The 57,671-nt window shown below is 43.9% G+C and carries 58 protein-coding genes and 1 riboswitch (2 of these 59 only partly in view); of the genes, 20 read left to right on the forward strand and 38 right to left on the reverse strand.

Annotation, left to right across the window (positions count from 1 at the left end; all coding sequences use genetic code 11):
* Positions 1 to 1,591 carry the 5' portion of a sensor histidine kinase gene (locus J4N42_RS08355; RefSeq protein ID WP_252027421.1) on the reverse strand. It extends 218 nt beyond the left edge of the window, so the window shows 1,591 of its 1,809 coding nt (coding positions 1–1,591); it begins with the start codon at positions 1,589 to 1,591; its stop codon lies off the left edge, out of view.
* Positions 1,592 to 1,762: 171 nt separating this feature from the next.
* On the opposite strand from J4N42_RS08355, the gene J4N42_RS08360 reads away from it, so the two are divergent.
* Positions 1,763 to 2,845, forward strand: coding sequence for a RepB family plasmid replication initiator protein (locus J4N42_RS08360; RefSeq protein WP_353505322.1), 1,083 nt, complete (start codon positions 1,763 to 1,765; stop codon positions 2,843 to 2,845).
* Between the two features lie 68 nt (positions 2,846 to 2,913).
* Here the strand turns inward: J4N42_RS08360 and J4N42_RS08365 are convergent, their stop codons facing one another.
* A complete protein-coding gene (locus J4N42_RS08365; protein WP_252027422.1) occupies positions 2,914 to 3,312 on the reverse strand; it encodes a TfoX/Sxy family protein in 399 nt (132 codons plus the stop codon).
* Between the two features lie 332 nt (positions 3,313 to 3,644).
* Here J4N42_RS08365 and J4N42_RS08370 point away from each other — a divergent pair, with 332 nt between their 5' ends.
* From J4N42_RS08370 to J4N42_RS08380, 3 genes are read left to right on the forward strand one after another with little or no spacing between them, the layout of a single operon-like run.
* The gene (locus tag J4N42_RS08370) at positions 3,645 to 3,914 is read left to right on the forward strand and encodes a hypothetical protein (protein ID WP_252027423.1); all 270 of its coding nucleotides are present in this window, start codon (positions 3,645 to 3,647) and stop codon (positions 3,912 to 3,914) included.
* The gene (locus J4N42_RS08375; protein ID WP_252027424.1) at positions 3,877 to 5,022 is read left to right on the forward strand and encodes a cytochrome-c peroxidase; all 1,146 of its coding nucleotides are present in this window, start codon (positions 3,877 to 3,879) and stop codon (positions 5,020 to 5,022) included. The genes J4N42_RS08370 and J4N42_RS08375 overlap by 38 nt, the downstream gene beginning before the upstream one ends.
* Positions 4,985 to 6,001: a hypothetical protein gene (locus tag J4N42_RS08380; protein ID WP_252027425.1), complete on the forward strand. Its 1,017-nt coding sequence runs from the start codon at positions 4,985 to 4,987 to the stop codon at positions 5,999 to 6,001. The genes J4N42_RS08375 and J4N42_RS08380 overlap by 38 nt, the downstream gene beginning before the upstream one ends.
* Before the next feature lie 103 nt (positions 6,002 to 6,104).
* On the opposite strand, the gene J4N42_RS08385 is transcribed toward J4N42_RS08380, so the two are convergent.
* The 22 genes from J4N42_RS08385 to J4N42_RS08490 all read right to left on the reverse strand — a co-directional run bounded on the left by J4N42_RS08385 (position 6,105) and on the right by J4N42_RS08490 (position 26,503).
* Entirely contained in the window at positions 6,105 to 7,532 is a 1,428-nt protein-coding gene (locus tag J4N42_RS08385) for a DUF4874 domain-containing protein (RefSeq protein ID WP_252027426.1), read from the reverse strand.
* Positions 7,533 to 7,687: 155 nt separating this feature from the next.
* Positions 7,688 to 8,056, reverse strand: coding sequence for a hypothetical protein (locus J4N42_RS08390; protein WP_252027427.1), 369 nt, complete (start codon positions 8,054 to 8,056; stop codon positions 7,688 to 7,690).
* Positions 8,057 to 8,230: 174 nt separating this feature from the next.
* Positions 8,231 to 9,550 carry a TadE/TadG family type IV pilus assembly protein gene (locus J4N42_RS08395; protein ID WP_252027428.1) on the reverse strand — a complete coding sequence of 440 codons (1,320 nt, stop codon included), beginning with the start codon at positions 9,548 to 9,550 and terminating at the stop codon, positions 8,231 to 8,233.
* Between the two features lie 23 nt (positions 9,551 to 9,573).
* The gene (locus J4N42_RS08400; RefSeq protein WP_252027429.1) at positions 9,574 to 10,236 is read right to left on the reverse strand and encodes an OmpA family protein; all 663 of its coding nucleotides are present in this window, start codon (positions 10,234 to 10,236) and stop codon (positions 9,574 to 9,576) included.
* A 53-nt stretch (positions 10,237 to 10,289) separates the two neighbouring features.
* Positions 10,290 to 10,823 (reverse strand): tight adherence pilus pseudopilin TadF, encoded by a 534-nt coding sequence (tadF, locus tag J4N42_RS08405; protein WP_252027430.1) that lies wholly within the window; start codon positions 10,821 to 10,823, stop codon positions 10,290 to 10,292.
* Complete coding sequence (locus J4N42_RS08410) at positions 10,801 to 11,292, reverse strand: pilus assembly protein (protein WP_252027431.1); 492 nt, start codon at positions 11,290 to 11,292, stop codon at positions 10,801 to 10,803. The genes tadF (J4N42_RS08405) and J4N42_RS08410 overlap by 23 nt, the downstream gene beginning before the upstream one ends.
* A gap of 5 nt (positions 11,293 to 11,297) precedes the next feature.
* Positions 11,298 to 12,020 (reverse strand): tetratricopeptide repeat protein, encoded by a 723-nt coding sequence (locus J4N42_RS08415; RefSeq protein WP_252027432.1) that lies wholly within the window; start codon positions 12,018 to 12,020, stop codon positions 11,298 to 11,300.
* On the reverse strand, positions 12,013 to 12,891 hold the full coding sequence (locus tag J4N42_RS08420; RefSeq protein ID WP_252027433.1) for a type II secretion system F family protein: 879 nt from the start codon (positions 12,889 to 12,891) through the stop codon (positions 12,013 to 12,015). The genes J4N42_RS08415 and J4N42_RS08420 overlap by 8 nt, the downstream gene beginning before the upstream one ends.
* Positions 12,891 to 13,811 carry a type II secretion system F family protein gene (locus J4N42_RS08425; protein WP_252027434.1) on the reverse strand — a complete coding sequence of 307 codons (921 nt, stop codon included), beginning with the start codon at positions 13,809 to 13,811 and terminating at the stop codon, positions 12,891 to 12,893. Before J4N42_RS08425 ends, J4N42_RS08420 begins: the two co-directional genes overlap by 1 nt.
* A complete protein-coding gene (locus tag J4N42_RS08430; protein ID WP_252027435.1) occupies positions 13,808 to 15,085 on the reverse strand; it encodes a TadA family conjugal transfer-associated ATPase in 1,278 nt (425 codons plus the stop codon). Before J4N42_RS08430 ends, J4N42_RS08425 begins: the two co-directional genes overlap by 4 nt.
* A 1-nt stretch (position 15,086) precedes the next feature.
* Entirely contained in the window at positions 15,087 to 16,301 is a 1,215-nt protein-coding gene (locus J4N42_RS08435) for a CpaE/TadZ family protein (protein WP_252027436.1), read from the reverse strand.
* 1 nt (position 16,302) lies between these two features.
* On the reverse strand, positions 16,303 to 16,803 hold the full coding sequence (locus tag J4N42_RS08440) for a hypothetical protein (RefSeq protein WP_252027437.1): 501 nt from the start codon (positions 16,801 to 16,803) through the stop codon (positions 16,303 to 16,305).
* Positions 16,796 to 18,112, reverse strand: coding sequence for a type II and III secretion system protein family protein (locus tag J4N42_RS08445; RefSeq protein WP_252027438.1), 1,317 nt, complete (start codon positions 18,110 to 18,112; stop codon positions 16,796 to 16,798). The genes J4N42_RS08440 and J4N42_RS08445 overlap by 8 nt, the downstream gene beginning before the upstream one ends.
* Before the next feature lie 4 nt (positions 18,113 to 18,116).
* Positions 18,117 to 18,923 carry a Flp pilus assembly protein CpaB gene (gene cpaB / locus J4N42_RS08450; RefSeq protein ID WP_252027439.1) on the reverse strand — a complete coding sequence of 269 codons (807 nt, stop codon included), beginning with the start codon at positions 18,921 to 18,923 and terminating at the stop codon, positions 18,117 to 18,119.
* Positions 18,920 to 19,375 carry an A24 family peptidase gene (locus J4N42_RS08455; RefSeq protein ID WP_353505323.1) on the reverse strand — a complete coding sequence of 152 codons (456 nt, stop codon included), beginning with the start codon at positions 19,373 to 19,375 and terminating at the stop codon, positions 18,920 to 18,922. Before J4N42_RS08455 ends, cpaB begins: the two co-directional genes overlap by 4 nt.
* Positions 19,376 to 19,380: 5 nt before the next feature.
* Complete coding sequence (locus J4N42_RS08460) at positions 19,381 to 19,602, reverse strand: Flp family type IVb pilin (RefSeq protein ID WP_252027440.1); 222 nt, start codon at positions 19,600 to 19,602, stop codon at positions 19,381 to 19,383.
* A 579-nt stretch (positions 19,603 to 20,181) separates the two neighbouring features.
* Positions 20,182 to 21,015 carry a RepB family plasmid replication initiator protein gene (locus J4N42_RS08465; protein ID WP_252027441.1) on the reverse strand — a complete coding sequence of 278 codons (834 nt, stop codon included), beginning with the start codon at positions 21,013 to 21,015 and terminating at the stop codon, positions 20,182 to 20,184.
* A gap of 433 nt (positions 21,016 to 21,448) precedes the next feature.
* Positions 21,449 to 24,133, reverse strand: a complete 2,685-nt coding sequence (locus J4N42_RS08470; RefSeq protein ID WP_252027442.1) for a cellulose-binding domain-containing protein — start codon at positions 24,131 to 24,133, stop codon at positions 21,449 to 21,451.
* 568 nt (positions 24,134 to 24,701) lie between these two features.
* Positions 24,702 to 25,034 carry a zinc ribbon domain-containing protein YjdM gene (locus J4N42_RS08475; protein WP_252027443.1) on the reverse strand — a complete coding sequence of 111 codons (333 nt, stop codon included), beginning with the start codon at positions 25,032 to 25,034 and terminating at the stop codon, positions 24,702 to 24,704.
* A gap of 97 nt (positions 25,035 to 25,131) precedes the next feature.
* Positions 25,132 to 25,596, reverse strand: a complete 465-nt coding sequence (locus J4N42_RS08480; protein WP_252027444.1) for an acyltransferase — start codon at positions 25,594 to 25,596, stop codon at positions 25,132 to 25,134.
* 88 nt (positions 25,597 to 25,684) lie between these two features.
* A complete protein-coding gene (locus J4N42_RS08485; protein WP_252027445.1) occupies positions 25,685 to 26,035 on the reverse strand; it encodes a putative quinol monooxygenase in 351 nt (116 codons plus the stop codon).
* A 219-nt stretch (positions 26,036 to 26,254) separates the two neighbouring features.
* Positions 26,255 to 26,503 carry a DUF3297 family protein gene (locus J4N42_RS08490; RefSeq protein WP_252027446.1) on the reverse strand — a complete coding sequence of 83 codons (249 nt, stop codon included), beginning with the start codon at positions 26,501 to 26,503 and terminating at the stop codon, positions 26,255 to 26,257.
* A gap of 231 nt (positions 26,504 to 26,734) precedes the next feature.
* Between J4N42_RS08490 and J4N42_RS08495 the strand changes: the two genes are divergently transcribed.
* The 7 genes from J4N42_RS08495 (at position 26,735) to J4N42_RS08525 (ending at position 36,468) form a co-directional block, all read left to right on the forward strand.
* On the forward strand, positions 26,735 to 27,808 hold the full coding sequence (locus tag J4N42_RS08495; protein WP_252027447.1) for a cytochrome-c peroxidase: 1,074 nt from the start codon (positions 26,735 to 26,737) through the stop codon (positions 27,806 to 27,808).
* Positions 27,795 to 30,179 (forward strand): ATP-binding protein, encoded by a 2,385-nt coding sequence (locus J4N42_RS08500; protein WP_252027448.1) that lies wholly within the window; start codon positions 27,795 to 27,797, stop codon positions 30,177 to 30,179. Before J4N42_RS08495 ends, J4N42_RS08500 begins: the two co-directional genes overlap by 14 nt.
* A gap of 54 nt (positions 30,180 to 30,233) precedes the next feature.
* Positions 30,234 to 30,956 (forward strand): alpha/beta fold hydrolase, encoded by a 723-nt coding sequence (locus J4N42_RS08505; protein WP_252027449.1) that lies wholly within the window; start codon positions 30,234 to 30,236, stop codon positions 30,954 to 30,956.
* Between the two features lie 114 nt (positions 30,957 to 31,070).
* Entirely contained in the window at positions 31,071 to 31,223 is a 153-nt protein-coding gene (locus J4N42_RS08510; RefSeq protein ID WP_252027450.1) for a hypothetical protein, read from the forward strand.
* Between the two features lie 226 nt (positions 31,224 to 31,449).
* Positions 31,450 to 33,660 carry a GGDEF/EAL domain-containing response regulator gene (locus J4N42_RS08515; RefSeq protein ID WP_252027451.1) on the forward strand — a complete coding sequence of 737 codons (2,211 nt, stop codon included), beginning with the start codon at positions 31,450 to 31,452 and terminating at the stop codon, positions 33,658 to 33,660.
* Positions 33,661 to 33,697: 37 nt separating this feature from the next.
* Positions 33,698 to 35,878: a sensor histidine kinase gene (locus J4N42_RS08520; protein ID WP_252027452.1), complete on the forward strand. Its 2,181-nt coding sequence runs from the start codon at positions 33,698 to 33,700 to the stop codon at positions 35,876 to 35,878.
* Between the two features lie 68 nt (positions 35,879 to 35,946).
* Positions 35,947 to 36,468, forward strand: coding sequence for a DUF2058 domain-containing protein (locus J4N42_RS08525; RefSeq protein WP_252027453.1), 522 nt, complete (start codon positions 35,947 to 35,949; stop codon positions 36,466 to 36,468).
* Positions 36,469 to 36,522: 54 nt separating this feature from the next.
* On the opposite strand, the gene J4N42_RS08530 is transcribed toward J4N42_RS08525, so the two are convergent.
* Complete coding sequence (locus J4N42_RS08530) at positions 36,523 to 36,885, reverse strand: PilZ domain-containing protein (protein ID WP_252027454.1); 363 nt, start codon at positions 36,883 to 36,885, stop codon at positions 36,523 to 36,525.
* 310 nt (positions 36,886 to 37,195) lie between these two features.
* Between J4N42_RS08530 and J4N42_RS08535 the strand changes: the two genes are divergently transcribed.
* From J4N42_RS08535 to J4N42_RS08545, 3 genes are all read left to right on the forward strand, one after another.
* Positions 37,196 to 37,486, forward strand: a complete 291-nt coding sequence (locus J4N42_RS08535) for a hypothetical protein (RefSeq protein ID WP_252027455.1) — start codon at positions 37,196 to 37,198, stop codon at positions 37,484 to 37,486.
* 227 nt (positions 37,487 to 37,713) lie between these two features.
* Positions 37,714 to 37,797: riboswitch (cyclic di-GMP riboswitch) on the forward strand.
* 72 nt (positions 37,798 to 37,869) lie between these two features.
* The gene (locus J4N42_RS08540; protein WP_252027456.1) at positions 37,870 to 40,173 is read left to right on the forward strand and encodes a glycoside hydrolase family 18 protein; all 2,304 of its coding nucleotides are present in this window, start codon (positions 37,870 to 37,872) and stop codon (positions 40,171 to 40,173) included.
* A gap of 243 nt (positions 40,174 to 40,416) precedes the next feature.
* On the forward strand, positions 40,417 to 40,638 hold the full coding sequence (locus J4N42_RS08545; protein WP_252027457.1) for a hypothetical protein: 222 nt from the start codon (positions 40,417 to 40,419) through the stop codon (positions 40,636 to 40,638).
* 71 nt (positions 40,639 to 40,709) lie between these two features.
* On the opposite strand, the gene J4N42_RS08550 is transcribed toward J4N42_RS08545, so the two are convergent.
* Both J4N42_RS08550 and J4N42_RS08555 read right to left on the reverse strand, forming a co-directional pair.
* Positions 40,710 to 41,882 carry a BamA/TamA family outer membrane protein gene (locus J4N42_RS08550; protein ID WP_252027458.1) on the reverse strand — a complete coding sequence of 391 codons (1,173 nt, stop codon included), beginning with the start codon at positions 41,880 to 41,882 and terminating at the stop codon, positions 40,710 to 40,712.
* A 61-nt stretch (positions 41,883 to 41,943) separates the two neighbouring features.
* Positions 41,944 to 42,192: a DUF1289 domain-containing protein gene (locus J4N42_RS08555; protein ID WP_252027459.1), complete on the reverse strand. Its 249-nt coding sequence runs from the start codon at positions 42,190 to 42,192 to the stop codon at positions 41,944 to 41,946.
* A gap of 214 nt (positions 42,193 to 42,406) precedes the next feature.
* On the opposite strand from J4N42_RS08555, the gene J4N42_RS08560 reads away from it, so the two are divergent.
* From J4N42_RS08560 to J4N42_RS08585, 6 genes are all read left to right on the forward strand, one after another.
* Positions 42,407 to 42,853: an META domain-containing protein gene (locus J4N42_RS08560; RefSeq protein ID WP_252027460.1), complete on the forward strand. Its 447-nt coding sequence runs from the start codon at positions 42,407 to 42,409 to the stop codon at positions 42,851 to 42,853.
* Positions 42,854 to 43,154: 301 nt separating this feature from the next.
* Entirely contained in the window at positions 43,155 to 44,318 is a 1,164-nt protein-coding gene (locus J4N42_RS08565; RefSeq protein WP_252027461.1) for an ABC transporter substrate-binding protein, read from the forward strand.
* 45 nt (positions 44,319 to 44,363) lie between these two features.
* A complete protein-coding gene (locus J4N42_RS08570; protein ID WP_252027462.1) occupies positions 44,364 to 46,073 on the forward strand; it encodes an ABC transporter permease in 1,710 nt (569 codons plus the stop codon).
* Positions 46,039 to 46,686: an ATP-binding cassette domain-containing protein gene (locus tag J4N42_RS08575; RefSeq protein ID WP_252027463.1), complete on the forward strand. Its 648-nt coding sequence runs from the start codon at positions 46,039 to 46,041 to the stop codon at positions 46,684 to 46,686. Before J4N42_RS08570 ends, J4N42_RS08575 begins: the two co-directional genes overlap by 35 nt.
* Positions 46,679 to 47,284 carry a CDP-alcohol phosphatidyltransferase family protein gene (locus J4N42_RS08580; protein WP_252027464.1) on the forward strand — a complete coding sequence of 202 codons (606 nt, stop codon included), beginning with the start codon at positions 46,679 to 46,681 and terminating at the stop codon, positions 47,282 to 47,284. Before J4N42_RS08575 ends, J4N42_RS08580 begins: the two co-directional genes overlap by 8 nt.
* 228 nt (positions 47,285 to 47,512) lie before the next feature.
* Positions 47,513 to 49,000, forward strand: a complete 1,488-nt coding sequence (locus J4N42_RS08585; RefSeq protein ID WP_252027465.1) for a GGDEF domain-containing protein — start codon at positions 47,513 to 47,515, stop codon at positions 48,998 to 49,000.
* Between the two features lie 17 nt (positions 49,001 to 49,017).
* Here the strand turns inward: J4N42_RS08585 and J4N42_RS08590 are convergent, their stop codons facing one another.
* The 11 genes in view from J4N42_RS08590 to J4N42_RS08640 are tightly spaced (at most 53 nt apart) and all read right to left on the reverse strand, a layout consistent with a single transcriptional unit that may run on beyond the window.
* Positions 49,018 to 49,635, reverse strand: a complete 618-nt coding sequence (locus J4N42_RS08590) for an OmpA family protein (protein ID WP_252027466.1) — start codon at positions 49,633 to 49,635, stop codon at positions 49,018 to 49,020.
* 53 nt (positions 49,636 to 49,688) lie between these two features.
* Positions 49,689 to 50,987 carry a TadE/TadG family type IV pilus assembly protein gene (locus tag J4N42_RS08595; protein ID WP_252027467.1) on the reverse strand — a complete coding sequence of 433 codons (1,299 nt, stop codon included), beginning with the start codon at positions 50,985 to 50,987 and terminating at the stop codon, positions 49,689 to 49,691.
* A 1-nt stretch (position 50,988) separates the two neighbouring features.
* Positions 50,989 to 51,558: a tight adherence pilus pseudopilin TadF gene (tadF, locus tag J4N42_RS08600; protein ID WP_503033543.1), complete on the reverse strand. Its 570-nt coding sequence runs from the start codon at positions 51,556 to 51,558 to the stop codon at positions 50,989 to 50,991.
* Positions 51,533 to 52,066: a TadE family protein gene (locus tag J4N42_RS08605; protein ID WP_252027468.1), complete on the reverse strand. Its 534-nt coding sequence runs from the start codon at positions 52,064 to 52,066 to the stop codon at positions 51,533 to 51,535. The genes tadF (J4N42_RS08600) and J4N42_RS08605 overlap by 26 nt, the downstream gene beginning before the upstream one ends.
* Positions 52,067 to 52,073: 7 nt before the next feature.
* The gene (locus tag J4N42_RS08610) at positions 52,074 to 52,802 is read right to left on the reverse strand and encodes a tetratricopeptide repeat protein (RefSeq protein ID WP_252027469.1); all 729 of its coding nucleotides are present in this window, start codon (positions 52,800 to 52,802) and stop codon (positions 52,074 to 52,076) included.
* Positions 52,795 to 53,673, reverse strand: a complete 879-nt coding sequence (locus tag J4N42_RS08615) for a type II secretion system F family protein (RefSeq protein WP_252027470.1) — start codon at positions 53,671 to 53,673, stop codon at positions 52,795 to 52,797. The genes J4N42_RS08610 and J4N42_RS08615 overlap by 8 nt, the downstream gene beginning before the upstream one ends.
* Complete coding sequence (locus tag J4N42_RS08620) at positions 53,673 to 54,560, reverse strand: type II secretion system F family protein (RefSeq protein WP_503033544.1); 888 nt, start codon at positions 54,558 to 54,560, stop codon at positions 53,673 to 53,675. Before J4N42_RS08620 ends, J4N42_RS08615 begins: the two co-directional genes overlap by 1 nt.
* Positions 54,561 to 54,598: 38 nt before the next feature.
* Positions 54,599 to 55,882: a TadA family conjugal transfer-associated ATPase gene (locus tag J4N42_RS08625; RefSeq protein ID WP_252027472.1), complete on the reverse strand. Its 1,284-nt coding sequence runs from the start codon at positions 55,880 to 55,882 to the stop codon at positions 54,599 to 54,601.
* 2 nt (positions 55,883 to 55,884) lie between these two features.
* The gene (locus J4N42_RS08630; RefSeq protein WP_252027473.1) at positions 55,885 to 57,114 is read right to left on the reverse strand and encodes a CpaE/TadZ family protein; all 1,230 of its coding nucleotides are present in this window, start codon (positions 57,112 to 57,114) and stop codon (positions 55,885 to 55,887) included.
* A gap of 2 nt (positions 57,115 to 57,116) precedes the next feature.
* Positions 57,117 to 57,599, reverse strand: coding sequence for a hypothetical protein (locus J4N42_RS08635; protein WP_252027474.1), 483 nt, complete (start codon positions 57,597 to 57,599; stop codon positions 57,117 to 57,119).
* Positions 57,592 to 57,671 carry the final stretch of a type II and III secretion system protein family protein gene (locus tag J4N42_RS08640; RefSeq protein ID WP_252027475.1) on the reverse strand. Its footprint extends 1,267 nt past the window's final position, so only the last 80 of its 1,347 coding nucleotides appear in the window; its start codon lies beyond the right edge, outside the window; its stop codon occupies positions 57,592 to 57,594. Before J4N42_RS08640 ends, J4N42_RS08635 begins: the two co-directional genes overlap by 8 nt.

Genomic DNA, 57,671 nt, shown 5'->3' on the forward strand with positions numbered 1-57,671 from the left:
AAAGCCGAATGTTATGCTCGTCGGTTTCGCATATAACCGTAACTATGGGCCGGTAATCCGTATATGTTGATCGCTTCTCTGTGCATGATTCAATGGCATTTTTAACCAAATTGACAACAACTTGTTGAACCCCGATTGGGTCGAATATACCGTTAGACACAGGCAGTTGCTTCTCTAGCCTGATCTGCACTACAGTTTGCTGTTGATGCATCAGCACATACGCCATCACTTCATCAATGAAAGTGGCGACGTCGATTTCTTCCAATTGCAGGTCTTCTTTCTTGATCTTTGACCTGAGCATACTGACCACTCTCCCAGCATGCTCTGCTTGCGAGTGAATTTTAGAGAAAAGGGCTTTAATTGACTCATCAGCACTTGGGGCAGATAACTTTAATTCTCCCAACTGGCTAAAGTTACTAATCGCAGTAAGGGGCTGATTAATCTCATGCGCAATATTAGAGCCCAGTTCACTGACGGAGAGCAGTTTTTCTTGCCTTGCTAACTGAGCATTTTTCTTTGTCAGCGCCTCTTGAGTTCGTATCAACTGATTTCGACTTCTTACATATAAAACTTCTCTAATAATGCTATAGCCAACAAATAGAACGAGCATCAAGATAATAGTCGAAAGGAGCTCCCATTCTCTTCTAAACCAATCGTAAGCGGCCTCCCACCACTCTTCGTGGTATGGGTGAATCTCCAAGTCAAAAAGCACATCTTCAACATCTTTTTGGCTCAATGGAATTGACCAACCATGAGACCCCGACGCCAGAGCTACCGGAGAGCCTTTCTCTATTGCCAATAGATTCTGAGTTAATTTTTTTGAAATATCTTCATCTGTCCAAGGCATCCTAACGAAACTCCAATTCGGGTAAAGTTTCGTTGAGATACTGCATGGAAATCCTGCGTATGTTTTTGCTTCCAATACGCGAAACTCATCGATATCGATAAACCCTTCTTCATCCATTTCTTCCATTAAACATACGGGTACGATGGCAGCATCCACTACTCCAAACTTGAGCATATATAGCCCTAAGTCAGCTGGGTATCCTGGCGATATTATTTGATCGAAGTATGTGTCTGCATCTATTCCTATTTGACTGAACTTTTGGCGAAACAGAGTATGCCCCCCGACTTGCTTGACATTCATTAATGAAATAATTTTCCCCTGCAAGTCACCCAAATCTTCGAATAGCGACTCTTGTAAAACAACCAAAGCCCCGCCCGTTGCATAAAGAGAGCCATTTGCCCGCTGGCTTTTTAAAGTAGCGAGCCAAGAGGCAGAGTATTTACGGCTCAAAAACACCGACTGAGCGGCATTGGTTATCAGATAATCAATATCCTGAGCCTCCACCGCCGCTTGCACTTCAGGTAAGTTAAGAGGAACAAGTTCAAATGAAACTTCTGGTTGTTGAGTGTTAAACCAATCAATAGTCGGCCCCCAGTCCGACAACGCTTTGGCCTCTCCCCTTACTGCGAGGACTCCAACTTTAATTGGCTTGGATTCTGTGGTTTGACTTAGGGACGCATGAGTTTTCGTGAACAAAGTACACAAGACAATAGTTAGAATAATGCGAATAAAAGAAGAGCTCACGAAGACTACCTATCTTAATAGTGTTAAAAATTAGTTTATTACAGGGTATTGATAAGTAAAGGTTCTTTGAAACAATATCTATAAAAGCTATAGACTTCGGGAAACCACTAGTTACGTTGCGTAAAAAGATAAGTAGCATTTTGTCACTGTTTCTGTAGTGGGTACCAAGGAATGCTATCAACAAATTATGATAAATTGATAAATCGAAGACATATCAAACCATCACCTCTCATCTTTTCAAGCCTAAATATACCTAGTCAAGTCGCTGATATCATTGCGATGATCATTACTAAATCAAACTGGCTGTATCCCAACCTACATGATACATCCAAAGTCATACGACTAACCTTTAGTTCAGAAGAAATAGAAAAGTTTTTATCCTGCTATCAAAAAACGTACTTGCACTCTTTGCTGAAGACACCGGTCAACATAATGAGAAATCTCAAAGTCGGCATCCTTGATAACGGTGGCAACTATACCTTTGAATACCTCTTCTCTTGGGTAAGTTACAACGAGAGGGCATTGATGGTTGAATTAAACAGCACTTCAAAAAAACTATTTAGCCTAAATTATACTGGCCAAGATCGAGTGTTGCTAGACAACGAAACTCTGATGGGATTGAGTGGCTACTACACTAAAAGAACGTATGAGTTACTTTCTTATCTCTCCCAAACACACAATCAAATCAGGTTTCCCATTCAACAATTGCAGTACATGTTTGGTGTGCTGGGAGAAGGCGGCAGTGTGTTATCTCCATCGCTCGAGTCCCCGGAGGTGTTCATTAGAAAAATCATCGACTCGTCGATTTCGATTCTCGCCTCTTATCCTTCGGTAAGACATAGATTAAATATAGGAACCAGCGAGGTGGGTACGTATGGCTATGAACTGTATAAATCAGTCGATGGGCAATTGTTCTTAAAATTTCTTGTTAAACTCAAACCAAGCTCGTTCTCCCAATCTCGCTTTCTTTCAAATCATCGAAGAATCAAGCAAATCCTTAAGCAAAATATCAAAACCGACCCAGAAAACGTCAAAATTCCCATTAATCAGCTGAAGGAGCTGATAAAACTATGTGACTATGTCAGCGAAGAAAGCGCAGACTCTTACGCCTTAGTCCATCCCATCCTTCGAAAGTCCGTTAACTCCCTTTCATCTTGTAAGGTACCTAGAAGACAAACTTGTGACACAACCTACCAGACGTATTCCTCACTCATCGACATGGCGCTAGAGCGCTGGAAGATTAGAACTATTTAACTTTCTACGAGTTAAAGCAATATCGCTTGGTAGCCAATAACTGATGGGTACCAAGCGATAGATGCCGTTTAGTGCGCTGTAGGACTCTTAAATATATGCGCGTTTTTCCTAGATGACACAAAGTCACTCAAGTTCCTAACCTTTTTATTTGTTATATACCGCCCTATCTCTCGATTATCTAGTTTAAGCGCACCATTAATGAGCGCCGATAATTTTTCCGTCTTTTGCATGTCTGCATCCGGCACACGAAAGTAACGAGTCCGGGCAATATGTCCTCCCTTTTTAGTATAGGTATGCTGCTCCCACCCTAAACTATGATAGTTTTTCATATTCTTATCACTAGAACGAATATGAAATTCACCATCAACTATTAAGCCAAACATTCTTTTGTTGATAAAACAACCATAGCCACCAAACATAGGTTTATAAACAATTGCCTTCGAGTATCTATCCAAAAATTCATTCATAACAATTACGATCCTACACAAACGTAAAACCATGCTATAAAAAATGACACAGAGAGTATTTAGTGGTTATCCGTAATCCTTTAGGCCTCCTTTTATATAAATGCAGCACTCATCAAAGCCTCCCATAATATCCTCCATAGGTTCTTCGGAATATTTTCTCTAACACTTATTTTGCACCAGCGATGATTAAATTGTGAAACAACACCGATCAAATTGAAAACCGTAAAAACCTGACAATAATATCAGTACTTTATTTCAACACGAGTTCAAAACTAATGGTTCGATATTTCGTATTCGCGACCCTGCTGTTCTCACATACTGTAATGAGCGCAATGCCGATTGAAGAAAGCGGCATTCACTCTGTAAACACAAATGTGTTCTTTTCAGCTCAATTTCCAATAACAGAAGACTGTTCGTTACTCACAGTTTCTGGCTATATGCCAAGTCATGCACACGGATTACCGACAAATCCTGTGCTTTCAAGGATCGATGATTCTCACTGTGCCATTGACGGCTTATTTTTTAACATGCCAGGTATCTGGAAAGTAAGAATTAAGTCCGACAATGAAGAAATTGCTACTTTTACTTTTGACGCTAGCTAGTGCGTTTGCTTACATTTTCAAGCATCACCAAAGTCCATTAGGCAGCCCACTCAGTGATTCGTTTACTGATTCTGAAATAGCCAAAATCGAGTCGCTGCTACTGGATACCGTTCTGCGCGTTCCAGATACGTCGGCGCCCAAAAAAGAAACCGTGAGGCTGGGGGAAAAGCTATTTAATGACGAGGAGCTGAGTGCTTCCTTAACCGTTAGCTGTGCGACTTGCCATACCCCTGAAGCTAATTTCCACGACATAAATAATATGACCAAGGAAATTACGCCAGCGGGTCCACACCGAGCAATGAGCATAAGAGGAGTATCGGAACAATCGTGGTTTTTTTGGAACGGACGCGCGGATTCACTATGGGCACAAATTCTTGAAGCTCTAAAGAATGAACATGGTTTATCAGCAAGCAATGCGGTTCAAATAGTATGTAGCAAATATTCAAACGACTACTCTAACGCTTTGTCTTTTTGTTCAACAACATTAGACACTCAAAAACAATTCGTTGAGATTGGGAAGATTATTGCGTCCTACGTTGAAACACTAAACCACTACTGGACAAGGTTCGATGAATTCGGCTACCAACTTTTATCCCACGATTCGGTAGACACTCTCCTCATGTCAGAAGACGAGATTCAAGGTCTAAAACTGTTTTTAGACTCTAATAAAACGGGCTGTATCGATTGTCACAACGGTTCTCGCTTCACAAGTGAAGGATTCTACGCGATCGGCACTGGTTCTAGTGCATCCAATGACCGACTTCTCGGCGCACAACAGTATCAACAGTCCAGATATCGCTGCGATTTATGGGAACAAAGTCAGGATTGCGCCAATTACCAATATGTACGTTTGACGGGCAGCGATCTCTCTGGAGCTTTTAAAGTGCCATCGCTTCGAAATCTAAAAGACAGTCCAAGGTTTATGCACGACGGTCGTTTCGATTCGTTGGCTCAGGTTCTGGACTTCTACAAAAACCCATACAGCTACCCCTTATCACACACTGATGTGCGCCCACTTAGATTAATGCCGCATCAGCGAGAACAGTTACTTTTGTTTTTAAAGGCTATAAATGATGAATACTCAGTATCTTTCAAACATAAACTATAAATGGGCAAGTCGCCTTGCAACATGCTGCGCGCTTATACCTAACAGCGCTTTTGCTCATGTTCAGTGGTTTGTCTCTACTGATGAAATGAAGCAAGTTAGCTTCGTGCCCGATACAATTTACGCCGCGATCACTCTATTTGTAATGATCTTCGCTATTGCGGGGCTACTTATCACAAAATTTAGTGGCGGTATCGTAGTCGCTGGAAAAGTCTTAATTCCCCGTACAATTTACATGCGCTATTTCTCGACGTTAACCATTCTGTTTTTCTTACTTATGCTTATTAGAGGTGGGTTTGTTGCCCCCAACATAAACCTTCCCACTGAATACCTGTCTTTGGGCGTATTACTACAATCTTTAATCGTACTATCGGCCACAGTGAGCATAGGGCTATCAGGCTTTTTCATACTGATCACGACAGTCGCTATGGTCGTGCTTATACCTTTTGCGATATCAGTAAACTATGTGTTTGAGTTTGTTGCGATTGGTATCTTTATGATAATGACCGGGCACCATATCTCCGTATTTGATAGTAAGCTAGCGGCGCACTACAAGTTAGCGACGAACAAAACATGGCACACAGCCGTCACCGTACTGAGAATTGGCATTGGCCTACAACTCGTTGTGTTAGCTTACACTGAGAAGATTGCATACCCGGGCTTGGCTCTGGTCTTTGTCGAAATGTTTCCGTTTTACAACTTTTTTCCTTCTATCGGATTAGCTGAAGTAACCGACCTACACTTTGTTTGGTTTGTTGGGTTATGTGAGCTCGTTTTAGGGCTTTTCCTGATGTTTGGCTTAGCCAGTCGCCTAACTATGATCATGCTAACTTTCGCATTTGTGACAACAGCGGTAATCCACGGTGCGCATGAGATAGAAGGCCATTTGCCAATCTTTGCTGCTGCAGTAATTCTACTGTTCGAGTTGAGGACAAAGTCCCCTCAGAACTTTGCGGCACGATTGCGCCCTCGCTTTAGCTAAACAATCCATACTCACCAAGAAGTGAGACTGAATTTTCTCCCTTTAAATGTTTAAGCCCCTCAACTGAGGGGCTTAAATGAATCCAACCGTTATAGTCTAGCTTTTATATTTTCAGCTCATAGCCTTTAATCACATTGATACCTTTTAGCACACTCCATTCAATGTTGTTCGCTAAACGAATAGCATTTGTGTTTGATTCAAATTTATCGTGTTCATCTGGCATATAAATACCAATTCGATATGCTCCACTCTTTAGATTGGAAATGTCATGATTCGATGTGAGTTGTATTCCAACGCCTCGCCATTCAAGCTGTTTCAAATCAAATGACTCTTCACCACTGAACACTAAGCTCTGCGAAACAGGTAGGTTGTTTGCATCAAGAATACAGGTATACACTCGACGACTTTTACTTACACCGGATATACCATCATTTTGAATAGAGAAGTCGATAGAAAGTTGGGTTGTTTCATCGGATTTCAGGTTAATTTCTAGTAAACGATAGCGGTACCCTAAGTGATCTTGAATAATGTCGTAGCAGTTTCTGTGGACGATACTTCCACCAGTATTTTTGAAATAGTCTTCGTCAAACAATAACGTTTCTTGCTCGATCATTTGCTCACGGGAGACAAATTTCCCTTTCCAACTTTCAACATTGTATGTGCGGTTATGTGAAAGACTAAACGCCCCATAGTTGTGCCTGAGTAAACGCCTAAATACGTCATAGCCATCTAACAAAAAATTCAAATTCCAATGATTCCCTTCTCCGAAGTATGGCATTTCACCGTCTACATGGGTGTATACGCCCTCCTCCATTACTTTTAGATCGTCTTGGCTATTCTCTGTCCAATCATTTCCCCCAGCACCTTCATGCAAATCTAAGGTAAAAAACCCATTGTGAAAACCAGCCCGAGTATAACGTTCTGGCGTAAAATCACACATTGCTTTGTACGCATAGTGCCTAAAGGTTATTTGAAAATCTTTCGGTATGTAATCGAAGAAAGTATTCATCATCGCACTTACGGCTTCAGGGTACGTCTCGTGCTTGTAATAAGAGTGGTGCCATTCGCCCCAAGCGCCAATAAACGCTGATTGAAATTGGAAGATAACATCCTTGTTTCGCTCAAATACGCTACTCAGTTGCTTTATGTGCCTTTGCACGTCCTGAACTTTATATGGAAGCATGCCACCTTCACTTGCAGTCATTCCTTTGTCGTACGCAAAACGTAGTAAGGCCTTAACCCCAGCAGCGCGATAGCAATCAAGAAGCAAATTTATATTACTGATCGCATGAGCAGGTATATCTCTGTCATAATACTCCGACAAATATATGTAGGTTTGAATAACAGTGCCACCATACTGTCGTAGTAAATCTATTTTTTCCGGTAACTCATCCAAAACAAAATATCTCTGCCAAGGTTGAGTAAGGTCACTTGCATTCGCGACCAGTTCTAATCTAAACCCGCGCTCCGGATTAATAAGAACTTCTTCCCCGGCTCTTAAACCTCGGACCTTTAATTTGACTTCTTTCATCTTATCCTCACTTCATATAATGCACTTACAGGCTAACAAAGCGAACTAAAGCCAAATGAGAGTGAGCTTCCAAAGTTTTATCGGTTTAGATTAAATAGATCGGGAAAACATTAGTTTATATATAGCGGTATGACTATTAATTTATTAATCATAAATTAATCACCAGTAGGGTGGCATAGGTACTCTATTCCATCACTTAGCATCAAGTAAGCACGCTCGCTTGTGACTATAAACTTGATTCTGCCATTAGAGTATTGAGCTTCACCTTTCTCCGTTTTATCAATTTTTTGAAGCCAAATTTCTTCATCAACCCGAGTTGGATCTTCTTTTGAGATAGGATAAGGAGAGAATGCATAACCAGAATAGACACGATAAAGGTTCTGGCCCCAAAATTCATGGTCATCAAAAAACAAATAGGGATGCCTCTCTACATCACATCGGTAAGCGGGCAGAGGAGAAGCATGTACTGTATTTATTACTGAAATAAAAGCTAGGAATAATGAAAAGAAAATGGGAAAGCGCATATTATTATCTCAATGGCTATAACAACAATAGAAAAGGGTTGTATCAGTGCAGACATATATAGATGAGATCATGCTGCCTGAAATATCGGATATAAAAAGGGGCAGCGGAAATCCGACTGCCCAAGGCGCAACTAGCACGCAGTTGCTTGAGTGGTAAAACAAAAACTCAATGGTTTAAAATAAATGACCAATTTCTTCTCGGTCACCAATTACAGGCTCAGGAGGAGGTGGTGGGGGTGTTACTACTTCATCTCCGTCAGTAATTATCTTCGAGAGGATTTCATAAAACTCGTCAGTTGTACTCACATTAAATACATTATCATCACCCACACATATTTCTAGTGATTTAGAGGTATACCAGTCATCCTCGTAATCATACCTAAACGCATATGTTTCAACGTTCAAATGCTCTCTAATATGCTCACATAGGCCAGCCGAATACAAAGATTCTGAATAGTTAGAATTCTGGTTTGGATGGTTATCATCACCATCGCTCAAAATCACCATGATTCTTCTAGACTCTCCGGCCGGAAGCCTATTCATTAACTGAGCAGATCGAATTACGCTATGATAAGAACCAGTTTGATTTTCTTGCCCTCCAGAGTTAGAAAAAAAGTTACTAAAATCAGAGCTCATAATGCGTTCTCCAACAGGAGTAGGTGTACCAGAAGACTCACAATAACTGCTATCTTTCTCTATGAAAGTTTTATTAATAACCGACTCATAGTCATTTGGGTAACCTCCTGTTTGATCCATTCCGCAAGCCCTATCCCCATCAGTAGGCACAGCCGCTCCAACGCCTGCAAATGAGGAATATCCTACACGGTGCTCTCCTTCACTCGGCTCCATTGATTCAAGTAAGTCCAATATTTTCTCAACTTGCTCTTTAAGCAGATCCTTTTTCTCTGGACAATTCGGAAAACAAGCTATCCCATCCCCTTCAGGAGACCTCATCGAAACTGAAAAATCTAAAGCGAATACTAGATCTATAGGCGGGTTGTCGCCAGGAGGAGGCGGTGGTGGATCAATTGGTGGATCTATTGGCTCGATCGGAATCTCTTCTTGCTCGACAATCTTTCTCGCAATCGAGCCTCCTGTGGCAGTATAAGTTTCTCCTAATACGTTATTCGCCGAGAACCAGGTATTATTTTCAACTTGCGCTGCTAAAGTATATTGCACAAACTCATCGCCATTTGAGTCGCACGCTGGATTTTCTTCGCACTCCAGCCTTTCAATACCGTTAGGCTGCGTTTCAGCACTAGGTAAATAGGCTTTTAAGTATTTATTTGCAGTATCAATATTTACCGCTTCATCCGTTGAGTTTTGCGCCGTTAGAGCCAGCGAAGCGACTTCAGAAGCTTCTTCGATTCTAGCTTTGTCTTGCATAGCCTTACTGCCATCGACGCCGAGTGCGAAAATACCCAAAAGCAGCGGGAACATCAGCATAAACATCATAGCTGCATGGCCTTGCTGTCGTTGTATAGATTGCTTCACAATCTGCCTCCTACCTTGATGAGTTAATTTGTTTCAGGTTTGTTACCCGCTTCGCGATTACGGAACACTTCCACTTCAACCCTTCGGTTCTTAGCACTATATTTAGGGCTGTTATTTTCCAATAAAGGCTCTTTCTCACCTCTGGAAGAAAGCTGAAGTTGCTTTTTATTTACCCCATGTTCTGCTAAATAGTTAGCGACTGCTTTTGCTCTTTCAAAACCTAATTGATAATTATATTTATCGCTACCCTCTGAATCGGTATGGCCAACAATGGAAATGGTATCTACCGTGTCACCCATTTGAACGGTAAATTGTTTAAGTTGTTTTTTGCTACTATCAGATAAAACAGCGCTATCAAATTCGAATTGAGTGATGCTAATACGATCAACTTCCGATTCTGTCGCCTCTTCTTTTTCAGCTAAAATAGATTCGCACTCTTTCCAACCTTGGCTTACAGAATTTAATACATGAGTGTTTGTTCTATTATCGGAATCGGATTGTATATATTCGAATGCACCTTGTCGGTTATTGATTGTTACTGAATCGCCAATTTGAACACGGTGAGTCACCCCGTTTTCTACATAGCATTTCTCTTGTAGTTCTACCGCATCAACGTCATCTATTTGGCTCGTCCATCCAATTACAGGCGCAACGATCCCCACAAAGAGCACTATCTGCTTCTTCATATTTATTTCTCTTAATAAGTCGTATTTGTTATCTACTAAAAATTAGGAATACTTTACCGGCCTAGCATTACCGATGAAGAGGACACTTCACTATAATTCTGGCCTAAAAGGCTGCCGAAAATATTCGGTGTGTCGTAGCACACGGTCACTCGGTAAACACTAGCCTGCCTATCCCATGTGGTAACTACCGAAAGATCTTCTAAATCCCCCCCTCCGATTTCACAGCCAGAGCCGTATGTTCGGTGTTCTCCAGGCTCTCCAATATCCGAGAAAGTTAGAGATTCAACTACAACACCTACTTTACTACTCGCTGCATTTCCAGCCATTCGAGTCAACGAGCTTTTTGCAATTCGAGTAATTGAGTTCGCTTCAGCACTTGTGACATCGTAAACCTCTTTCTCATACAATTGGGTGCGTTCTTTTAATACATTCACCAGTGAGTATGAAAGCCTATCTAGCTTTCCTTTGTAAGACATTTTAGTGACAATATCAGCACCAAACGCAAACAGTAAACAAAGCACAAAACCCATAATGGCAAATTCCAATACAAAGGTGCCTCGCTGCTTAGATATCGATTTCGAACGCATCTCTTTCATACTCCTGGATTACAATGACTTCACGTTTAAGCAAACTGGTGACATCAAACAGCTTGGAAAATATCGTCGAAAAATCGTAGGTTAAATGGTAAACCGCGATAGAACTGTTGGCAGCATTGCCGCATGTTGCAACCGAACTGCTTCCACTGCATCGGCCTGTGTAACTTTCTAGTGCAGAAACAGAGCCTAAGTATTGGATTGATAACTTGTATTTCGATCGATCAAGCACCCCTTCCCAACCACTGGTGTGCTTTTCTACAATATCGATAAAAGTAGAACCATACTCACCTTCTCGAATTTTGCTGTCTCCTGCGGCTTCGGCAATAATGAGGTCATTGGTTGCCGAAATAAAAGACATATAGCTGATTTCAACCCAAGCCATCAATACCAACCACAATAGGAAGAAGCCTAAACAGAATTCAAGAGAAGCTATAAAGCCTTTTTGGTTTGAACGACGCATTTTTCTTAGCCCTGTTGAAACTTCATTTCCAGTTCTTGCATGGTTTTATACATTCTCTTTACTTCCGAGCTACTATATTCAGAAGATAAAATACTTTTTACTTTTTCAAACTCTCCGTTTTTCGATAGCGCGATAAGTAAATTTGTTTTCACTTTTGCGTCTGGTTCTGATTGATAAATCGGTGACAAAAGATCAACAGCTTTGTGGTAATCCCCCCCTATCATTTCTAACACGGCCAAGTTATTTTGGGCTTCTACTCGGCTACCATTCCCTCGTTTTGATAGCTCAAAGTAGTGTTTAGCGGTAATAAAGTTTCCTTCGCTAGCGTACACCACTCCTAAGTAATTACTTATTGCAGCGTTTTGCTCGCTTTTAAAATACGCTTTCTCTGCGTAGATTATTGCCTGATCTGAATTCTCTAGTTCAAAGTAAGACTTTGAAGTTAAGTACAAAGACTTAGGAGTGACCGCATCCTTGGAAATGTTTTCCAAAGTATGTAGAGCCGATTCAGGATCACCATAATTTAAATAAGCCTCGGCTAAGTTTTCTAGATTAATCGTAGAGTCATCTTCTTCTACTTTATGCTTATAAAAAGTAATCAACTCTGCATTATTATCGGTACTCTTAAGTAAAGACTCACGAATTTGCTCGCTACTGTATTGATTTGCAGATGAACACCCCGTTAACACTAAGGCTACTACTGCGAGTTTTAGTATATTCTTAAACACCTAATACAATCCTCATTACGCCAGGAGCCGCCACCAAAATAACGACTGGCATTAAAATAAACAAAATAAGGGGCACCGACATTTTTGCCGATAGCTTGCCGATTTTCTCTTCTAGATTAAGCATTCGCACTTCGCGAATATCCGAAGAAAGGTTATCTAACATGTCACTGATCGAACTACCGTACTGAAGACTTTGCTTTAGTGTCATAACAAAACTTCTGACTTCGCCAGTCGGTACATCTTCGTAGATTTCATCGAGTGCTCTAGGTAACCCGATAACTCGCGACCTACTATTCACCTTTGTTAATAGTTGGGAAACATCCCGATCAAATCCTTTCATCTCTTTGGCTAAATGGCCCATTGAAGACTCAATGGTCATACCGGTTTGCACACAAACGGACATTAAATCAATAACATAAGGTAGTTGTTCGGATATTTTTTGCTGCAACGCTTTAGCGCGGCGATCCAGTATCGTTTCAGGAACTATGACAACAACAATTACCCACAATGCACCAGCCGTAACTTGGTTTAATAGAGTAAGATCGGACAACACCAGTAGCTGTGCTAATACACCACCAACAAGTATCGCAAGTTTGATTGGCATGTATGCGTCAGCCAAGCGTGAGTTATAAATTCCAGCCGCATAAAACTTACTGCGATTTTCATCCTTATTATTAGAAACCGCGCTAGGAAGCATTCTCGATAACTTATCTAAATACCTATCGACACGGTTATCACTTTTACTTTCTAATAATGAAAACTTGCGTGCTTTTTGCCGTTTTAATAAAGGAGCAATGGTTTCTTTGAGCATCCCAATCACACCTACGGTGATAGCAACTAAAGAAGCAAATATAATGAGTTGTGAATCCATTACTTTACCCCGCTCAGTAAGCCACGAATCACTAGCATCCCTATAGCAACACTTGCAACAACATAGTACAGAATCGGTTTTCCTGACGAGTGGAACATAACAAACTCGTAATCTGCTGGGTTAGTGAATTTTTGCATGAATAAGAAAATAAAAGGGATTGCCGAAACAATTTTTGCGGACATTCTCGCCTCAGAAGTCATTGCCAATTTTTTCTTTTCTATCGCCCTAGTATTAAACAACTGCCGATTCAATTTCTTTATCACATCCTTTAATGGCCCACCTCGTGAAATGTTAGTATTCATGGTGATTACAAAGAATAAGTAAGTCGCATACGGGAAACGCTCAGATGACTTGTAAAAAACATACTCAGGTGGCTCACCTAGCCTCAATCGCTCACCCATTCGCTTAAACTCGTTCCCAACAACGCCATCTAAATTATTTCCAACAAATATCACCGAATGCATCAAACTTTCGCCAGAACTGATCGCTCCCGACATGGTATTGAGTGCATCTGGAAATTCGTCATTAAAAGCCTTCTCTTCACGCTTTTTTAGCCATTGATAGATAAATACAAAGCACACAACCATAGTGATAAGCGACGATTGTATTACTCCGACGGGGAAAAAATTGTTATTGATAAATACTCCACCAACGACTGATATCAACGCAGCAACCAAAATCTTTAAATGCGCTGCATCTCCAAGCCGTCGATAGGTAGCGCTTAACGCTGACTTAAGCCTTGAAATAAAGCTTTTGTCGTCCATTAAAGCGGTTAGATCAACAGCCTGCTGTACCGAGTCTTCATCCTCCACCAGTGAAGCAAATACTTTATCTTTTGCTTTTTTTTGCTTATGGGTATCAATTAGCTGATAGATTAACCATCCACTCCCTAAAAGGAGCCATAGGAACCAAATAATCATAGCGCCCCCTCATGGAAAGCTTGAGTCAACTGATTGTCTAACCCAAAAAAGCTTGCTTTCTCTACCAACACGGAACTTTGCATTAGTCCATCAGTAACAAAATCGCCTTGCACTTCCCCTGCACTACTGTTGCCACTCAATTTAAACCGGTATATTTCCTCTAGTGTTACATTATCCCCTTCGATACCAACGACTTCTGTAATGCTCATTACTTTTCTTGAACCATCGTGCAGTCGGTTGACCTGAACAATCAAATCCACCGCGCTGACGATGGTGCGCTTAATCGCACTTAACGGTAAGTTACTCGTGGCCATCATCACCATAGATTCGACACGGGCGATAGCATCACGAGGGGAGTTCGCGTGTAATGTAGACATTGAGCCATCATGCCCGGTATTCATCGCCTGCAACATTTCAAATGCTTCACCGCCTCGGCACTCACCCACTACGATACGATCCGGTCTCATACGCAGAGAATTGATCACGAGATCTCGAGTATCAACGCCACCATCTCCCTCTAATCCTGAAACTTTGGTTTCTAGCCTTACCACGTGAGGTTGCTGTAAGTTAAGCTCCGCTGCATCTTCTATTGTGACGATTCGCTCTTGGTGCGAAACATATTGAGACAGCGCATTCAACATGGTGGTTTTACCCGAGCCAGTACCACCTGAAACGAGTATGTTCAACCTGCATCGAGCAGCAATTTTCAGAATGAGTGCCATTTGCGGACTCATCGCGCCAAAGCCTGTTAGCTTGTCGAGATCCATACGGCTATTTTTAAATTTACGGATCGACATAGAAGTACCGTCAATTGCAACTGGCGGTATAACGATGTTGATACGGCTTCCATCTGACATGCGAGCATCACAAGTCGGAGAGGAGTCGTCGACACGACGTCCGACTTCGGCTGCTATTCGTTTAGCAATGTTAAGCAGTTGATAACCATCTACAAAATTGACATCTGTTTTTTGAAGCTTACCCGCTTTCTCAACAAATATGTTGTCAGGCCCGTTTATCATAATGTCACTGATGTCTTCGTCATCCATCAGCCCTTGTAAAGGGCCAAAACCGTGCAGCTCATCAACTAAACTATCTACAAACTCGACCTTTTGCTGTTCTGTCGCCGCCCAACCTTCTTGGAGAATAACGCCATTAACCGCTTGAGCTAGCTGGATCTTTAACTGCTCGGTAGTCACGTTATTTGCTACTTCCGCATCTATCGCTTCAAAAATCTTTTGCCTGACATTAAGGAAAACTGATTGATAAGCACTCATATCACTTCCTTCTTAGTAGCTTGGTTAGAAAACTGTTCTGGTGGAGGCGTTGCTCTCCTAGAAGGAGTGAAACAAAATCATCAAACTTTTTGCCAAAAGTATTTTTTAGTTTATGGACTTCGACCCCATCAATAATCTGTTGAGCAATCCCTTGATCAAATGGCAGTATGATTTCAGCGTTTACGCCAAGGTGCTGGCTAACCTCACTCACATCAACAGTTGCACTTTTTTGCGGTCGAACATAATTGACGACGGGAATAACGCGTAACCCCGATTCAGGCGAAAGTACGGTTTTTAATTGTTTCTTCGCCATCCTCAAACTGGATACTGTCGGTTCGACAACAAGTATCAAAATATCTGTACTGTTCGACATCCTATCAAGCAAAGAGTCACTAAGAATTGATGAAGAATGATCCTCAATAACGAAGTTGAAACCCTTGTCCAATATAGACACCAAGTTTCCGATGGAGCCTTGATACTCTTCGTAGTTAGTATGCTCATTTTCTAATGAAAGAATCGAGCAAGACGAATTGACTCTAGTTGTCATACTCATGGCATAAGACAAATCGAATTCTTGCTGCTCTTCTTGAGGCATAGATGTTCGAGTAAAGTTCTTTAGCCCCAGCATTATGTCTAGGTTGCTACCTTGTATTGAGTGGTCGACAATTAAACTTGGGATCTTTCTATTGCTCGACAACTCCTGAGCGAGCAACGACGCAATAAGTGTTGCCCCGACTCCCCCCTTACTCGGCAATATGTGAATTCTTGTAGCTAATCTTTCTGCGTTAAGAACTTGGCCTACTGGGCGCTCTGATGTGATGCTGTCTACAAGCTTTACAATGTGTTCTTCTTGATTAGGCCAAAGTAAGTAATAGAACCCCATTCTGTTCAGTTTTTCTACCAAGCGTAATGAGTCAACCTTACCAATAACGAGTGCTGGTACACGGCTAGGCAAAAAATGACGCACATCCTCTAATTCCGCAACGTAGTCAACCGCCTCAGTGAGTTCCAGGATGATCAAAGAACATTCTTTGTCGATCAACGACTGACGAATAGTTTTAATGCCAAACTCTTCCGCCTCGGGTGATTCCTTTCCATTAAAGCGAAATGCTTTTACGATAGAATCACTGCACGATTTTGACGTATAAAATACATGTATATTGTCGTTTGCTTCTTGTTCAAACGTTTCTATATCATTTTTAAATATGTCAAACATGTTAATTCTCCACACTTGGTGATAGAGGCTCTTCGCCGTTAAGCATCCGTTGAGGGTTGACCATCGACTTCCAGCGCAACCCTTCTGAACTGCAACCAAGTTCTGACTGATATTCGCCAAACTGACTGTATTCGCACAGTTCGGCAACTACCTTATAAGCTGTTGTTGATAACGTAATATCACCAGCATTAACCTTGTCATTAGATGAACTGGTAAAGATCGCTTTGTTGGTTAAACCTAGTCCTAAAAGCTGCTGCTTTATCGAATTTAGTCGACTTTCCTCTAACGAAATGTGGTGGGTAATTGTCAAGCCATGTTCATTGATTGAACTGTGGTATCGTTCAACAAAAGCCTCGATTTTTTCTTTTGATTCCACTACCTCAAAGCGCTGTGAATAAGTCACTGGGTAGACATCTATAACACTGCCATTTCGAGAGTCTTCGACTTGAGAACAACCACTGACTAACAGCACTAAGAAAAGGTATTTGGTTATCTTACTCATCTTTAAATCCCCCAGTAGAAAGTAACTCTTCAAGCCATTGGTCTTTTGCCTGGAGGTAATCATTTTCAACTCCGAAGAATCGTTCCAGCGTGGTGGTTTCTTTGATCTTTGGTAACTGAATGTCTGCTGTGGCAACAGGTTTTACTAAATTAACGGTTGCAACAATAATCAGCTCAGTTTTGTTTCGTTCCGTACTGCTATTTCTAAACAGGCTGCCGATGATTGGAATGTCACCGATCAGCGGGATCTTGCTTAGGCTTTCTCGGTTTTCGGTATTAAGTAACCCACCTAGAATGAAACTTTCACCATCGGCTAATTCTACTGTTGTTCTCGCTTTGCGGGTTTTAAGTGAAGGCAAGTCATACTCTTCGTTAGAATATTGAACATCTAATGAACTCACTTCCGGCATCAAGGCGAGAGAGATTTTGTCGTCTTGCTTTACTTTTGCGAGTAAGTCTAAGCGAACACCAAACTCTTTGTACTCAACGTTACTTGAACCATCGACTGTGGTTACCACAGGCAACTCGCCACCAACTAAGAAGCTGGCACTTTCGCCCGACACGACAGATAAATTAGGCTCTGCCAAAACTTGGCCAATACTTTCATCACCAATCGCGGTAATCACGCTAACAATATTAGATGCACTAATATCCAGTAGCGGATTAACAAACACGCCAGCAATCTGGTCGGGAGTACTGTAATCCGCACCAATTTGCTCTAAAAATGATTGAGAAACCTCTGCAATCGATAGCTTAACGTTAACCTGTTTTGTTACTAGAACTTCAATGTTATTGATGACATTGGCGTAGGAGCGTGATTCCATAAATTGAGCCTTATGATCAATATCCTCGCCCATTAACGTAAACTCTTCTACGCTGAGCTCTTTGGCTAGCGACTCACCAACCATGGCATAAATGCCATCTTTTTCTTGCTCACTGTAAACAGAACCCGTCAAGACAACCAGTTCACCGATACTGGAGATCTTCACGTTGGCATCTGGATAAATGGCTTTAACCAACGACTCTAGTGATGCCATATTCTTATTGACTGTGATCTTACTACTACGAATGGTTTGGCCGGCATCGTTAAAAATCATAAACGATGAAGCGCCAATTTTTTTACCATAAACAACCACCTTCTTATTATCTATGACTTGATAATCGGCCACTTCTGGATCAGAAATAAATACAGAGCCTATATCCTGGCTGGTAATAAATTGCTCTGATTGCCCTTCAGAGATTACGATATTTTTTGCCACACTTATAAATGGAAATAATGACAATACAATGAGTAAGATATACTTTTTCATACGGCTAGTTCACCTCTGTTCTAGCGGCTCTGTATTCCTTTATCGCCTTAAAGTTTTTAACAACATCCCCTGAATCTGCATAGATGACCTCGTCACCATACGGGGAAGATGCTTGAATAAATAAGTGAGATATGACTTCTGCTAGGGCAATTTCTGTCGCTTGTTGCTTTGTTAATTCAAGAACTACAACGGATTTTGATTCAGAACTTTTACTTCTGTTTTCTACTTCGTTAGTACCTTTTTCTACTTTTAATACTTTTATGTTTCTTAAAACATCGGAAATCGAGGCTGTTTTTAGCGCATTACTGCTATGATTACCGCCCGCAAGAGGGCCTGGACCACTTTCTGTTGACATAGCTAACACGTCGACGAAGCTTCCCACCGAGATTACTCCGCCTTGTACTGCGCTATTTGCCACCTCCAGTGGGTAAGGAATAGAACCCGTTTTAACCGCAATACGAACATAGTCTTCATCATCGGGGTTACTGATATCGGTTTGCCTCACCAAAACACCTGATTTCAGTGTTTTTCTAGAGACAGAGCCTGGCGCGAGTTTTATTTTTTCACTTTCACTAAAACCTTTTTCATTAGCCTCAGTTTGCTTAAGGGTGACGATTTTAAAGTCACTATATTCCAAGGCTTCTCCTTGAGAAACCGGCTCTAGTAACTCATAAAATGTGAAGACTTCTTCACGCTCAGCAACCACAGTACTGTCAGCTTGCTGGGTATTTGTTGATATATTTTGTGACACACCGTATAAACCAATCCCTATCACCATTACGGAAATCACTATTGAAATTCTTGATTTCATTTTCCACTCAAAATAGTTAATACGACACCAAAATTCGCGCCTATTGATATGGCGATCCCATAAGGCACACCATAATTTGTTGAAAAACAACGATTATTGCTATCAAATTTATCAAAAATATATTGAGACAAAATTAACACTAATCCCAAAAAAGTTATGATCGATAATACAACAGGAATAAGATCCGGTTTAATAGCCAATGAAAAAGCACTAAGTAATTTTGCATCACCCGCCCCCCAAAAACCGAATGTAAAAAGTAATATTCCCATTAGTAAAACAATTATCGAATGTAGATAATTTGAATAGCTCTCACTATAAATCATCATTATAAGACAAAGAACAAATACTATTACTGATTGCCTATTTGATATTTTTCTATGTACTACATCCGTATAGCACACCCATAGCGATATGGTGGACAATACTGTCCACCAAAAAATCTCTATATACAAGATTATTAAGCACCACCGGAGTTGCCTGCACCATTAATGCTATCCACAATTTTGCTCAGTGCGCCTTCAAGAGCACCTTCCAAGCCATTTGGTCCGTAGAAAACCGTCGAAACAATCGCCGTGATTGCCACACCGATAATTGCATATTCGATAGCGGTTACACCACTCTCATCATTTACGAATGAAACATATGCATTAAGTGCTTTTTCTTTAATTTTTGAGAACATTATAATTTACCGTCTTTGTTAAAGTTTAATTTCGTGAACTTCGTTCAACAAGGACATTATCTATAATTTCCATCTAACAAAGTCAGAGAAAATCAAATAATGAAAATATAATAAAAACAAGCAGAAACCAGAACAAAGTCATTAATATCAACAACTTAACAGAAATACACAAACAAAGCACACAATTAAATTCAAGAAAAACCAAATTCATACCAAATAAAACCCAATAATTACCACTGCCGAATCATTATCGACAATAAAATCACAAAATCATTATAAAAAGTCAGCCAAAAAACCATTAAAGAGAAGCTATAACAAGGTAAAAATACGATCAAATATATGAGTAACAATAAAATCACACATTAATCAGACCTTAATTATGGGTCTTAAGGTAGGTTTATATCTCAGGTTAGTTATGGAAAGGAGAATCCATGAAGAATATAGTTGCTATCACCATTCCTTGGCTTCAAGTGATGTCAGTTGGAAGTGGTATCGAATTCGGGGCAGTATTAGCAGTTCAAGTTGGTTTAATTTGGATAATTATAAAATAAAAATGGCCGACTAATAAGTCGGCCATTTTTATGCAGCTAATTGAGTTAAGGTTTCTTTATTATTGTTGTTTCTTTGACTATCAAATAGAAATTTAATATATACATTTCCACTTAAATCCCTATAAACCTCATATCCAAGCGTACCCACTTCACTTCTTTCAAAGTTAAAAGCCTTCATTAGTTTCGCATTTTTTGATATGGACTTTATTGAACTTTCTATGATTCTTCGAATAAATGTTCTAGGGACCTGATATGTTGGTTTTTCTATCTTGCCATCTTCTCCAAACACTCCGTACATAAATTGAAGCTTTTCTATTGGGAACAATTTGTCCTTTGAGCTCTCGGACAAATAACATAGCAACTCATAAGTTCTCTTAGTGTGCATATCAGTAAGAGATAAGTATTCTTTGTTATCAATCTTACAGGTCGATTCATATTTAAAGTCAACTTCTAGCATACATGCGAACATAGCACTGAAAGATGCGATGAGTTGGTTGTCTACATATTCAACATGATCGAAAAACTTATGAAATACATACTGGCCTTTTGTTTCTTCAATGCCGAAGGTGGCCTCTTTCAACCTATTAACTGGCTCGGCAATAATATTACTTATATGACGACGCCCTCTATCAGCAAGAAAATGCTCTAACTCAAAGCTTTCTACGACTAGTTGAGAAGTAAATTCAGATGTAGATAGTTGGCCGTTACTAAATAGATAATGAACTTTGGTAAGCAAAATCGCTACAACATCAGCCATTCTTGGGCTCATCGAAAAACTGGCTTCAATTAAGAGTTTAGAGCGTACATGCTGTTGAATTGCAATTGCATCTTCAGGACTAAGTAACATTCTGCTATGAATCATATTTCATCGGCCTCTCAATTAAAATCGACGTAATTATGGAGGTCATACCAGAAAAAGTAATTAGTGGTTTTCCGAAAAATTACATTTTCATCACTCTCGCAACGCTTCGATCTCGAGTGATGCTTCTGATGAAATTGAAGCTCAAACTGAATCAAGCAGCAGCTACTGCTTTAGCCTCCCCCGAGTAATTACGCTACAAACTTGTATATAACGCACCTTGGAAGATGCCCAGATACAACACAGGTTCTTTAGTCATAAATAAAGAACATACTGATCAAAAACGGTGCGGCGTTAGCTTGGTTTGCTGATGTTAAACGCAAACCGAAGAGAACGATTGAAGTAGTACTTACAAAAGGCAGGTATAAAAAAGGCTCCCAACCATTGGGAGCCTTTCGCACGTCAAATTACTGTATACGTATTACTTCACTAATCTTTACTGTGGGTTCAAACCTAGAGTTTGTAGAACCAGTTTGAAGTTGTCTTGGCGTTCTTTAACTGCGTGAACTTCACCACTGATCGGACAATGGCTATCTGGACAACCGCGGTTAACGATGCCTGAGATTGCGTCGATGAACTCTGTGCCTTGGAGGCCGCCATCAACATACTTCTTCAGCTCAGTATGGTAGTTCCAGCTTGCGTAAGGACCACCTTCATCATTGTATGTCTGGACCGAAGACACCCAGTAGAATAAGCCTGCAATCCACTTAATCTCTCGGTTCTCTTCTGAACTACAAATCAAGCCAGGGTTAGAACAGAAGTCGAGATCAGCATACAGTGGGTTTGCTGGAGGCGCTTCTACAACAGTGCCATTAACCGTTGTACCAATTGTATCTGGGTCAACATGTGAACGGCCCATGAAGTGGTTAAGTGTACCGAAGTTTTGGCGACCTGTGGTTTGGATAACACCACGACCCCACCAGCCACAGCCTTCTACTGTGCCGTTAGTATCGCTGCCATCCCAGATAAACTTACCTGCTTTCTGACCTTCATAGACTTTACACTCGCCACGTTCCCAAACTTGCTTAGACGTATCTACGCTTGTTGGTACTTCCATACAGTGGCCATCGTTAGTCCAGCGGCCTACATTGCCATTAACCAGTAAGCCTTGCTCTGCAAGAACCGTATCTGGTGCAGCAAAAATAGGAGCTGGAGCGCCATACCACTTAGCATTGGTTAATGCTGTCACTTCCATCTTAGGATCGCGAGGACAAGAGTACGGGTGGTCGATACCTGTATTTGGATCCATACCGTAGTCGGCGTACTTCTGTCCTAACTGGCCACAGCTCGCAGTCATTGGGTAGTTAACCGGCGCGCCGTAACGAACTTCAGACCAGTTATTCTCGTCACACGCATTGTAGCGAATCGTTTCTTGCATACTTTGCGACAAGAAAGCAGCGATAGCGACTTTTGCATAAATGGCGTTGGTTGCATCATCAACTGAATCATCAAGTAACCAGAACGTATTCCCTGCTACGCCAACGTTGTGCATTGAGTTTAGACCCGCTAGGAAATCGGCCCATTTGTACACGGTTGATGGCGCCCATTGCGCTTGAGCAACTTCATATAGGAACGCCTGATTGTTCATCGCATTTTCTGCGCTTGCTAGCTCAGCATTCAATGAAGCAATTCGAGTCAGAGGCCCGTTCTGTACACTTTCACCTACGTAGTAAAGAGGTACTGTTTCCGTTTCGTAACGAGCGATCTTGGCATTAAGATCAGCACTGTCAGTGTCGAACAAAATCGCGAAGATATTGCTGTGCGCCGCTTTGCGAATATGACGGTCGCCAGATGTATTACCCAAGAAGTAGCTCGCAGCTTGCGAAGTTGGGATTGAAGACAGTAACGCCGGAGTTTTGATGTAATCCGACACTTGTTTTACATACTCTAATGCGTTGTGCCATTGCTCACTAGTTAGTGCAGTCGTTGCGGCGGATTTAGTAAAGGAAACAAAGTCTGCTTTGTTCGTAGAATCCGCTTTATACAGCTCAAACGAAGACAACAGATCCGAAGATGCACCAGAGGCTGCGTTCCATACCGCTCGTTTACCTGAATGAGTATCGTAGGCGAAATCACCAATACTTAGTGTCCAACCAAATGTTGCCTGTGGAGCAATAGCCGAGATAACTAAGTTATGCGCTTGTGCCCAACCTTTAACATCATCGGTAAGGCTACTGATCGCGTTCACATCGATCTTACTATGTGTACCAGTCGCATCTACTGCTGCGGTCAACGCTTGCTGAACGGCAACCGTGCCGATAGCTGCGCCTTTATCGGCCGTGGCTACGTCGAGTACGTCGCTGCTAATAATGATTGAGGAAGTACCTGCAGCGTCAGCTGCTTGAATCAACGCCACAAACGCATCAGTCAGTTTTGTGATATCAGAAAGGTCTTGGCTATTTGCTGCATTCACCGTGGTAGTCGATGGTGCGTCTAAACTTGTAGGGCCCGCGACCACAAAGTTACTTGGCCAACCGCTGACTTCTAGTCGGACTGGATCCATTGGGTTTGGCAATGTCAGTGCAGTACCGCCACCTGAAGGGGTGCTGTTACAGTCTAGGTGGTGGCCCCAACTACTATCGCTACCTGGGACTGAAGATGTCCACCAATTCGCTTTATAAGCCACATCGTCGTTGACCATGATGTCGCCGCCCGTTGCATGGTCACCTTGAGTCCAGTTTGGATAGACATTGAACTCAGCACATACACCCACTCCCGGCGTAGGATCTGGGCCTGGTGTTGGGTCTGGGTCCGGCGTTGGATCTGGGTCCGGCGTTGGATCTGGGTCCGGCGTTGGGTCTGGGTCCGGTGTTGGGTCTGGGTCCGGCGTTGGATCTGGGTCCGGCGTTGGGTCTGGGTCCGGTGTTGGGTCTGGGTCTGGTGTTGGATCTGGCGTAGTACCACTCACTAACTTCCAAGGTGAGTCCCATTCGTTCGCGTAGTTATCTGTAGGGCTTTGGCCTGCGTTAACCCACCACTTGGCTTCATACGTATTACCATCGATAGTGACCTGTTCGCCACCGGAGTAGGTTTTGGTTGAATCATAAGGTTCAGCAGCAAACAAATGGCCACTTAACACTATGCATGCTAAAGACACTGCTATCTTGTTCATCCTAAACATAAATTTCCCTTCTAGTTATCAATTTTCTAGTCTTGTTTCACGTGTTGATAAAAATTAGATGCTTTTGAATTTATAAATAATCATCTAAAAATAAGTTAGCAGCAATCGATACATAATTTTAACAAATCATCGTCAATCATATCGATATGCGGCAAATATCACGCAAATTTGGGAGAATTTTGCCCAGTTAGTTATCGAGTTAAAATAACGTAAGCATTAACTTGCACATTGAAGAGAAAAATGGTGCGAGGTAGATTCGATTTAGTTTCGAGCCAATATCTGAACCAGCATCACAAACTCTTTTAAAACAAAAAGTTAGAGCAGTAAAATAATTCAGACAATGCGGATGAGAATAGGAAGTGTTCTAACTGAAAATGGGAAGAAAGTTGCCATTCTGCGTCGGTTAAAACACGATATTTCGACTTCAAATTAAGGAAGGACACCAAAATAGCGGCGCGGGCACATCGATTTAGAGGCTTTGCTAGCTCTGTTGCAAACTTGTTAACAAAGCCTCATCTATCGTTTCTGCTATGGCGGAGCACATTCAAGCTTATAGACTTTTGTATGGCTACGCTTTCTTAACGTATTTAGCGGTAACTAGCATGTCTCCAGCACCGTCCAGTTTACAATCAAGCTGATGGTCCTTGCCATCGTTGATTCGTTTGATAACAGCTTTAGTACCAATCTTTAATCGAATAGATGTACCTGTCACTTTCAGGTCTTTAATAAGAGTTACTTTGTCCCCTTCAACCAAAACCGCCCCATTTGCATCTTTTACAATCACTTGGTCTTCGTCGGGCTCAGATGGATTCCACTCGTAAGCACACTCAGGGCAAACAAGGTGACTTTGATCTTGGTATACGTATTCAGATTGGCAGTTTGGGCAAGGTGGAAACGACATAATTCTCTTTCTAATTCAATAACGTTATGGCTATGGTAGTCGCTCTTCTAGGCATAGGCGAGCAAAATTACGAGTTACAATGATATACGTGAGATCGTTAAGGTAACGGCCTGAGTTTCCTTGCAGGATTGCCTGCGTAGATACCAGGTTCAGTAATGTCTTTCGTTACAACACTGCCCGCCCCAATCACCGTATGGGCGCAAATTTTCACCGCCAAAATCGTCGCGTTTGATCCAATAGTCACACTGTCCGCAATCTGGGTTCTTCCCCAACTCTCTGGGTTCGGGTTTGGCTTACCACCTTTGAAAAGATCATTGGCGAACATGACACCATGACCAATAAAGCAATCTTGCCCAATCGTCACGCATTCACAGATAAATGCATGAGACTGTACTTTCGTCCTTGCGCCTATGGTCGTATGCTTTTGGATCTCGACAAACGGACCGATAAAAACATCATCTTCCAACGTGCAGCCATAGACATTAGACGGCTCAATGATAGTGACGCCATCCCCACATTCAACGTCGACAACTTTCGCTTTTAAAATTCTGGGTTGTGGCATATCTGCTCCTCAAATAAAAACACGCCACCGTGACGTTTGCCACCAGCAGCGCGTTTGCGTTACTTCTCTATACGCTACGAATCGAGCGTTATTCAAAAATTGGCGCGTCGTAATCATGCCCTTCATCGGTATAAGCAGTCACGATGGCATCTTCCACCAATCCAGTTTCGGCTTGCACCTGGGTTTCAAAAAAGTGTTGGATTTGTTTACGACGGCCATGTGCTGACCAAGATTCTGCATCCTGCCAAATTTCGTTGAATACAATTGGATATTCAGTACGAGTGGCACTTGGGTGATCAATTTGACGTGTCAGAGTATATTGAATGCAGCCCTCTTCACGGTATGAATCTGGCTCTAGCGCCTTCAATACTTCAAACAGTTCTGCTTCCTTACCTGATTTAGGCTTGAACTGTGCCAATACGTAAACTCGACTTGTCATAAGGTTTCCTTTCCATTGGTTGATACAGGTCGATGTTAATCGAATCAAACAGAAAAGCATGGGAAATAACAAAAAGTTGAGACTCTGATGCCTATAAACGACGGCTAGTCAAAATAATCCGGCTTATTGATAGGATTGTAGGGAAATTGAGGGCTGTAGAAGGATATATAATAGCAATACGCGGCATGCTTTCACCGCGTATTGTAGGATTTGCTTCGCTTACTTGTAGTAGGCTTCCACTTCACCTTTTAGCTTAATCAGCATCGGATTACCGTAGCGGTCTTTCGCTTTAGGAGATGGAATTTTCACCCACCCTTCACTGATGCAGTATTCTTCTACGTCAGTACGCTCTTTGCCGTTTAGGCGAATGCCAATTTGATGCTCAAAGCACTCAGCAACAAAGTGAGGGCTACGAGAGTTACCTGATAAATGATCTGGCAAAGCCGGTTTTGCGTTTGTATCGGTCATGTTAGAGATCCAATCTAAATAGAGAGCCCGCATTGTAGTCAATCGTCCATCCAGCGACAAGAAGCACTCATCATCAAAATATCACTGTCATGGCTACTTAATTTGCCTCACCCAGCTTTGTTCAAATGACACACAAATTCCTCACAAAGCGGCCAATATGCAACTATATTTACATTAAATATAGAATAATACGTTTGGCTCAGGGTTTCCTCATAACAATGGGAAATGGATATGAATAAAAAAGGTTGGCTTATTACTATCAGTGCGATGAGTGGCATTGCAATTTGTGTATCAGTCGCACTCACGCTGCTTCCCGGTAAAGATCATACACATGAAATACCTGAACACGCCGACCATCATGGCGAATCGACGCATCACAATCATGCACATGATCTGAACATCGAACCCACGAGAGAAGTCATCTCACCAATTCCCGATAGTATTGAAATCGATAAACCATTGGCAAAGTTAGGCTGGATACTCTTCAAAGATCCGAAGCTATCTTCCAATAATCGAGTAAGCTGCGAAACTTGCCACAGTTTAACTACCAATGGTGCTGAGCCCCATGCGACATCAACAGGTGTAAGAGGTACTGGCACTAGGAACTCGCTCACCGTGTTTAACGCCGCTTTAAACTATCGCTTTTTCTGGGACGGTCGTGTTAACAATCTACATGAGCAAATAGACGGCCCAATTCACAATAGTTTAGAGATGAATTCCAATTGGCGAGCGATAGAGAAATATGTTTCTGAGTCTCCACGCTATTCCACGCTGTTCTCGCAGCTGCGCTTAGAGATTTCAGAGCAATCCATTAAGTCGGCGCTGGTTGAGTTCATGTCAGCTCTAGTCACTCCAAATTCGGCTTTCGACCAATATTTAAAAGGCGATGCCCAAGCCCTGACCCAGCAACAGCTTCGTGGCTGGGAAGCCTTTCAAGCACAAGGTTGTATTCGATGCCATCGTGGCACCAATGTTGGTGGTGGTATGGTCATGAGATTTGGTTTCTTCGGTGAAGACACCAAAGGCGAAGAGCGATCAATCGATACTGGCCGCTACCTCATCACTTCCCGTCCAGAAGACATGTTTCTATTTCGAGTTGCCAGCCTACGCAACGTCGTTGATACACCGCCTTACTTCCACGACGGAAATACTCAATCTTTAGAAGAAGCGATTCGAATTATGGGTAGAAGCCAATTAGGCGTCACATTAGCCGACAACACCGTCAGCGATATTAGTGCATTCTTGTCTTCATTGTCGGGAGAGCGACCTGCCATTTTAGAGGAGTTTAGCAATGACCCATATTAAAGTGCTTTTCGCAGTAGTGACCCTAATTGCCGCGTTGTTGTTGAGCTCGGTTGTCATTCTATACAAAGAGTACAGCCGCTTACTTGATTATCATTCCTTGATACAAAACATTGGTCACGATGTCATCAGTATCAGGGATGCCGTTACTCAGCACGCTCTTAGCCCGCAATCCGATCCGTATTACTTAACTTCCGTGTTAGTTGAAACCGAGAAAAAAGCCCAAGCTATCTTATCGGCTTACGATAACAACAACACCTTCAACCTCTATCGAAATGAGATCCACCAGCAGTTCAGAGAATTCAACCAATCACTCACTAAAGTGACCGAAGCACTTGATAATGTCATTGGAATATTGATCGTCAAAGACGCCCTGCTCAATACAGTATCAGAGCATCTCAACATTTCTAGTAATCGAGCTTCAACCGCGAGAACAGTGCTCATCAACAGCCTAGACCCGCTGGCTGAAGAGAAAAACATGTCGAATGAATTTGCTTCTACACTCAGAACTTTTAAAGAAGTTGAAGCGCAGAAACAACAATTGTTTAATGTACTCCTTGCGCCCGACAGCATTGAGTTTGTCGAGCAATCAGAGCATCAGTTGGTCGACATTGCAGCCAAAGTCAAAGACCGAGTCATTCAGCTGCTCGTCGCGTTAGGATTCCTCATATCTTCGCTGGTCCTGTATATCTACATTGCTAGGGTGAGAGAACTAAACCGAAACAACTTAGCCTATCAACACGCTATTGAGCGCACTGAAAAAGCCAACCAAGCGAAGTCACTTTTCCTCGCGACCATGAGTCACGAACTAAGAACCCCGATGAATGGTGTACTTGGGGTTGCACAAATCATTCAAGAAGATGCCAAAGACCCTTTGATCCAAGAGCAAGCCAAGGTCATCATCGACTCCGGTCAGCACCTTGTCACCCTTCTCAACGACATTCTTGATTTCTCTAAAGTTGAACAAGGCAAAATGGAGTTGGAGTCCAAGCTCTTTTCTATTGATGAGCTTACTCAACCACTCGACCAAGCATTGCGCCCTCTTGCCAAAGACAAAAATATTGATCTGCATATCGATAACCGGGTTAACAACAGCCTTCAGTACACGGGAGATTCCGCCAGATTGCGCCAAGTACTGTTTAACCTAGTAGGTAACGCTATTAAGTTCACCAACGAGGGCAGCGTTGGGGTAGAGATTCAACATGTCGAGCTTGGCGCAATAGCTTCAAATGGAAACAATTCACCTCGCTCGGGCTTGCAAGTTCAAGTTACAGACACCGGCATTGGTATCGCCGAAGACAAACTTGATGGGATATTCGTGCCTTTCGAACAAGCAGAGCTGTCAACCACCCGAAAATTCGGCGGAACAGGGCTAGGACTCTCCATTGTTAAAAACATTGTCGAACTAATGGGAGGAACCATTAGTGTAAGTAGTCAACTGGGCGCGGGAACTCAGTTTAACTTGTTCCTACCACTGGCTTCCAAAACCGTTATTGAGACAAATGAAGCTCAAGTCACCACTCCTTCTAGTCATTCTCACAGCGATACGAAAATTAAGATCCTGCTGGTCGAAGATAATCGCGTGAACGCTATTGTTGCTCAGCGTTTTCTCAATTATTACGGCCATGAAATAGAGCTTGCTGCCGATGGGTTAGAAGCATTGGAGCACTTGAAGAACCAACGTTTTAATCTTGTGATTATGGATAACCACATGCCTAACCTTGGCGGAACGGAAACCATTCAGCGGATCCGTCAGGAACTCAAGCTCAGCACAGTCATCTTTGCTTATACTGCGGATGTATTTAAAGAAGCGCACGACGACCTTATTGAAGCAGGCGCCAATTTTGTGCTGACCAAACCTTTACAACGCGCCAGTCTTGAGCAAGCAATGGAGCAGTTCCACGCTGACATTTACGACGACAACTTTGACCACCCACTTACCACACAGCAAAACAACGTTATCCCGTTAGTCCGCTACCCTGTCACTCAACTGCCAATGACCGAAGAAGAATTGTCGCGTAGCACTCGACTTCAAGACCCTCATTTATGTGCAGAGACAAAACTAGGGCTGCTTGTCGCGCTGCAACTCGATTTAGAAAACAGTGTCGAGCAACTCATCAATGCCTATGCGAGTTCAGAGCGTGGTGTACTTAGAGAAGCGCTAAGCTCAGCCAAACAACTCGCGATTCACTTCGGCATGGTCAAAATGCTAAGGCTCGCGGAAAGCTCAGAAGCCACGCTAACTCAATCACAGTTGCCAGATGCCGAAACACTTCAAAAACTCATCAACCGAATGGAGGTAAATATTCATCATGCACATCGCCTAATTGAAGCGCTTACACTTGAACAAAATGAAGGGAAAGCCGGCACATAGGCTACTATTTAAAGAGTTTTCATCGGTAAAACAAGCAAATAGCGAGGTACTAAGATGAGCAATACTGTCCCTTTAATTTGGTTACCCGGCTTACTCTGTACCCATGACCTATACCGCAATGTAAACGACTTATTACCTAATTGGGTCGAACCGAATTGCATCGAGTTACCTGCGCTTAACTCTATGCAGCAATTAGCCAAACATGTGCTCGAGACTCTCCCGCCAAAGTTCGTGCTTGGAGGGTTATCTATGGGCGGTATTCTGTGTTTCGAAGTGTTCAAGCAAGCGCCTGAACGCGTGCTAGGTTTAGTATTACTCGACACCATTGCCACCGATGAAACCGAAGATATCTCAGACAAACGCGATGCTATTGTGCGTAAAGCCGAAGCGGGTCAATTCAACCGAATCACCCGTGATGTATTACTTCCCATGCTGGTTCACCCAACCAGAGCAACCGATGAAGCACTTGTATCTCGCTTAGAAGAGATGGCCAACGAAGTCGGCTTAGAAGCCTTTAAAGCTCACGCTCGAGCCTTAGCTACTCGCCCTAACGCCATTCCACTGTTAGAAAACGTTCAAGTGCCCACTATCGTCGTTACTGGCAAACAAGATCTGCTTTGCCCTTTGAACCATCACCTAGAGATCATTAAGCATTTAAGTGATGTCTCATTGCATGTCATACCAAACTGTGGCCACCTAACCACTTTAGAAGCCCCCGCAACCGTGGCTAACCTAATGAGTGATTGGTTTGCTCACCATCAACGGCGGTTTGTTTAATCATAACGATATTTTGTCTTAACGATTGAAAACCTGATTAGTCGATTCCCTCAACCTTTGTTTCAATACCGCCGCAGACAAATGTCTACTCAACTTGTTTCTATAGGTATTGAAATGTTTTCAATTGAAGATGTAGTGGTCGCAACCAAAGGTATCGACCTAGGTGAAATGGTCGTGACTGGCCTAAGCGCTGGCGGCTTTTACGTTCATGTAAAAGCGGGCGAAATGACGCTAACTTACCCAGCTCAAGATTTGAAGAAAGCATAAGCTCAATCTAATCTCATAAAAGCAGCCACTACGGCTGCTTTTTTCATTCCTAACATATCCCCCCTTTTAGCCTTCACTCTATCTCTGCTTTCGCAACTCACTCATTTCACTTCTATACTGAGTTTTATATAAATTAATAAGCCTAGGCCCTTAGCCAAATACTCATGCAAGCGCGCTCTATATGAGCTTATGCGACAGCAAGAGGCTTGGAGAAGCAGGAGCAGGAATGGCCGATAATTCGAATGACCCAGAAGAACTAATGAGTATCATTGAAGATACTTCTGAGTCTGATTTACCCAAACTCAAACGCCCTACTTGGAAAGTGTTGGTAGTGGATGACGATAAAGATGTTCACCAAGCGACAAAGCTCGCAGTGAGGGAACTCATTGTGGAAGATAGGCCGCTAGAGCTCATCCATGCATACTCTGCACACGAAGCCGAGCAAAAGCTAACTCAAGAACCCAATATCGCGGTGATCCTGCTTGATGTCGTAATGGAAACCGACACCGCAGGGCTCGATTTGGTCGAAAAAATTCGCACTCAGCTACACCTCTTCGCTGTTCGTATTATTCTGCGCACCGGACAGCCCGGATATGCGCCAGAGATGGACACCATCCAGCAATACGACATCAACGACTATCGTACTAAGTCCGAACTCACCCGTATTCGTTTATTCACCATTTTAACCAGTGCGATTCGGGCCTACCGCCAGATCCAAAATCAACAACTGTTGCGGCAAGGATTAGAAAAAGTCGTCAATGCCAGTACCGAACTGGCCAACATCCATGGGCTACGGCTATTTGCCGAAGGGGCTGTTAAACAGATTAGTGCTTTGTTCCAAATTGAGCCCGAAGGATTAATATGCGCCCAGCAGTTATCCGCTAATGAAGAACATAACGCTCAAATCATCGCGGCGGCAGGTAAGTATTGCGATCTGGTTCAGTGCCCGCTCACAGAGTTAGCCTCTAAAACCGTTCGCGATTGCTTACAACGTTGTCTAGTGAACAAAGAAAACTTATTCGAGCCACACATCACCCTTTACTTTTCGACGGCACAAGGGCGTGGCATAGCTGCCTATGTCGAAATCGAGCGTCCACTAGAAGCCATCGATAAGCACCTGCTGGAAGTGTTTTGTGCCAACCTAAGTGTCGGTTTCGATAATGTCATGCTCTATGGTAGGCTCGAACAACAAGCCTATGTTGACCCATTACTCAAAGTCGCAAACCTCAATAGCCTGCTCCAGTTCCTGACTGATTCTAACGACTGTGAAAAACAACATTCCACCCTCGCGTTGGTCGATGTCGATGAGTTTGCGGCTGTGAACGACAGCTTTGGGCACCAGTTTGGGGATGCCCTACTCAAGGCAATATGTACCCGCTTAATTGAGCACTTCCCACGCTGTTTTATTGCTCGAGTTGGTAGCGATGTATTCGCCATCGTCGGCCCACCCAGCGAGGTCCATTCATCAGCCATTTTAGCCACCTTTGAGCAACCCTTTGTCGTTGGCGAACAGCCATTCAACGCCATGGCAAGTGTAGGTTTAGTTAAAGTCGACCATTGTGAAACTGAGCTATCCAGCCTATACAAAGATGCCCAACTCGCTCTTAAGCAGGCTAAGCACCACCACCGTGGTGCAGCGGTTACATTTTCAACCAGTATTGGTCAATCGGCTCGAGATCGCATTCAAATGCTTGCCGAACTACGCGAGAGCGTGGCTAACAATGCGCTGTTTCTCATGTATCAACCCAAATACCAGTTAGAAACAGGAACGCTTACCGGAATCGAAGCGCTACTACGTTGGAAGAACAAACATGGTTCGCTTGTGCCACCAGACATGTTCATTCCGCTGGCAGAGCAATCAGGGCTAATGGTAGTTATCGGCTCTACTGTACTTGAACAAGCGTGCCAGCATTTGGCGGAGTTAAAACAGCGTGGGCATGCCACACTATCAATGGCTATTAATATCTCCCCAGCCCAACTAGAAGAAGCAAACTTTATTGCACTGCTTAAAGAGACACTAAACCGGTATCAGCTCTCGCCCCAGCAAATAGAAATCGAAGTAACCGAAACCATGGCGGCCAACGACCTTGAGTTCATGTGCGACATTCTCGCTCAAGTACGAGCGCTGGGTTGCAAAGTGGCAATCGATGACTTCGGCACCGGATTCTCGTCGTTAAGTGTGCTGCACCGGCTGCCCGCTACCAGGCTCAAAATAGACCGAACCTTTGTCAACGCGATGGAAGACGACGACAGTATCGCTAAGATGATCGTGAATCTCGGCCAAACACTCGGTATGGACATCACTGCCGAAGGAATAGAAACCGAACTACAAAAACAAAAACTACAGCAATTTGGCTGTGAAGAAGGACAAGGTTGGCTGTTTGCAAAAGCGCTCGAATTCCCGGATTTGTTGCGACTTATCGAAAACCAGGAATAAAGCTGATAGCGCAGTTTATTTGAATTAAGGATCCCCCATGGACAGTAATTCTCAGCCCAATAATTCTTCAGAGCAAGGTTCACACATTTCCGCCAATGCACTGATCAGGCGATACCGATTGATCATCTATGGTGGTTTGATGCTAATTGTCATGCTGACTTTGGGTAACGCTGCTTATTTGAGTAAGCAACTAAAATCTCAGGCCATTAACGAAGAAACGCATCGTGCACTACAAACCTTGCTGTCGCTCAATCAAACTGTATCTGTCTCGCTTACTCATGTAGATAACATGCGCTCAGCGGTAGAAACCGCTAGGGGGACGCCTGAGCTTATACAGGCTAAACAAACACTAGACTATATCAATAGTCAGGCGGCTAACTCACCTCATGGCGCGCCATGGCAAAACCTTCCAGACAAGCTGAAAAACATCCTTGGGCAGCTATTCATCCGCTCTAATGCACGCGACCTATCACTGGATCAGCTCGCGCTGCTTTCTATGATGCCAGCGGTTAACGTTACGCATCAGCTCTACCCAGAATTCCAATGGAGCTATTACTACGATGCAGATCAAGCTATGACGCAGGTATACCCTTGGCTGGGGCATGATGTCATTCTGACGGCAACAGGCACAAGCACCATTGATGAAGCCATAAACGTGATTTATGAAGCCGGCGGCACTTTCCCTCTCGACTTGGTTAACCCACAAGCTAACACTCGTAGAAACAAAGTGTGGACCACGCCCTATATGGATGCGGGTGGTAAAGGAATGATGGTGTCCTTACTCGCCCCAATTTACAACCAAGACACGTTTATCGGTGCGGTAGGTACTGATATCACGTTAAAAGTGCTCGATAAAATATTGTCCAAAGCACATGGTCATATTGGCCGCTTGGTACTGGTAGACAACCAAGGGCTTGTTGTGGGTGACAGCGAAGGCGCGCTTAAATCAAAAACCGAAGCAGTCACGCACGAACAAGTGTTCAGTTTTGTCCCCGCAGGAGAGACTCACACTGTGCCTCAAGGGGAGTTACAAAGTAGTGCAAATGGCTATTGGCTCAGTTATTCGTTGGATAACACCCCATGGAACCTAGTGGTTGAGCTGCCCATGTCGCAAATTCGATCGCATATCCTAGGCGCTATTTTGCCCTATTTGATATTGGGGGGCGTATTCGCCCTATTGCTACTGTTTGTTGTGCTTTACCAACACTGGAGCTTTAGCCAACCAGCACTGCAATTGGCAAAGTTTGTCGAGGAACTACCAAAGCGCGATCCTATCCGCGTACCATCCATTCCTGACAAATGGCGTTACTGGTTCGAAAGCGCGGCTAATACAGAGATAGCACGCCGTGAACATCTAGAAACCATCAACAAACACAACCAAGAACTTGAACAGAGAGTCGCCGAAAGAACACAAGAGCTAGAAAAAGCCCTAGCACAACTGAAAGCCACCCAAGATGAACTCGTGCGATCTGAAAAGCTCGCAGGGCTCGGCTCTTTAGTAGCGGGGGTTGCCCACGAGCTAAATACACCTATCGGTAATGCGCTCATGGTTTCCACCACGATCAAAGACATCAACAAAGAGTTTGTCGCTGAATTAGAACAAGGTCTGAAGCGCTCCGTTTTAGACCAATACATTGAACAGAGCTCCGAATCCGCAGACAGCATTGAACGCAACCTCCATCGGGCAGCAGAGCTCATCACCAGCTTCAAACAAGTGGCGGTAGACCAATCCAGTTACCAGCGCAGACAATTCGACTTACCTGAAATTCTCCATGAATTAAGAGTCACCATGACGCCAAACCTGACGCGCCATCAAATAGAACTCGAAGAAGCATTTGAAGGTGCCATCTCTATGGATAGCTACCCAGGGCCATTAACACAAGTGCTCATGAATTTACTCAGTAACGCGGTCGCCCATGCATTTTCCGAACAGGACACGTCACAAAAACTCGTCACTATTCGATGTACACTAACCAACGCTAACACTGCTTGTATCAAGGTGACGGATAACGGATGCGGCATTGAGCAGAAGCACTTGTCCAAGATATTTGACCCATTTTTCACCACACGGCTTGGTCAAGGCGGCTCGGGTCTAGGGCTCAACATTGCTTATAATATTGTCACTGGATTGCTAGGTGGCGACATTAAGGCATCAAGCACATTGGGAGAAGGCACCACCTTTAGCATTGAATTGCCTCTGAACGCTCCAGATTCTTGAAGACGTACCCTTTCTTTGCGTGTAGCGAGGCGCTAAAATGTCGCGCAAATGACTGAATTGGATCGACCATGGCAAAACTAACTCTACAAGAGCAAATGCTAAAAGCAGGCTTAGTGAACGAAAAGAAGCTGAAAAAGGCAAAAAAAGGTTCTAAGAAATCTCGCGTCCAAGCTCGCGAAGCGAAAGCAGCCGTTGAAGCGAATAAGCAAGCTCAACAAGAACGCGATAAAGCGCTGAACGAACAGCGTAACCAAGAAAAGCTGTCGAAAGAGATTCGTGCTCAAGTGAAACAGCTTATCGACATGAACAAAATCGATCTGAAAGACGGTGATATCAAATACAACTTCACAGACGGCAAATTCGTAAAATCGATCTACGTAGAATCTTTGATACAAGACCAGCTGGCAAAAGGTATTTTAGCGATTGCACGTTATGGTGAGTCTTATGTCGTTATCCCAGGCTCCGTTGCAAAGAAAATTGCAATGCGTGATGACGAAACCATCATCGAAACCAAAACGACTGAAGAAGAGATCGCACCAGAAGACGACCCGTATGCAGATTTCGTCGTTCCTGACGACTTAATGTGGTAAACGTAAATTCAGCCAAACACAAAAATCAAAAAAACCGCCTATTCGGCGGTTTTTCTATGCAGCGTATTCGCGCAGCTTAGCGAAGTAAGTCGGATACTTGTTGCGGATATGCCGTTGCTCTTGAACCATATCTTTGAAGCTCGGACCTCGAGTCAATTGCACAATGATTTCATTGTTGTCTAAACGCAATATCGCCCCTTCAATTTGTACCTGGCTTTCATCGTGTAAATCCAGTATTCCTCTCAATTGGAACCCTTGATGAAAAGATGACGACTGATTAACAACAACACGTATACCTTTTTCGGAAACTTCACTCACATGGTATAAGTCACCCTGAACTCGCACCACAGGTCGAGCGCGCTTAGGGTACTTTAAGCGATAATATTGGCGCTTCTGGGCAAATGATGCTTCACTCATGTATTAACAACCTCAATCCTTTGATACTTCTACTTCGGCCCAAACTCATTGAACTTTAATTAGGGCATCCCCTAAGTTTAGTTAATCGCGAAACAAATAGATACCACTAGCAACAAAAGCTGTGACTATCATTTCGCTCCTCAGCACGGGATACATTTACCTTTAACGCCAGCTCAGCTGTGTTTTTTTCGATTAGTTTTGACCAACTTACACCACAATTGCTATGGTGGTTCAACGCTCTTGCCATCAGTGGCCACAACACACTGACAGGACTAAACCAAAGTAAAGACAATCACTTAAGTAGGTAAATATGTTTCGTATCGGTCTTCTCGCCCTTGGTGCTATCTTGCTCTCCGGTTGTTCCAATCAACAAGCAAGCCAACTGGGCATGCGAGGTAGCCCAGTCACTGCCTATCCGCAAAACATGACCAATATGCAATTGTGTGAAACTTTGTACTACAAACGCCCAACAACACAAACCAAAGTAGCCATTGGTGCGGAGTTCAATAAACGCCGGTTGAACAAACGATGGTGCGATAATGAATACAAGAAATGGTACATAGAATCTGCTGTAGAGGCACTGGCATCTTCCACTGAATAACCTTCCCTAAATGTATCAATCTTGCTGATATTATTTGCCCGCGTTTTGGGCTAACCTCCCCTTGAAACATATCGATAATAAATACCAAAACCCATCGGTATTCACGATGTAACATGTTGATATATTGAACAAATTATCAATAGATTGAATTCTTGAATGATATTCACACTATCAAGTTTGTAAATTTTAAAATCGACAAAAACTATACAAAGATACGTGTGGGTTGTTTGTGTCAACGGCAAACTTTTCGAAAGACAAGGACGCAAAGCTTCCGGCCTAAGGACTCAGTCTAAGGTAGCGGAGCTACCACAAATATCTGGTTTATCGTTAACCAAATATTGTTGCACTTACTGCTCGTTTTCTTATAAACGAAGGTAAAAACAATGAAAAAGCAAACATGTTTACTTGCGGTGAGTACCGCACTGGCGCTTACCGGCGCCTATTTCCCTGCCATGGTTCATTCCAATGAGCTTATTGTTATCCAACAGGCGAAAACGCAGGCACCTCAACCTGCACCCGTTCAAACTGAAGTCATCGTCGATAGTGCGTCGGCGACTTGGTCAAATATGTCGATCAAGATGACCAATACTCTTGCGCAAGAAGTTGATATCGACGGCATGGTAATGACGTTCGTATCACCACTCGACGTTACATCGGTATGGGGAAATTTTGCAGGGATAAGCTACCCAAGTAACATCGCGGTTAGCTCCACGCAAACTGATGATGGCCAGTTCTTAATCCAAGTAACAACAACGTACGCAGATGAAAGCTGGATCAACAGTATGCTTCCTGTGGGGAGTGCGATCTCGCTACAATTTGGCTTAGGCATGAACGCTACACCAGAGACCATTTCTGATGTGAAAGTCTATTTAGATGGCGTTGAAACGGGCGACGGCGTGATTACACTCACCGCCCCAGCGGCCCCGGGTAGTGACGTTGCAAACCAGCAAGCAACTGCCACACTATCTGGCCCTAATGGCTACCAGCAATCAGTATCGCTCGACTGGCAAACTTCTACGACGCTCGATTCGTTAACTTATGGTGACTACACTCTCGATGTGAACCCAGTTGGCGCATACCCAGCAGATCCTGCAAGCCAAGATCAAACCCTAACTGAAGAAGGCAACGAAGCCCAGTTAACTTGGGGTTATGGTGAGGCAATATACCCTGCAAGCTTTAGTGTCACTTTACCTACCAGCGATATCGTGGAAAGCACTACGCTAACAATGACAGAGCTAGATACAGGCGACCAAAGCTTCTATCAAGCCCTGTATGGTCAGCAAACCGCAGTCACTAGCCTTACCGATGCAACGCGATACCAGGCAAACCTTGAAGGCTACCGACTCAACAATACGCTTCACCAGTTGCTAATGGACGGTCAGGCGGATTACCAATTCGTAGCAAATAAAGATCAAGAAACGTCTCCAGAGGTCACTGAGTCTACTCAACCTGTAGATTCCACTCATTTCTTAGAGACTTACGTAGAACTCCAAGGACTGCCAGATAATCAATCAACTTCGGTAACGCTTGTACACAGTGAAGGCGATATGTATCAGCACGTCACTTCAACGGGTGATGCTCAACGTTACGATTTGCTAAGACCAGGAACTTACACAGTCTCAACACCCGTTGTTGAAGTCGATGGCAAAGAATACATGCTTACAACGACTTCTGCGGTTGTCAGCGAAGCCGGGACACTTACCCTATCGTTTACTGAACTTTCGGGTGGTCATGCGAACATTCTCGCGCCATACAAAGACACCAACATCAATGCGGATTGGACCAACGGTGGAATGGAAAGCTTAGTCGACCTTTCTCAGCAATCTGGAAACAAACTCTTTACGCTGGCGTTTATTCTAGGCAGTGAGTGGGATCCCGAAGTATGTGAAGCGTTATGGGGTGGACAGCCAGAGATGAAAGTCTCGGAGCAATGGGGTAAGAAACAGATCGATGATTTGCGCGCCGAAGGTGGTGACGTACTTATCTCATTCGGCGGTGCGAACGGTCGTTACTTGTCACAAGCATGTAGTAGCGAAGATCTACTCTACGCGGAATACAAGAAAGTCATCGATACCTATCAGGTTTATCACCTAGACTTCGACGTTGAGATGGGACGTGAGAACGATGCTGAAGCAATGGAGCGCATGATTGGCGCACTGGTTCGCTTGCAAGCTGAATATCCTCAGTTAAAAGTGAGCTTTACCCTCGCTGCTGCGCCAGACATCGTACGCGGATTCAATGAAGTTGTAGTACCTGCAGTAGAAGCTGGCTTAGAGATCGACAGTGTAAACCCAATGACCATGAGTTTCGGCCCTTGGTATCATGAGAACTATGTCGATGACACCGCAGAGCTTTCTATTCTGACCGTGGAATACTTGAAAACCTTAATGGCACCGCTTTACCCTGAGCTTAGCGATGAAGAGTTGTACCAAAAACTTGGCATGATCCCAATGCAAGGCCTGAACGATCAACGCGTTGATTCTATTTCTCTTGAGCAAGCAGAGCGCCTAGCGACATGGTCTAAAGAAAAGAACCTGAAATACCTTTCTTTCTGGTCTATCAACCGAGATCACTCATGCATGGATGAATGGGCCTCAGCAACCTGTTCCAGCTCTAAAGACGGAGTACCATTCCAAACCGAGTCTTGGCAGTTCTCTGAGCAGTTCCTAAAATTCCTAGATAAGTAATCTCTAGAAATATAATGCCTCACTAAGCCGCCTATAAGGCGGCTTTTTTCTATCCATTTCGATTATTTTTGAGAAAACTTTTCGCTTAAAAAAATCGTTAACGATTGAAGCTTAAAGCCTTTTTATTTCGCATCGATTTGTTTGGTAAAAAACAGCCCAAATTAGTCCCGAAATCCATTTGACGCTTTGTGATCTGGATCCTAAATTTTTCTATTAAGTATCTTAACTAGGAGGTCATTGAACATGAAAAGAGCTAGCGCATCATATCGATTACAACTAATTAGAGAAGTCGCGACTCGAAGAGAACGGCAGATGTCCAATGACCCAATGGCCAACTACATTCAGCACCTCCTTGACGAGAAACCAAACTGCGAAGAACACGCCGAAAGAAACCACCGATTCAATGGGAGCCACTTTGACGAACATGCGGGTGGATGGGTAAGTGATGTTTGGGGCCAGAAATAACCAAACGAATTGAAGACATAAAAAAGGCCATGACTGAGTCATGGCCTTTCTCATTTAGAAGCTGAATAGTATTAGAAGCCCGAACCTACATTGAAGTAAAACGCGTTTTCATCCTCACTGAAAGCAAAATCCATCCCCATATGGATGCCATAACGACGGGCAATTAAATAACGAAAGCCTGCACCATAAGCAAACTCAGAATCTTCATACAAGCCATCGAAATCTTTACTTGCTGAACCACTTCCAGCGAAGCCCGATAGTGTCCAGCGTGGCGTCAAGTGCCACATCAGTTGTGATTGAACTGAAGCTACATAATTATCTTGATAACGATACGCAGCGATACCTCTTAGCTTTACGTAGGGGCGAGCTAAAGGCGGGAGGCTAAGTTCATCAGTCGTCAGCGAGGCGTAATTACCGGCAAAACCAAGTGTCCACTGCTCTGAAAGTGGGAAGAATGCTTGTCCGTCTAACGCGAAGGTTTCGTAATCATTGTCAGAGCCGATAGCATCTCTGAACCACAAATACTCGGCATTAATTGAATATCCATCGGTAGGGAAAAAGAAACTGTTCTTAGTGTCATACTCAGCGACAAAGCCTAAACCCGAAGCGGTGGTTTCTGTACCAACAGTCAGTTCTAAAATCTTATTGATGATTTGATTGCTGGAGGTTACTTCAGAACGAGTCCAAAACTGAGACACACCTAAAAATAGCGGCGAATCCCCTACTCTAAACTGCAGTTTCTGGATACCACCATAACCTTTATTGTCACTTTCAAAACTGAGTGGTTTGTCTTGCGGCAATAACCCACCAAGATCGGAGTATATATCGATAAATGCATTACCATACCCAATCCCACCCATGTAACGGATCGAATCCTTATTCCATGTACGTCGATGGCCCAAGATTGCAAACCAAGTACCATTTTCAGTCGCTGCACCGCCTGCCACAGTGACCGCAGGTGGTATCAATCTGGCTCCGCCATCTAATGATTCCATCGCCAGCTTCTTACGGTGTTCTTTCTCTTTTTCAGATTCATGCAAGAACACGCCAGCAAAGCCGCCACCTAATCCAACAGCAGGCTCGGTAATCAGTATTGGGACAGGTAAGAAACCATAAGCGTTTTCTGCCAAGTATTCGCCCATGTCAAACATACCGTCGATAGGATCAGTAAACGATGTCGATTGGGCGGAAAAAGTACATGTGGCACTTATTAAGGTAATCGCTGCGCGGGTTTTGTTATTCAATGTGAATCCTTTCAACATTCTAGAAAAGAATAATGGCATAAATAAAAATACGGTTAGGACGTTAAAACAAATCTTGTTGCGGACTGCTTGGCTCTTGAGGTTCTTCAGTAGGAATTCTACCTTGAAGCATTTTTCTGCGGTAGCGTTGTCGACAGAGTTTTATGACGTGAAGTTGCTGGGCAGGAGTCATCGACAACCAGTTGAAGCGTTCTTCCCTTTTACGCATACAACCTTGGCAGTAGCCTTTGTCGTCAACGGTGCAAATCCCTACACATGGACTAGGTACAACAAAAAACTCAAGCTGTTCCATCGCCGCCCCCTACTTTACCTGCTTATCAACACGTTACGTTAAACTTCAAGCTATTGTCAATTTCGCACACCATTCTGCTTGGTTTAAAAACAAGACTTTATATGAAACTATGACTTAACATTGACAAAAACAGTGTTTTATTAGCTATACTGCACAGCATCTCAAGGCCAGATGACTATCTCGCCTATGTTTCCACATTTGGAGTCTAATTATTATGAAGCTTAGTTTAAAAACACTATTTGCCGCAATCTCTCTTCCTGTACTAGTAACTGCATGCGCAAGTAACGGTGACGATGTGAAAGAAATTACAGCTCAAGATTTACAGCACCACAACTGGGAACTGACTCAAATTGACGGCCAAGACGTTGTAACTAACGAAAAGCAACAAGCACCTCGCCTAGAAATCGGCGAAAACATGACTGCTAACGGCAACGCTGGTTGTAACAACTTCTTCGGTCAAGGTGAACTGAAAGACAACAAATTCCGTGTAGAAAAAATGGGCATGACGATGAAAATGTGTGTTGGCGACGTAATGGACACAGAGCAAGCGTTCTCTCAAACGCTATCTGACTGGAGCGACATGACGCTAACTAAAGATACACTAACGCTGAAAAACGACGTTCACACGCTAACGTTCACATTGAATGACTGGAAAAACTAATTCAGTTTTTTCCTAATCCATTTTAAAAAAAGGAGCCTTATGGCTCCTTTTTTTGTGTCACTAAAGCCACCTATTTACATCTTCTAACACCTCGCCCAACAATTTTCTCCACTTGAATGAAATTATTTCTACTGAAATAAGGTCTATACGCCTGAAGAATCCTACGCTCTGTTTCATCCTTATTAAGGATAGTAATTGATTGAATCTATTATCGAATTACAATGAATCATAGGACTTAGTGAACTGTCGGTGTTTTTATGCTGACATCACACAATTAGAACAATTCAAAATGGACGAAAATATGAAAAAGCTACTCAGCACGGTAGGGCTTGCGGCCACGGTCTTTTCTACCTCTTCACTGCTATCTACCTCCGCCTTCGCCACTGATTGGCAAGAAATTGAAGCCCAAGCTGAGGGACAAACCGTTTACTTTCATGCTTGGGGAGGCAGCCAAGAGATAAACCGTTATTTGCAATGGGCTGATACTCGCTTACAGCAGCAGTATGGTGTGACTCTAAAACATGTAAAAGTGACTGACATTGCAGAAACGACGACCCGTCTTATCGCTGAAAAAGCCGCAGGAAAGAATACTGGTGGCAGTGTTGATATGGTTTGGATCAATGGCGAGAATTTCAAATCGATGAAAGACAATGCGCTATTATTCGGCCCATTTGTGGAATCCCTACCAAGCTGGCAATACGTGGATAAATCCTTGCCTGTCGATGTAGACTTCTCTGAACCAACAGAAGGGTTAGAAGCCCCTTGGGGGGTGGGTCAGTTGGTATTCATTCACGATAGTGAATCGCTCTACAATCCACCACAGTCTTTTTCAGAAATGCTCAGCTACGCTAAAGCTTACCCGAATCGTTTGACTTACCCTCGCCCGCCGGAGTTTCACGGTACAAGCGTACTTAAATCTATGCTGATCGAGCTGACCGACAACGACCCTGCACTGGCTAAACCGGTTTCAGAGGCGCAATTCGATGCGGTCACAGCGCCACTTTGGAAATACTTAGATGAGTTTCATAAAGTGGCTTGGCGTGGCGGTAAGCAATTCCCTGCTGGTACATCAGAATCCATTCAGCTTCTCGACGATGGCCAAATCGACTTAGCGGTTACGTTCAACCCTAATGCGGTGTATTCCGCTCAGGCAAGTGGCAAGCTAGAAGAGTCGACCAAAGCTTACGCAATGCAATATGGCGCGCTATCTAACATTCACTTCCTCGCCATTCCATGGAATGCAAAGTCGAGTGCTGGAGCTCAAGTCGCGATCAACTTCCTACTGAGTCCAGAAGCACAATCACGCAAAGGTGACATCAACATTTGGGGCGATCCATCTGTACTGAGCAGCGACTACCTTACTGGCAGCGCAAAGAATACTCAGCAGTTTAAATCGGTGGCAGAACCTCATCCAAGTTGGCAAGCCGCGATCGAAAAAGAGTGGTTAAAACGCTACGGAAGCTAGGTTGATTAACCATAAAAGCCGCACTGAGTTACTAAAATAAACAATATGTTAAGAGCCCTTTATATCGTCATCATCGCCATTTGTATCCTACCAACCATACCTGGGTTGGTAGGAGTGTTGGTGTCTGCATTTGGCTATGTGCCGCCCATTGGGCTGAATCAGTTCTCTCTTGACGGATTTGCACAGGTATTTGATTGGCAAGGCATATGGCAGTCAATTGGCCTCACCGTTTGGTCTGCGATTGCCAGTAGTTACCTTGCCTGCTTGCTCACCTTTGCTATTTTGAAAGCGAGTTGGGGGACGCGTTTTTGGCGTAAAATAGAACTGTCACTGTCTCCCCTTCTTGCGATGCCTCACGTCGCGTTTGCGATTGGATTTGCATTCTTGTTTGCGCCAACAGGCATGGGTGTGCGTGCACTTCATTCCCTATTTGGATTTGAAGCTTCTGCCAGTAACGTCGACGCTATGGCGTTGCTTGTAAAAGACCCTTACGCGCTTGGGTTGATTGTGATGCTTGCGCTGAAGGAGGTACCGTTCTTGTTGTTGATGAGTATTTCTATTCTGGCTCAACTCAACATAGAGCAGACTGAAAAAGTCAGTGCATCTCTTGGCTATAGTAAGTCACAAATGTGGTGGAAATGTATCTTGCCTCAGTGGTTCCGCAAACTGCGCTTCCCAATGTTGGCAGTGATCGCCTATTCCCTATCAGTCGTCGATGTCGCGCTAATTATTGGCCCGACTAATCCACCTACGCTAGCGGTTTTGGTTTGGCAGTGGTTTAGTGACCCAGATTTACAGTTATTGCCTAGGGCCGCGGCGGGAGCAGTCGTACTGTTTGTAATCGCTTCGCTTTTGATTGGATTCGCTCGTGGATTTGAATGGGCGCTGACGAAAGGGCTTCGCCGCTGGCAATATTCCGGCCGTTTCGGAGTTGCACTCCCTGGAAAGTCTATTTTTGCTGGGCTGCTATCATTAGCCATCATCATGTTGCCATTACTTGCTCTATGGAGCATAGCGCAGCGCTGGCGCTTTCCTGATCTTTTACCAAGTCGATACAGCGAACGTTTCTGGCAATTCGAGTGGCAGGGGCTAATAAGCACAATCAATCAAAGTGTTTCTATCGCTCTGATTAGTGCGACGATTGCGTTGTTTCTAGCTGTCTTGGCTCATGAATATCGCATTAGATATCGCTTACAGGTACCCGGCTACATTATTGCTATCCCAATGTTACTGCCCCAGTTATCGCTACTGTTTGGTCTTCAAGTCGCCACGCTATACATAAGTAGCGATGCGTATTACTTATGGGTTAACTGGGCGCATGTTTTCTTCGCATTTCCATTCGTCTATCTATCGCTAGATGGGCCTTGGCGCAGCTTCAATCCTACGCTAACACGTGTCGCACTAAGTTTAGGAAAAACGCCACTTCAAGCTTGGTATAGCGTTAAGCTACCAATCTTATTACCTGCGATAGTGTTTGCTTGGGCGGTCGGGATCAGTGTCAGCCTAGCTCAATACTTACCAACCCTAATGCTCGGGGGCGGAAGGATTAGCACCATCACTACCGAGGCCGTTGCTCTTTCTAGCGGATTCGATCGCCGTGTCACCGCTATATACGCTATTTGGCAGGCAATTCTGCCACTATTATTTTTCTCCTTTGCGATAATAATCAGCCGCTTACAGGTTAGATATCGCCGTTTATCTATCAAAGGTCTAATACCGAATGAGTCTTTGTCTCGAAAACCTCGCCATCCGTAAAGCCGGTGGCGATGCATTGTTTTCCTCTTTAAATATGGAAGTACAACCAGGGGAAGTGCTTACCTTGATGGGCCCTAGTGGCTGTGGTAAATCCACCTTACTTGATGTGATCGCTGGCCATCTATCGGATGAATTTACTTACACAGGGTCAGTACGACTGAATGGGCAGTCAATGTGTGAGCTCGCCCCCCATCAGCGAGAAGTCGGGATATTATTCCAAGATGATTTGCTGTTTCCCCATCTAAACGTTTGGGAGAATTTGGCTTTCGCACTGCCAAACTCAGTTAAAGGCAGTGAGCGTAAAGCTCAAGCCATGCACGCGCTTAAAAGTATCTCACTTACTAAACTGGCCGAGTCGTTTCCAGACCAAATCTCAGGGGGACAACGAGCCCGTATTAGCTTGACGCGTATGTTACTCGCCAAACCTAAAGTGGCACTGCTCGATGAACCTTTCAGCAAGCTCGACAAAGACCTACGAATCCAGTTTAGGGATTGGGTTATTGAGCAGTTAAAACAAGCAAATATCCCGGCACTTATGGTGACTCACGACGAAGACGACATTCCAGACAATGGAAAGGTTTTACACTGGCCTTGGGAGAACACACATGCTTGATAGCGTTAGTATTAAAGTGATTCGTAGGCCACTGGCTCAATCGGCAAAAGTGCTCAACCGATTCAACGTCACCGCCAATCAAGTTACCTTGTTCGGATTTGTTTTAGGCTGTTTGGCGTTTCCGGCGCTGATAGCCGAACGATACGACATTGCTTTGGTATTCATTCTGTTAAACAGAGTGTGTGATGGACTTGACGGTGCATTAGCAAGGATTCAGGGCATCAGTGATTCCGGCGGCTTTCTGGATATTAGCCTCGACTTTCTATTCTACTCGCTCATCCCATTTGGCTTTGTGTTAGCCAACCCTGAGAGCAATGCCATCGCTGGCGCATTCCTTATCTTTTCTTTCATCGGTACGGGAACCAGTTTCCTTGCTTTTGCCGTCATGGCGGGAAAGCGCGGTATTGAAAACCCTGTCTACAAACACAAATCGCTGTACTACATGAGTGGCTTAACAGAAGGAACAGAAACCATTGGATGCTTCATCCTATTCTGCTTGTTCCCTGCTCATTTCGCCATTATCGCTTATGTCTTCGGCGCAGCTTGCTGGTTTACGACTTTCACTCGCATTTATTCAGGTTTTCACACTCTGAAGTGAACAAAATTAGCCACTACAAAAATATAAATATCCTTATATAACACCGGAAATTCATCAACCAAAAGCCAGCTCTAGCAAATAAAGCTTATCGCACTAATTTAAGAACAGGCATCTTTTAAGGACTTGTGAAATCTATTGTTATATACATCAGTAAGCCATCGCCGATAGTTTAAGCGGATATATACTAACCCTTATGCAAGCTCGCACTTTATAAGTCATAGGGGTTCTATGAAGAGATTTTCAAATTATATTGTGACTCTTTATCTACTTTCGACAACAGTTCCACTCGTCTTACTTTTGTTGCTGGTCTCCTACCTGAAATACCAAGAACAGCAACAGCTACATACCGACAGAATCAAAGACGCGATAAATCTACACAAAAAGTCGGCCACGCAAGCAATCTACGCCAATGACAGAGCGATGGGGAAAGCGGTGGTCAACAATCTGTCCGCGATTGATTATGTCGCTTCCGCGACCTTATTTAGTACTTATTCTCAGGATATATTCGCCCGTACTCGGCTAGATTCTAACGTTGAGACCTCCAGTGGCATGGCGCTGGATTTGATGGTTGATGGTGAGCATATTGGAACACTCTCCATTCAAAGAACCGACGCCCTATTTCTGCAAGACGCAGTCAGTAGCAATGTCCTTTATGTGCTTTCAGCGCTCGGAGTGATTATTCTCGCATCCATAGTCTTTAGCCGTGCAATCATTCGAGCACTCAAACAGCCCTTTTACGAAGCTCAGCGCTATGGATATTTATCGATAAAAGGGCACACTGCACCAACTGCGCGACTTCATCAGTTTGAAGAGTTCAGTCAACTATTTGCGTCCATGGATCGCCTACAAGACAGAATGCTCGATAGCTTAAACACAGCTAAGGCCGCCCGGAACCAGTATCAAACCACTTACAACCTCACGCAGGTTTGTCTGTTTGTTATCAACACGCAAGACAAAACCGTAATACGAGCAAATCAAAAATTCATCAACGTATTTGGTTCATGTGAGGTGGTCAATGCGGTCGGCAACAAACAAAAGAGAGAGCAGCTATTACGCCTGATTGCTTCTAACGAGTTTAAAAGTGGCGATACCCTAAAGATCGACCTCAATACAAAATCACGCTATTACAAAATCAATAAAGTAGATATTTCTGACCACAGTATTGAATGTTCAGGCTTAGAAGTAACCCGACTAGTGAACACACAAAAAAGGCTGGAAAAGAAAGTCCTGCTAGACCCATTAACCGGTGCATATAACCGTACAGGCTTTAGACAAAAGATCTCTGAATTGGCGAAGCGGCCCGAATCAAACAGTACCGTCTTGATGATTGACTTGAATGGGTTCAAATCCATCAATGACACCTACGGTCATGCAGCGGGAGACCACACTCTTTGCCATGTTGCCAGCCGTCTGAAAACAGCCGCTGGCGACAGCGCTTCTGTCTATCGATTGGGTGGTGATGAATTCGTACTGGTATCGGAGTCGCTGGTAAACAAAAAACAGATCCAGCAGTTGGCAATCAACATCGCCAACAGCATCGAAAAGCCTACCAACTTTAAGGGGACAGCGCTGAATGTGTCTGCCAGTATCGGTATTGTGTACCAGCAAAGTGCAGCGCAAATAAAAGATTCAACGACACTGGCAGACAAGGCTATGTATTATGCCAAATACCACCAGTTTCGTTTTGTGTTCGCAGATGAACTGCCGTCGGCGTAGTTATCTCACCCTTCGTTTTATAACGTAATATCAACACGCCTATTAGCGGCGCGCCCTTCACGATCGTTGTTATCTTCAATGGGCTGAGACGCACCATGCGATACGCTTTCAAGCTGATCAGCGTTCACACCTTCAGAAACAAGGTATTGTTTCACTTCATCCGAGCGGCGCAGGCCTAACTGGAAGTTATATGCCTCGCTCCCTGTCGAATCGGTATGACCCTCCACTTGCAGTTTCGAAGGCGTTGCCTGAATTTGTTTAATCAGGTTGTTCAATACATACAACGAGTTATCGGTTAATTCCGATTTATCGAATGAGAAGTGGACCCTCGCAACAAGCTCACCTTGGTTGAGCTCAGAGTACTTCCCCTGCTTAGAAAAATATTCACTGCAGCTGCTCGATACGCCTATCGATTCCAATGCACTGGCTAGCATCTTTTGGCTTTCAGGTGGAACTTCTTCCGTTACCTGTAAAAATGTACCCTGATCTAAGTGAACCCGCACACCTTGTTGCGCTTTTGCGGTTATCTCGTATTGGCCATTGTCTGAGCCACAGTACAGCTGTAAGTCATTAGCAGCTAAAGGTGATGAAGCCAAGCCAACTAAGCTCGCCAACATGTTCAATTTAACGTTCATTGTGTCCCTATTTGGAGTTGAATGAGGCTGATGTAAAATAGTTCGTCACTTCTTTAGCCATTGCCAAGGTGGCCGATTTCTTCTGTGATTAATTCGAGGATGTTGTTTAGGATTTCGTCCCGATTCTGTGCCTCGTAAACATTGTCTTCGCCTGCACAATACATAAGTGCATCGTTGTCATTAACGTCGTAGTCAAAACCAATAACAGCAATTTTTGCTTCAATCTTGGTTCCATCAGGCGTGTACGCATCCGAAAGCCCACTACGGATAACATCACACATGTTGTAGTTAATCATTAACGTCCGACCAATTGTTTCAAAAGACGGTCGAGAACCGTACGAAGGTTCTCGGTATTTGCTCGGGCCCCAATCAGGATTATCTTCACCATCAGAAAGGATAATGAGCAGTCGTCTAGGGCTTTCTCCTTTTTGGAGCATCTGTGCAGCACGTATCGTTCCTGCCACTGATGAGGTCCCTCCTCCCGCTCGGAAGTATCGGATATCTCGACGGAACTGCTCAAAATCATCCGTTAGCTCAACATTGTTTGACCTATCAGCATTGCTATTGCTCACTTCTTGGCTTTTCTCAATGAAAACCTGTTCAACCGTTCGACCGTAATCAATACTGTTACCACTGAAAATCAGTTCACTAATATCTTTCTCGCGACCACCGATCATGTTGCGCGTATAAAAGTCGAAAGGTGCTATCCCGACATGGTTCGCTTCTTCTTGGTGGTTTTCATTGAACTTCTCCAACTCGGCCACCACCTCTTCAATCACGTCCATCAAGTCTTGGATCTTCGTTTGATTTCCGCCATTCCAACCATCGTCCATCGAACCTGAAAAATCCGCTGCGAATACCACATCTACTGCTTGATTCTGATATTTTCGCGCCATGGAAGCACCCTTTACATCAAAGGTTTCATCAAAGCCTTCAAAGCCATCACTTTTGGGAAACCATGCTTGATGGCGAGTAACAACATCGAGTTCATATTGGAAAAACCGCGGTTCGTCTTGTGCGAGACCATCCAAACACTCTGGAATATCCTCACAATTCAATCGACGTACGTTGATGCTTTCTATTGAAGACAGATCGCCTAGGTAATAGTTGACGTATCGGCTAGCAATTTGTTGGTTCACCGCGCTCCCTTGGCCCAACTCACTTTGCCCAATGTTGTCATCATTGTGCGCTGCAATCGCAAGCACAGTAACTTCTGAAGCATCTTGAATACGGGCTTTTGACTGTATCGCCCGAGCTCCATCACTGGCCAAAGCAAATAGCCCAAATAATGCAGGAATGATCATCACAAACAGTAACGCTGCATGCCCTCGCTGTTTAGAAATTCGCGTCATGTTATCTCCCAATAATCACAGATGATGATTGAACCCGAGTGTAGTCGCCATCCACCAACCGACCGAACCAGTTATCAGTTTGGTAACACAGCGTCACTCGGTACAAAGGCGCTTGCCTGCCCCATGACGTCACAACAGAAAGGTCCTCTAAATCAGCCATATTGCGTGACAATTGACACTGATTGGCGCCAAATTGGAAACGACGTGGAGAGTTAGCTTCACCAATTCCACTGAAAGATAAAGACTCGATCACAACACCAAATCGCTCATCATCATAAGTCCCTAACGTTCGGCGCAGGGAATTTTCGGCAATCAGATACAAGTCATCGACATCTTGGCGTTGAATATCCTGCCCTTCAGAGAAAAACTGAGTTCGTTCTTTGAGCATATTAACTAACGAAAAGCTCAATCTATCGAGCTTACCGTTGTGCGACAATTTAATGATCACATCGCCGCTAAACGCTAACAGTAAGGCAAAAAACACACCGACAATCGCAAACTCAACGGTGAAGTTACCTCGTTGCTTACGCTTTCCAGCCTGAGGATTACAGCTCAAATTCATCACGCTCATATTCCTGAATCACTATCACCTCTCGCGTTAGCAAAGAGCTCGTATCGAGAAAGTAAGTAAAGATGGGTGAAAAATCGTATTGAACACGATAAATGGCTATCGCACTTTGGAACGGCTCGCCACAAGCGACAACGGGTTGATCCTCATCACCCTCGCAGGCCTCTTCATATGCTTTAAGCGCTTCAATATCCTTGAGGAACTGAACCGACAGGCGGAAATTACTTTCCGACACCAGCGAGGTCCATAACGAGTCACTATCGTGAATGGTATTATGAAAGACCTGCTGGTAGTTCTGTTCCGACTTTTTAGCTTGCCTTGCAGCTTCAGATACCGACAAATCTCCAATGGCCGATACATAAGACAGGTAGCTCATTTCAACCCATGCCATGCACATCAGCCAGAAGGCCGTAAAACCCATTACGAATTCAATGGTCGCAAGGCCTTTTTGCTTAGGTCGAGATGGCCTCTTTGCTCTCGCTTGTGTGTATCGATTTATTCGCATCATCATGGCATCGTTACTCCGCAGCGGCTGGGTCTAACGATTGCAATTGAGCCAGTTGCTCAACGTAAAGTGCAGCTTGTTTTCGGCTGCCTTTCGCTGCAATTAACCTCTTGGCCTGAGCTAACTCGCCACTTTTTACTAGCGCTAGCACTAAATTGGCTTGCATGGTGTCATCGGCAACCCCTTGCGTGTAAAGCGGCTGTAGACGAGCGACTGCGCTGGCATAGTCGCCTTCCAATATGTCCAATACCGCGAGGTTGTTGTCCACTTTTACGTCATCGTAGAAACGGCGTTTTGCCGCTACAAAATACTCCCGAGCGACGTCAAGCTCGCCTAACTGCGAATATGCGACTCCAAGTTGATTATTGATTTCGCCAGTACTTTGCAGCTCAAGTGCTGATATAGCAGTATCAATGGACTGCTGGGTTCGACCTAGTTTGAATTGTGATTTTGCTTTCACTAACAGCACTTCATAGTTACCTTGCTGCTGGCCTAATGGCTCGAGAACAAAAAGAGCTGAATCGTATCTTCCAGACTGATAGTAAGCCGACGCTAAGTTGATACGATTTTCCAACGTATCTTGCGCCGCCACCCGCTGCTTGTACAAGCTCACCAACTCAGCGTGATTGTTGGTTTGCTGATAGATCATCTCTTTGTTGTCATCATTCAGCGTAGTTTCGTTCGACACACAGCCAGTCACTACAACCAAGGACACGAGTACAGTAAAAATGTGTTTAAGCATTAGACATCATCCTCATTACACCTGGAGCTGCGATCAAAATAACCAATGGGATCATGATAAAAACGATCAATGGAATGGACATTTTGGCCGACAACTTGCCAATTTTTTCTTCTAGTTCAAGCATCTTCACTTCTCGAATATCCGCGGCCAACCCGGTAAGAACCTGATAAATCGAAGATCCGTACTGCAAGCTTTGCTTCAAAGTCATCACGAAGCTGCGCATAGGGTTAGAAGGCACAGACGTATACAGCTCATCCAGAGCCTGCTCTAATCCAACAACACGCGAGCGCTCATTCGTTCGACGTAGCATCTGCGCGAGGTGACGATCAAATCCTTTCATTTCCTGAGCGAGGTAACTCATCGAAGACTCGATCGTCATACCGGTTTGCACGCACACCGCCATTAAGTCGAGCAGATAAGGCAATTGGTTAGATATTTTGTTGAGCAACCATTTTTTGCGGTAATTCAGATACCAGTCCGGCGCTACAATACACACAAGCGCAATACTTGAAATCGCTATGACCAGTGTTTCCATCGCAAGCGGGTGAGCTCGGTGATAGAACACTATGCCTACCACACCTAACGCAAACCCCACTATTTTTACCGGCATATAAAAACGTGCGTAGGAGAAATCGTAAAAGCCCGCGGCAATAAAGCGTTGCTGGGCTTCATCGACATTCGTAGTCAGCAGTTGAGAAAAGGAAACGTCTTTCAGCCCCCACCATTTTTTGCTCGAGGAGTTATCCTTGTTATGTGAAAAGCCCGAAATGACGGCTCTACGTTTGTACGCGCTAAACACAATCATCACAAATGCGATCAAGGCAACGGCTGTAATCATCAAAAGTAGAAAAATATAAAGCTGGCGGTCCATTATGATTTTACCCCGCGCATTAGGCTCCAAACGATGAGCAGCCCGACACATTCACTGATGATCACGTAGTAAAGAATCGGCTTACCGTCAGGATGAAACATAACGTATTGATAGTTTTCCGGACTTAGGAATTGCAGCATAAACAGGAAGAAAAAAGGGATCGCTGCCACTATCTTTGCCGAGGTTCGCGCTTCAGCGGTTAACGCGTATTTCTTCTTTTCAATCGCTCGCGATTCAAACATCAATCGATTTAGGCGAGAGATCACCTCTTTTAGCTGACCACCACGTTGGAGGTTCGCTCTTAATGTGATGACAAAGAACTGGAACTCCGAATATGGAAACCGATTGCACGCTTTTCGAAATACGCTGTCTGGCGACTCTCCGAGCTGCAAGCGCTCCCCCATACGTTTAAACTCTTTGCCCACACAGCCATCAAGCGAGCGACCAACAAACATGATCGCGTGGGTGATACTTTCCCCGGCACTCACTGCACCCGCCAGCATATTGAGCGCATCAGGAAACTCTCCATCAAAACGCTTCTTTTCACGCTTACTCAGCCAAAGGTATCCAACTGGAATGCTCACGAGGAGTACAATGCTACCCACCCACTCCATAGGCGCGCGTAAAAAGTTGCTGTTGAAAAACATCGCCACAAACCAAACTGACACTAAGTAGGCGGTGATTTTTAGGCCTGCCATTTTGCCAAGCATGTTGGTGGTATGGCTGAGTACGCGTTTGAATGACTTTGCGATGGAGTCTTCTGTTAGGCTTTTAAGATCAATAGCTTGTTTATCGCTCTCCATTGACGACACCAACAGCGTGGTATTCGCTTCTGAAAGATACGTTTCAATGTTCTTACGCTTTTCAGCACGAAGAGTGCGCCACATTAGCGCACCTCCTGCTATAACAAGGAAAAGCCCCCAAATCATGCGACTTCTCCCTGCCTAAAGATCTCGGTCAGCTGCTTATCCAAACCAAAGTATTTGGCTTTCTCGACTAGAACGGAGCGCTGCATTAGGCCGGCAGAGATGTATCTACCTGTGATTTTTTGGTCTTCGCTTGAAATAGACATCGGCTCGAAACGGAAGATTTCTTCCATCACTACGTTACTGCCCTCAATGCCGACCACTTCCGAAATACTCATAACGCGGCGACTACCATCGTGCAATCGGCTGATCTGCACAACAATATCGACAGCGCTGACAATCATGCGACGAATCGCTTCCATAGGTAACGTGCTGGTTGCCATCATTACCATGGACTCGACCCTAGCAAGCGCGTCACGTGGTGTATTGGCGTGCAGCGTCGACATAGAGCCATCATGGCCTGTATTCATCGCCTGTAGCATTTCAAATGCTTCTGCACCACGACACTCACCCACGATGATGCGGTCGGGACGCATACGCAGTGAGTTAATCACCAAGTCACGTTGTGACACAGCACCCGAGCCTTCAATTCCCGACGTTCGAGTTTCTAAACGAACCACATGAGGCTGAAGCAGTTTTAGTTCCGCCGCATCTTCTATGGTGACAATACGCTCTTTCTCTGAGATATATTGAGACAGCGCATTCAGCAAGGTTGTCTTACCCGACCCTGTTCCCCCAGAAATCAGCACATTCAAGCGACAGCGGGATGCCACCATCAGAATCTGCGCCATCTCTCGGCTCATCGCACCGTACTCGGTTAGGATTTCGAGATTCAAAGAGTGCTTTTTGAACTTACGAATCGAGATGGACGTACCATCAATCGCAATCGGTGGGATAACAATATTCACTCGGCTGCCATCGGGTAATCTGGCATCACAAGTAGGCTGAGATTCATCAACTCTACGCCCTACACGTTGAGCAATTCGCTTTGCAATTTGTACCAACTGTTTTTCGTCAATAAACCCTACTTTTGCTGGCTCGACTAAACCGTTCCTTTCGATGTAAATTTGTTGATGGCCGTTTATCATGATGTCACTGATGGTGTCATCATCCATCAGCGCTTGAAGCGGCCCTAAACCATGCAACTCATCGACGAGGCTTTTTACAAAATCAGCCCTGACGACATTAGCGACAGACAAGCTTTCCTGTTCGATGATCAAGTCAACCGCGCTACTCAATTGAATAGCCAACTGTTCACGAGTCAGCGTATTCACTGCTTCAGCGTCAATGGCATCGAATATCCTATCTCGGATAAACACGTATACAGAAACAAACTGCTCCATTGTTATTGACCTCTAAACAGGCGCTTGAAGATTGACTCACGCTTTGGCTTGATCGCTTCACCCAATAGCAAAGATGTCAGAGTGTTGAGGCTACTGCTGATGGCCTGCTTCTCTTGGAAAATAGCTTTCCCTTCCAGTACCCATTTACCCAGTTGAGGCTCGTAGGGGCAGACAACATCAAGCTTTCTATTTAAGAACTTCTCGACATCTTTGACGGTCACAGTTGCGCTGCGTTCATGCATTGTGTGGTTGAGAACCGTAATGCAACGCGTGGTTGAACCGAGCTCTTCCATCTTCGCTTGGATAAACGCAGCCTCGCGTAGGCTAGAAACGGTAGGCTCTAATACCAACACTAAAACGTCAGCTTGTTGGCCAACATAAGTCAGGTCTGAGAGCGAGTTTGCAGAGCTCGACAGGTCTTCAACAATAAAATTGTATTGCCCCGAAAGGTTCTCAGAAATAGTGCGAACGTAGTCTTTCATTTCATGATCGGCGATGTCGTTCGACTCAAGAGCCAATACATGCAGCATCTCATGGATCTTACGTGTCATGCTCAATGCATAGGTTTCATCCAAGCTGTTTGCCAATGCGCCACGGCTAACCTCGCGCTTTTTGAACTGACTCACGGCTAGGAAAATATCGAGATTTCCGCCAGAGAAATTGTGTTCGACAACTAGACAAGAGCTGTTTTTGTCTTTCGACAACTCCATAGACAGCGCTGCTGTGATAAATGAAGCACCAACACCACCTTTAGCCCCCCATACACATACTTTTTTAGCTGCTCTACCCTTACCCAAGCCACTATTTTTGTTGCGGTTTTCGTTAACATTACGCACAAAATCGATAAGCTCTTGCTTTGAAATTGGCCAAAATACGTAATAGTAGCCAAGCGACTTAAGGTTGCGGATAGTCGAAATAGAGTCTTCAGAGCCGATGACTATCACCGAAGCACTATTCGGTAATAAGTGGCTGATGCGGTGCATATCATCCATAACACTCTTACTCTTATTGAGCTCGACTATCACAATTTCGATGTTCTCTTCTCGAACATGTTGTTGAATCAACGAGTCCTGATTCTCAAGCACGCTAGGAGCAGCAATGTCTTCAAACCGGTAGGCTTCTTCGATCAACTGTTTGCACTCTTCAGTCTGGTGAAACAGGACCGTCGTCAGTACTTCTTTTTCTTTTTCCGCCGAAGATTTACTTTTAATTACATCAACTAGATCAAACATTGTCACCTCTGAGCTTCGGCATTAGGGAGATTTCTGTGCGGGTGCGTCATAGATTGCCAACGAGCGTTCTGAACAAAGCAGCCATAGGGCTCTGCACCAAAATCACCAATACGTGGGTACTGACAAAATTCGACCTGAGTGCGATATTCGACCACTTCTAACATCATCGTAAAACGGCCAAGTGCTTCGTTTTCTAGACGAATACCGTCGGCTGCAATCCCTTGGTGAATCAACGCATCTTGAAGCTTCCTAGCTTGTCGTTTATCGCCTGAATAACTTATCGTCATGCCATTATGAGCAATCGCTTGCCAGTGCGTTGAAACGAAGTTTTCCACTTTTTCCGACATTTCCGGCTGGCTGCTAACCTTCAAAGTGTGATGAATCGGCGTGATGTCTACCGATGTACCATCGCGCTCTGCTACACCGCTGACACAACCTTGTAGAAACGTTACTGCTGCCACCAGCAGCAAGACCACTTTAGTCATACTTGAATCCTCCGGTTGATAGGATATTTCCGACCCATTTTTCGCTTGAGGTTTGATAACCACTTTCAAGTC

This window comes from Vibrio sp. SCSIO 43135, assembly GCF_023716665.1.
GTDB lineage: Bacteria > Pseudomonadota > Gammaproteobacteria > Enterobacterales > Vibrionaceae > Vibrio > Vibrio paucivorans.

What these genes read in the sequence shown, in the direction of transcription:
- J4N42_RS08360 (WP_353505322.1), top strand. Translation starts at nt 1,763, where the DNA reads ATGCTATCAACAAATTATGATAAATTGATAAATCGAAGACATATCAAA.
- J4N42_RS08365 (WP_252027422.1), bottom strand. Translation starts at nt 3,312, where the DNA reads ATGAATGAATTTTTGGATAGATACTCGAAGGCAATTGTTTATAAACCT.
- J4N42_RS08370 (WP_252027423.1), top strand. Translation starts at nt 3,645, where the DNA reads ATGCCGATTGAAGAAAGCGGCATTCACTCTGTAAACACAAATGTGTTC.
- J4N42_RS08375 (WP_252027424.1), top strand. Translation starts at nt 3,877, where the DNA reads ATGAAGAAATTGCTACTTTTACTTTTGACGCTAGCTAGTGCGTTTGCT.
- J4N42_RS08380 (WP_252027425.1), top strand. Translation starts at nt 4,985, where the DNA reads ATGATGAATACTCAGTATCTTTCAAACATAAACTATAAATGGGCAAGT.
- J4N42_RS08385 (WP_252027426.1), bottom strand. Translation starts at nt 7,532, where the DNA reads ATGAAAGAAGTCAAATTAAAGGTCCGAGGTTTAAGAGCCGGGGAAGAA.
- J4N42_RS08390 (WP_252027427.1), bottom strand. Translation starts at nt 8,056, where the DNA reads ATGCGCTTTCCCATTTTCTTTTCATTATTCCTAGCTTTTATTTCAGTA.
- J4N42_RS08400 (WP_252027429.1), bottom strand. Translation starts at nt 10,236, where the DNA reads ATGAAGAAGCAGATAGTGCTCTTTGTGGGGATCGTTGCGCCTGTAATT.
- tadF (WP_252027430.1), bottom strand. Translation starts at nt 10,823, where the DNA reads ATGCGTTCGAAATCGATATCTAAGCAGCGAGGCACCTTTGTATTGGAA.
- J4N42_RS08410 (WP_252027431.1), bottom strand. Translation starts at nt 11,292, where the DNA reads ATGCGTCGTTCAAACCAAAAAGGCTTTATAGCTTCTCTTGAATTCTGT.
- J4N42_RS08420 (WP_252027433.1), bottom strand. Translation starts at nt 12,891, where the DNA reads ATGGATTCACAACTCATTATATTTGCTTCTTTAGTTGCTATCACCGTA.
- J4N42_RS08425 (WP_252027434.1), bottom strand. Translation starts at nt 13,811, where the DNA reads ATGATTATTTGGTTCCTATGGCTCCTTTTAGGGAGTGGATGGTTAATC.
- J4N42_RS08430 (WP_252027435.1), bottom strand. Translation starts at nt 15,085, where the DNA reads ATGAGTGCTTATCAATCAGTTTTCCTTAATGTCAGGCAAAAGATTTTT.
- J4N42_RS08435 (WP_252027436.1), bottom strand. Translation starts at nt 16,301, where the DNA reads ATGTTTGACATATTTAAAAATGATATAGAAACGTTTGAACAAGAAGCA.
- J4N42_RS08440 (WP_252027437.1), bottom strand. Translation starts at nt 16,803, where the DNA reads ATGAGTAAGATAACCAAATACCTTTTCTTAGTGCTGTTAGTCAGTGGT.
- J4N42_RS08445 (WP_252027438.1), bottom strand. Translation starts at nt 18,112, where the DNA reads ATGAAAAAGTATATCTTACTCATTGTATTGTCATTATTTCCATTTATA.
- cpaB (WP_252027439.1), bottom strand. Translation starts at nt 18,923, where the DNA reads ATGAAATCAAGAATTTCAATAGTGATTTCCGTAATGGTGATAGGGATT.
- J4N42_RS08460 (WP_252027440.1), bottom strand. Translation starts at nt 19,602, where the DNA reads ATGTTCTCAAAAATTAAAGAAAAAGCACTTAATGCATATGTTTCATTC.
- J4N42_RS08465 (WP_252027441.1), bottom strand. Translation starts at nt 21,015, where the DNA reads ATGATTCATAGCAGAATGTTACTTAGTCCTGAAGATGCAATTGCAATT.
- J4N42_RS08470 (WP_252027442.1), bottom strand. Translation starts at nt 24,133, where the DNA reads ATGTTTAGGATGAACAAGATAGCAGTGTCTTTAGCATGCATAGTGTTA.
- J4N42_RS08475 (WP_252027443.1), bottom strand. Translation starts at nt 25,034, where the DNA reads ATGTCGTTTCCACCTTGCCCAAACTGCCAATCTGAATACGTATACCAA.
- J4N42_RS08480 (WP_252027444.1), bottom strand. Translation starts at nt 25,596, where the DNA reads ATGCCACAACCCAGAATTTTAAAAGCGAAAGTTGTCGACGTTGAATGT.
- J4N42_RS08485 (WP_252027445.1), bottom strand. Translation starts at nt 26,035, where the DNA reads ATGACAAGTCGAGTTTACGTATTGGCACAGTTCAAGCCTAAATCAGGT.
- J4N42_RS08490 (WP_252027446.1), bottom strand. Translation starts at nt 26,503, where the DNA reads ATGACCGATACAAACGCAAAACCGGCTTTGCCAGATCATTTATCAGGT.
- J4N42_RS08495 (WP_252027447.1), top strand. Translation starts at nt 26,735, where the DNA reads ATGAATAAAAAAGGTTGGCTTATTACTATCAGTGCGATGAGTGGCATT.
- J4N42_RS08500 (WP_252027448.1), top strand. Translation starts at nt 27,795, where the DNA reads ATGACCCATATTAAAGTGCTTTTCGCAGTAGTGACCCTAATTGCCGCG.
- J4N42_RS08505 (WP_252027449.1), top strand. Translation starts at nt 30,234, where the DNA reads ATGAGCAATACTGTCCCTTTAATTTGGTTACCCGGCTTACTCTGTACC.
- J4N42_RS08510 (WP_252027450.1), top strand. Translation starts at nt 31,071, where the DNA reads ATGTTTTCAATTGAAGATGTAGTGGTCGCAACCAAAGGTATCGACCTA.
- J4N42_RS08515 (WP_252027451.1), top strand. Translation starts at nt 31,450, where the DNA reads ATGGCCGATAATTCGAATGACCCAGAAGAACTAATGAGTATCATTGAA.
- J4N42_RS08520 (WP_252027452.1), top strand. Translation starts at nt 33,698, where the DNA reads ATGGACAGTAATTCTCAGCCCAATAATTCTTCAGAGCAAGGTTCACAC.
- J4N42_RS08525 (WP_252027453.1), top strand. Translation starts at nt 35,947, where the DNA reads ATGGCAAAACTAACTCTACAAGAGCAAATGCTAAAAGCAGGCTTAGTG.
- J4N42_RS08530 (WP_252027454.1), bottom strand. Translation starts at nt 36,885, where the DNA reads ATGAGTGAAGCATCATTTGCCCAGAAGCGCCAATATTATCGCTTAAAG.
- J4N42_RS08535 (WP_252027455.1), top strand. Translation starts at nt 37,196, where the DNA reads ATGTTTCGTATCGGTCTTCTCGCCCTTGGTGCTATCTTGCTCTCCGGT.
- J4N42_RS08540 (WP_252027456.1), top strand. Translation starts at nt 37,870, where the DNA reads ATGAAAAAGCAAACATGTTTACTTGCGGTGAGTACCGCACTGGCGCTT.
- J4N42_RS08545 (WP_252027457.1), top strand. Translation starts at nt 40,417, where the DNA reads ATGAAAAGAGCTAGCGCATCATATCGATTACAACTAATTAGAGAAGTC.
- J4N42_RS08555 (WP_252027459.1), bottom strand. Translation starts at nt 42,192, where the DNA reads ATGGAACAGCTTGAGTTTTTTGTTGTACCTAGTCCATGTGTAGGGATT.
- J4N42_RS08560 (WP_252027460.1), top strand. Translation starts at nt 42,407, where the DNA reads ATGAAGCTTAGTTTAAAAACACTATTTGCCGCAATCTCTCTTCCTGTA.
- J4N42_RS08565 (WP_252027461.1), top strand. Translation starts at nt 43,155, where the DNA reads ATGAAAAAGCTACTCAGCACGGTAGGGCTTGCGGCCACGGTCTTTTCT.
- J4N42_RS08570 (WP_252027462.1), top strand. Translation starts at nt 44,364, where the DNA reads ATGTTAAGAGCCCTTTATATCGTCATCATCGCCATTTGTATCCTACCA.
- J4N42_RS08575 (WP_252027463.1), top strand. Translation starts at nt 46,039, where the DNA reads ATGAGTCTTTGTCTCGAAAACCTCGCCATCCGTAAAGCCGGTGGCGAT.
- J4N42_RS08580 (WP_252027464.1), top strand. Translation starts at nt 46,679, where the DNA reads ATGCTTGATAGCGTTAGTATTAAAGTGATTCGTAGGCCACTGGCTCAA.
- J4N42_RS08585 (WP_252027465.1), top strand. Translation starts at nt 47,513, where the DNA reads ATGAAGAGATTTTCAAATTATATTGTGACTCTTTATCTACTTTCGACA.
- J4N42_RS08590 (WP_252027466.1), bottom strand. Translation starts at nt 49,635, where the DNA reads ATGAACGTTAAATTGAACATGTTGGCGAGCTTAGTTGGCTTGGCTTCA.
- J4N42_RS08595 (WP_252027467.1), bottom strand. Translation starts at nt 50,987, where the DNA reads ATGACGCGAATTTCTAAACAGCGAGGGCATGCAGCGTTACTGTTTGTG.
- tadF (WP_503033543.1), bottom strand. Translation starts at nt 51,558, where the DNA reads ATGAGCGTGATGAATTTGAGCTGTAATCCTCAGGCTGGAAAGCGTAAG.
- J4N42_RS08605 (WP_252027468.1), bottom strand. Translation starts at nt 52,066, where the DNA reads ATGATGATGCGAATAAATCGATACACACAAGCGAGAGCAAAGAGGCCA.
- J4N42_RS08610 (WP_252027469.1), bottom strand. Translation starts at nt 52,802, where the DNA reads ATGCTTAAACACATTTTTACTGTACTCGTGTCCTTGGTTGTAGTGACT.
- J4N42_RS08615 (WP_252027470.1), bottom strand. Translation starts at nt 53,673, where the DNA reads ATGGACCGCCAGCTTTATATTTTTCTACTTTTGATGATTACAGCCGTT.
- J4N42_RS08620 (WP_503033544.1), bottom strand. Translation starts at nt 54,560, where the DNA reads ATGTGGCGCACTCTTCGTGCTGAAAAGCGTAAGAACATTGAAACGTAT.
- J4N42_RS08625 (WP_252027472.1), bottom strand. Translation starts at nt 55,882, where the DNA reads ATGGAGCAGTTTGTTTCTGTATACGTGTTTATCCGAGATAGGATATTC.
- J4N42_RS08630 (WP_252027473.1), bottom strand. Translation starts at nt 57,114, where the DNA reads ATGTTTGATCTAGTTGATGTAATTAAAAGTAAATCTTCGGCGGAAAAA.
- J4N42_RS08635 (WP_252027474.1), bottom strand. Translation starts at nt 57,599, where the DNA reads ATGACTAAAGTGGTCTTGCTGCTGGTGGCAGCAGTAACGTTTCTACAA.